At 72.1% G+C, this 56761-nt stretch carries 52 protein-coding genes (1 of these 52 cut by a window edge); 26 read left to right on the top strand and 26 right to left on the bottom strand.

Features of this window, described 5'->3' with window-relative positions:
• The first annotated feature begins 431 nt into the window (after window positions 1-431).
• Window positions 432-7643 carry a polymorphic toxin-type HINT domain-containing protein gene (locus ABT095_RS27410; RefSeq protein WP_350532194.1) on the top strand — a complete coding sequence of 2404 codons (7212 nt, stop codon included), beginning with the start codon at window positions 432-434 and terminating at the stop codon, window positions 7641-7643.
• 84 nt (window positions 7644-7727) lie between these two features.
• Window positions 7728-8132 carry a hypothetical protein gene (locus ABT095_RS27415; RefSeq protein WP_350532195.1) on the top strand — a complete coding sequence of 135 codons (405 nt, stop codon included), beginning with the start codon at window positions 7728-7730 and terminating at the stop codon, window positions 8130-8132.
• Between the two features lie 130 nt (window positions 8133-8262).
• Here the strand turns inward: ABT095_RS27415 and ABT095_RS27420 are convergent, their stop codons facing one another.
• A complete protein-coding gene (locus ABT095_RS27420; RefSeq protein ID WP_350532196.1) occupies window positions 8263-8550 on the bottom strand; it encodes a hypothetical protein in 288 nt (95 codons plus the stop codon).
• Between the two features lie 245 nt (window positions 8551-8795).
• Between ABT095_RS27420 and ABT095_RS27425 the strand changes: the two genes are divergently transcribed.
• The gene (locus ABT095_RS27425) at window positions 8796-9149 is read left to right on the top strand and encodes a UBP-type zinc finger domain-containing protein (RefSeq protein WP_350532197.1); all 354 of its coding nucleotides are present in this window, start codon (window positions 8796-8798) and stop codon (window positions 9147-9149) included.
• Between the two features lie 10 nt (window positions 9150-9159).
• On the opposite strand, the gene ABT095_RS27430 is transcribed toward ABT095_RS27425, so the two are convergent.
• Entirely contained in the window at window positions 9160-10122 is a 963-nt protein-coding gene (locus tag ABT095_RS27430; protein WP_350532198.1) for a polysaccharide deacetylase family protein, read from the bottom strand.
• A 157-nt stretch (window positions 10123-10279) separates the two neighbouring features.
• On the bottom strand, window positions 10280-11188 hold the full coding sequence (locus ABT095_RS27435) for a phosphotransferase enzyme family protein (RefSeq protein ID WP_350532199.1): 909 nt from the start codon (window positions 11186-11188) through the stop codon (window positions 10280-10282).
• A gap of 496 nt (window positions 11189-11684) precedes the next feature.
• On the opposite strand from ABT095_RS27435, the gene ABT095_RS27440 reads away from it, so the two are divergent.
• The 6 genes from ABT095_RS27440 to ABT095_RS27465 all read left to right on the top strand — a co-directional run bounded on the left by ABT095_RS27440 (window position 11685) and on the right by ABT095_RS27465 (window position 18276).
• Window positions 11685-13859: an MMPL family transporter gene (locus tag ABT095_RS27440; RefSeq protein ID WP_350532200.1), complete on the top strand. Its 2175-nt coding sequence runs from the start codon at window positions 11685-11687 to the stop codon at window positions 13857-13859.
• Window positions 13860-14151: 292 nt separating this feature from the next.
• Window positions 14152-14355 carry a cold-shock protein gene (locus ABT095_RS27445; protein ID WP_104815518.1) on the top strand — a complete coding sequence of 68 codons (204 nt, stop codon included), beginning with the start codon at window positions 14152-14154 and terminating at the stop codon, window positions 14353-14355.
• A 198-nt stretch (window positions 14356-14553) separates the two neighbouring features.
• Window positions 14554-16296, top strand: coding sequence for a DEAD/DEAH box helicase (locus tag ABT095_RS27450; RefSeq protein WP_350532201.1), 1743 nt, complete (start codon window positions 14554-14556; stop codon window positions 16294-16296).
• 172 nt (window positions 16297-16468) lie between these two features.
• Window positions 16469-16795, top strand: a complete 327-nt coding sequence (locus tag ABT095_RS27455; RefSeq protein WP_350532202.1) for a DUF2563 family protein — start codon at window positions 16469-16471, stop codon at window positions 16793-16795.
• Complete coding sequence (locus ABT095_RS27460; protein WP_350532203.1) at window positions 16792-17640, top strand: WXG100 family type VII secretion target; 849 nt, start codon at window positions 16792-16794, stop codon at window positions 17638-17640. The genes ABT095_RS27455 and ABT095_RS27460 overlap by 4 nt, the downstream gene beginning before the upstream one ends.
• A gap of 27 nt (window positions 17641-17667) precedes the next feature.
• On the top strand, window positions 17668-18276 hold the full coding sequence (locus ABT095_RS27465; protein ID WP_350532204.1) for a hypothetical protein: 609 nt from the start codon (window positions 17668-17670) through the stop codon (window positions 18274-18276).
• 23 nt (window positions 18277-18299) lie between these two features.
• Here the strand turns inward: ABT095_RS27465 and ABT095_RS27470 are convergent, their stop codons facing one another.
• Genes ABT095_RS27470 through ABT095_RS27480 form a run of 3 tightly spaced genes read right to left on the bottom strand, consistent with a single transcriptional unit; the run spans window position 18300 to window position 21301 of the window.
• Window positions 18300-19256, bottom strand: coding sequence for an ABC transporter permease (locus tag ABT095_RS27470; RefSeq protein WP_350532205.1), 957 nt, complete (start codon window positions 19254-19256; stop codon window positions 18300-18302).
• A 9-nt stretch (window positions 19257-19265) separates the two neighbouring features.
• Entirely contained in the window at window positions 19266-20630 is a 1365-nt protein-coding gene (locus ABT095_RS27475; protein ID WP_350532206.1) for an FtsX-like permease family protein, read from the bottom strand.
• The gene (locus ABT095_RS27480) at window positions 20627-21301 is read right to left on the bottom strand and encodes an ABC transporter ATP-binding protein (protein ID WP_350532207.1); all 675 of its coding nucleotides are present in this window, start codon (window positions 21299-21301) and stop codon (window positions 20627-20629) included. The genes ABT095_RS27475 and ABT095_RS27480 overlap by 4 nt, the downstream gene beginning before the upstream one ends.
• 139 nt (window positions 21302-21440) lie before the next feature.
• Between ABT095_RS27480 and ABT095_RS27485 the strand changes: the two genes are divergently transcribed.
• The 3 genes from ABT095_RS27485 to ABT095_RS27495 are packed head-to-tail and all read left to right on the top strand — an operon-like array spanning window position 21441 to window position 23327.
• Entirely contained in the window at window positions 21441-22283 is an 843-nt protein-coding gene (locus ABT095_RS27485) for a sensor histidine kinase (protein WP_350532208.1), read from the top strand.
• Window positions 22280-22951 (top strand): response regulator, encoded by a 672-nt coding sequence (locus ABT095_RS27490; RefSeq protein ID WP_350532209.1) that lies wholly within the window; start codon window positions 22280-22282, stop codon window positions 22949-22951. The genes ABT095_RS27485 and ABT095_RS27490 overlap by 4 nt, the downstream gene beginning before the upstream one ends.
• A gap of 10 nt (window positions 22952-22961) precedes the next feature.
• A complete protein-coding gene (locus ABT095_RS27495; RefSeq protein WP_350532210.1) occupies window positions 22962-23327 on the top strand; it encodes a hypothetical protein in 366 nt (121 codons plus the stop codon).
• 85 nt (window positions 23328-23412) lie between these two features.
• Here ABT095_RS27495 and ABT095_RS27500 read toward each other — a convergent pair whose 3' ends face one another.
• The 11 genes from ABT095_RS27500 to ABT095_RS27550 all read right to left on the bottom strand — a co-directional run bounded on the left by ABT095_RS27500 (window position 23413) and on the right by ABT095_RS27550 (window position 33157).
• Window positions 23413-24171 (bottom strand): sirohydrochlorin chelatase, encoded by a 759-nt coding sequence (locus ABT095_RS27500; protein WP_350532211.1) that lies wholly within the window; start codon window positions 24169-24171, stop codon window positions 23413-23415.
• A 10-nt stretch (window positions 24172-24181) separates the two neighbouring features.
• Window positions 24182-25078 (bottom strand): ABC transporter permease, encoded by an 897-nt coding sequence (locus ABT095_RS27505; RefSeq protein WP_350532212.1) that lies wholly within the window; start codon window positions 25076-25078, stop codon window positions 24182-24184.
• Window positions 25065-25862: an ABC transporter ATP-binding protein gene (locus tag ABT095_RS27510; RefSeq protein WP_350532213.1), complete on the bottom strand. Its 798-nt coding sequence runs from the start codon at window positions 25860-25862 to the stop codon at window positions 25065-25067. Before ABT095_RS27510 ends, ABT095_RS27505 begins: the two co-directional genes overlap by 14 nt.
• A gap of 138 nt (window positions 25863-26000) precedes the next feature.
• Window positions 26001-27146: an aliphatic sulfonate ABC transporter substrate-binding protein gene (locus tag ABT095_RS27515; RefSeq protein WP_350532214.1), complete on the bottom strand. Its 1146-nt coding sequence runs from the start codon at window positions 27144-27146 to the stop codon at window positions 26001-26003.
• A 251-nt stretch (window positions 27147-27397) separates the two neighbouring features.
• A complete protein-coding gene (locus ABT095_RS27520) occupies window positions 27398-28744 on the bottom strand; it encodes a sulfate adenylyltransferase subunit 1 (protein WP_350532215.1) in 1347 nt (448 codons plus the stop codon).
• Window positions 28745-28746: 2 nt separating this feature from the next.
• Window positions 28747-29679 (bottom strand): sulfate adenylyltransferase subunit CysD, encoded by a 933-nt coding sequence (gene cysD, locus ABT095_RS27525; RefSeq protein WP_350532216.1) that lies wholly within the window; start codon window positions 29677-29679, stop codon window positions 28747-28749.
• On the bottom strand, window positions 29676-30230 hold the full coding sequence (gene cysC / locus ABT095_RS27530; RefSeq protein ID WP_350532217.1) for an adenylyl-sulfate kinase: 555 nt from the start codon (window positions 30228-30230) through the stop codon (window positions 29676-29678). The genes cysD and cysC overlap by 4 nt, the downstream gene beginning before the upstream one ends.
• Before the next feature lie 55 nt (window positions 30231-30285).
• Window positions 30286-30984, bottom strand: a complete 699-nt coding sequence (locus ABT095_RS27535; protein ID WP_350532218.1) for a phosphoadenylyl-sulfate reductase — start codon at window positions 30982-30984, stop codon at window positions 30286-30288.
• Complete coding sequence (locus tag ABT095_RS27540; RefSeq protein ID WP_350532219.1) at window positions 30968-31153, bottom strand: hypothetical protein; 186 nt, start codon at window positions 31151-31153, stop codon at window positions 30968-30970. The genes ABT095_RS27535 and ABT095_RS27540 overlap by 17 nt, the downstream gene beginning before the upstream one ends.
• Window positions 31150-32874, bottom strand: coding sequence for a nitrite/sulfite reductase (locus ABT095_RS27545; RefSeq protein ID WP_350532220.1), 1725 nt, complete (start codon window positions 32872-32874; stop codon window positions 31150-31152). The genes ABT095_RS27540 and ABT095_RS27545 overlap by 4 nt, the downstream gene beginning before the upstream one ends.
• Before the next feature lie 199 nt (window positions 32875-33073).
• Window positions 33074-33157 carry a putative leader peptide gene (locus ABT095_RS27550; RefSeq protein WP_348532859.1) on the bottom strand — a complete coding sequence of 28 codons (84 nt, stop codon included), beginning with the start codon at window positions 33155-33157 and terminating at the stop codon, window positions 33074-33076.
• A 409-nt stretch (window positions 33158-33566) separates the two neighbouring features.
• Between ABT095_RS27550 and ABT095_RS27555 the strand changes: the two genes are divergently transcribed.
• The 5 genes from ABT095_RS27555 to ABT095_RS27575 all read left to right on the top strand — a co-directional run bounded on the left by ABT095_RS27555 (window position 33567) and on the right by ABT095_RS27575 (window position 40117).
• On the top strand, window positions 33567-34799 hold the full coding sequence (locus ABT095_RS27555) for a YihY/virulence factor BrkB family protein (protein WP_350532221.1): 1233 nt from the start codon (window positions 33567-33569) through the stop codon (window positions 34797-34799).
• Window positions 34792-36219, top strand: coding sequence for a glycosyltransferase family 39 protein (locus ABT095_RS27560; protein WP_350532222.1), 1428 nt, complete (start codon window positions 34792-34794; stop codon window positions 36217-36219). Before ABT095_RS27555 ends, ABT095_RS27560 begins: the two co-directional genes overlap by 8 nt.
• A 279-nt stretch (window positions 36220-36498) precedes the next feature.
• Entirely contained in the window at window positions 36499-37602 is a 1104-nt protein-coding gene (rsgA, locus tag ABT095_RS27565; protein WP_350532223.1) for a ribosome small subunit-dependent GTPase A, read from the top strand.
• A gap of 268 nt (window positions 37603-37870) precedes the next feature.
• Window positions 37871-39565, top strand: a complete 1695-nt coding sequence (ctaD, locus tag ABT095_RS27570) for an aa3-type cytochrome oxidase subunit I (RefSeq protein WP_502885028.1) — start codon at window positions 37871-37873, stop codon at window positions 39563-39565.
• A 36-nt stretch (window positions 39566-39601) separates the two neighbouring features.
• A complete protein-coding gene (locus ABT095_RS27575; protein WP_350532224.1) occupies window positions 39602-40117 on the top strand; it encodes a GNAT family N-acetyltransferase in 516 nt (171 codons plus the stop codon).
• 57 nt (window positions 40118-40174) lie between these two features.
• On the opposite strand, the gene ABT095_RS27580 is transcribed toward ABT095_RS27575, so the two are convergent.
• Window positions 40175-40738: a hypothetical protein gene (locus ABT095_RS27580; protein ID WP_350532225.1), complete on the bottom strand. Its 564-nt coding sequence runs from the start codon at window positions 40736-40738 to the stop codon at window positions 40175-40177.
• Between the two features lie 128 nt (window positions 40739-40866).
• Here ABT095_RS27580 and ABT095_RS27585 point away from each other — a divergent pair, with 128 nt between their 5' ends.
• Together ABT095_RS27585 and ABT095_RS27590 are read left to right on the top strand one after the other, a co-directional pair.
• The gene (locus ABT095_RS27585) at window positions 40867-42444 is read left to right on the top strand and encodes an AlkA N-terminal domain-containing protein (protein WP_350532226.1); all 1578 of its coding nucleotides are present in this window, start codon (window positions 40867-40869) and stop codon (window positions 42442-42444) included.
• Window positions 42441-42959: a methylated-DNA--[protein]-cysteine S-methyltransferase gene (locus tag ABT095_RS27590; RefSeq protein ID WP_350532227.1), complete on the top strand. Its 519-nt coding sequence runs from the start codon at window positions 42441-42443 to the stop codon at window positions 42957-42959. The genes ABT095_RS27585 and ABT095_RS27590 overlap by 4 nt, the downstream gene beginning before the upstream one ends.
• A gap of 3 nt (window positions 42960-42962) precedes the next feature.
• Here ABT095_RS27590 and ABT095_RS27595 read toward each other — a convergent pair whose 3' ends face one another.
• On the bottom strand, window positions 42963-43484 hold the full coding sequence (locus tag ABT095_RS27595; protein ID WP_350532228.1) for a MarR family winged helix-turn-helix transcriptional regulator: 522 nt from the start codon (window positions 43482-43484) through the stop codon (window positions 42963-42965).
• Between the two features lie 136 nt (window positions 43485-43620).
• Between ABT095_RS27595 and ABT095_RS27600 the strand changes: the two genes are divergently transcribed.
• Window positions 43621-45105, top strand: a complete 1485-nt coding sequence (locus tag ABT095_RS27600) for an MFS transporter (RefSeq protein ID WP_350532229.1) — start codon at window positions 43621-43623, stop codon at window positions 45103-45105.
• A 21-nt stretch (window positions 45106-45126) separates the two neighbouring features.
• Here ABT095_RS27600 and ABT095_RS27605 read toward each other — a convergent pair whose 3' ends face one another.
• The 3 genes from ABT095_RS27605 to ABT095_RS27615 all read right to left on the bottom strand — a co-directional run bounded on the left by ABT095_RS27605 (window position 45127) and on the right by ABT095_RS27615 (window position 47152).
• Complete coding sequence (locus tag ABT095_RS27605; protein ID WP_350532230.1) at window positions 45127-45804, bottom strand: DUF305 domain-containing protein; 678 nt, start codon at window positions 45802-45804, stop codon at window positions 45127-45129.
• Entirely contained in the window at window positions 45801-46478 is a 678-nt protein-coding gene (locus tag ABT095_RS27610; protein ID WP_350532231.1) for a thioredoxin-like domain-containing protein, read from the bottom strand. The genes ABT095_RS27605 and ABT095_RS27610 overlap by 4 nt, the downstream gene beginning before the upstream one ends.
• 113 nt (window positions 46479-46591) lie before the next feature.
• Window positions 46592-47152, bottom strand: a complete 561-nt coding sequence (locus tag ABT095_RS27615) for a hypothetical protein (protein WP_350532232.1) — start codon at window positions 47150-47152, stop codon at window positions 46592-46594.
• 287 nt (window positions 47153-47439) lie between these two features.
• Between ABT095_RS27615 and ABT095_RS27620 the strand changes: the two genes are divergently transcribed.
• Window positions 47440-49167: a hypothetical protein gene (locus ABT095_RS27620; RefSeq protein WP_350532233.1), complete on the top strand. Its 1728-nt coding sequence runs from the start codon at window positions 47440-47442 to the stop codon at window positions 49165-49167.
• A gap of 153 nt (window positions 49168-49320) precedes the next feature.
• Here the strand turns inward: ABT095_RS27620 and ABT095_RS27625 are convergent, their stop codons facing one another.
• Complete coding sequence (locus ABT095_RS27625; RefSeq protein WP_350532234.1) at window positions 49321-49923, bottom strand: TetR family transcriptional regulator C-terminal domain-containing protein; 603 nt, start codon at window positions 49921-49923, stop codon at window positions 49321-49323.
• Between the two features lie 316 nt (window positions 49924-50239).
• Window positions 50240-51169 (bottom strand): RNA-guided endonuclease InsQ/TnpB family protein, encoded by a 930-nt coding sequence (locus ABT095_RS27630; protein WP_350532235.1) that lies wholly within the window; start codon window positions 51167-51169, stop codon window positions 50240-50242.
• Window positions 51170-51316: 147 nt separating this feature from the next.
• On the opposite strand from ABT095_RS27630, the gene ABT095_RS27635 reads away from it, so the two are divergent.
• From ABT095_RS27635 to ABT095_RS27655, 5 genes are all read left to right on the top strand, one after another.
• The gene (locus ABT095_RS27635; RefSeq protein WP_350532236.1) at window positions 51317-52228 is read left to right on the top strand and encodes a carbohydrate ABC transporter permease; all 912 of its coding nucleotides are present in this window, start codon (window positions 51317-51319) and stop codon (window positions 52226-52228) included.
• Window positions 52225-53043 (top strand): carbohydrate ABC transporter permease, encoded by an 819-nt coding sequence (locus ABT095_RS27640; RefSeq protein WP_350532237.1) that lies wholly within the window; start codon window positions 52225-52227, stop codon window positions 53041-53043. Before ABT095_RS27635 ends, ABT095_RS27640 begins: the two co-directional genes overlap by 4 nt.
• Window positions 53044-53081: 38 nt before the next feature.
• Window positions 53082-54476: an ABC transporter substrate-binding protein gene (locus ABT095_RS27645; RefSeq protein ID WP_350532238.1), complete on the top strand. Its 1395-nt coding sequence runs from the start codon at window positions 53082-53084 to the stop codon at window positions 54474-54476.
• Between the two features lie 108 nt (window positions 54477-54584).
• Window positions 54585-54848, top strand: coding sequence for a hypothetical protein (locus ABT095_RS27650; RefSeq protein WP_350532239.1), 264 nt, complete (start codon window positions 54585-54587; stop codon window positions 54846-54848).
• Between the two features lie 224 nt (window positions 54849-55072).
• A complete protein-coding gene (locus tag ABT095_RS27655; RefSeq protein WP_350532240.1) occupies window positions 55073-55621 on the top strand; it encodes a hypothetical protein in 549 nt (182 codons plus the stop codon).
• Between the two features lie 31 nt (window positions 55622-55652).
• Here ABT095_RS27655 and ABT095_RS27660 read toward each other — a convergent pair whose 3' ends face one another.
• A complete protein-coding gene (locus tag ABT095_RS27660) occupies window positions 55653-56699 on the bottom strand; it encodes an agmatine deiminase family protein (RefSeq protein WP_350532241.1) in 1047 nt (348 codons plus the stop codon).
• 29 nt (window positions 56700-56728) lie between these two features.
• Window positions 56729-56761, bottom strand: the final stretch of a protein-coding gene (locus tag ABT095_RS27665; RefSeq protein ID WP_350532242.1) for an urease subunit alpha. Its footprint extends 1686 nt past the window's final position; the window shows 33 of its 1719 coding nt (coding positions 1687-1719); its start codon lies off the right edge, out of view — the gene reads right to left on this strand; its stop codon occupies window positions 56729-56731.

Genomic DNA, 56761 nt, shown 5'->3' on the forward strand with positions numbered 1-56761 from the left:
CACTGGTCACCGCGACGGCGACGAACCGCGCTGCGCGCCGGCTCCTCGCTCCCGGTCTCCTCATCTCGGACAAGGTTCTGAAACTGGACATGACGGTCTTTTCGTCCTCCGCGCGCAAGTCCGCGCTCGTGCGGACGTTCGACGGGAACGATGAAGCCTCGTGTAGGGCTAGTCAAATCCGCTGTGACTTATACCGACATGGGCGATATCTCAGCTCATCAGGCGTGAGCGATCTGTGTGGATCGGCCCGGATGGGCCCGTTGTAGGGAGCGCATCAGGTCCGCGCTAGGGTCCTCCCTCGGCAGTCGCCGAGACAGCTGACTGTCTGTCGACAAATCCATTTGGAGAACCTCATGAGGGCTTGGCGTACCCAGACGCCGCTCGCGAGATGGCTGAGAGGAAGACACCCTTGGGTGTCCCTCATAGCCTTCTTGTCCGTTCTGACCACGTTGCTCGTGGCGCCGTCGGTGGAGGCGTGGGCCGCGGCCCGGCCGCACGGCAAGGTGTGGTCGCCGAAGACGCCGTTGACCAGTCAGAAGTCGGTCAAGGGCAAGGATGTGAAGCCGGGTAAGCTCCCGGCGCCGAAGTACCAGGTGCCGGGCGAGTGGAAGCCTTCCGCTCCGGCTGCGCCGGTCGCGGCGGGTGCCGCGACGGTGGCGCTGCCGGACGCCGCTCCGGTGCAGGCCGGTCTGCTGCCGGTGAAGGTGGCGCAGGGCGACCGTGATTCGGTGCGTTCGGTGCGGGTCGAGGTGTCGGGTGCGGAGAAGGGCAAGGCCGCCGGTGTCACCGGTCCGGTCGTGGCGCTGACCGATGCTGACACGTCGTCCGCGAAGCGCAGCGTGAAGGTGGCGCTGGACCTGAAGACGCTTCAGGGTGCCGGCTGGGCGGACCGTGCCAAGCTGGTGGAGCTGCCGGCCTGTGCGCTGACCACGCCGGACCAGGCGGAGTGTCAGAAGCAGACGCCGGTGGCGTCGAGCGTGGACCCGAAGACGGGTGTGCTGACCGCGCAGGTGTCCCTGGCCGGCGCTTCGGCTCCGGCTTCGGCTCCGGTCAAGAGCTCGCTCCAGGACGCGAGCGGCGGCCACGTGGTGCAGGCGTCGTTCGTCCAGGCGGCGACCGCCTCGACCGCGACCGTGCTGGCGGCGACGAGCACCTCGAGTGGCCCGATGGGTGGCTACTCGGCCTCGCCGCTGTCGCCCTCGATGGCCTGGGGCGCCGGCGCGAACGTGGGTAACTTCACCTACTCGTACCCGGTCCAGACCCCGCCGGCCCTGGGCGGGCCCGGTGCGTCGGTCGGGCTGGCGTACGACTCCTCGACCGTGGACGGGAAGACGTCCGCGCAGAACTCGCAGGCCTCCTGGGTCGGTGAGGGCTGGGACTACCAGCCGGGCTTCATCGAGCGCTCCTACCGCTCCTGCGACAAGGACGGCATCACCGGCTCCGGTGACCAGTGCTGGTCCGGCCAGAACGCCTCGCTCAGCCTGGCCGGCCACTCCGGCCGACTGGTCCGTGACGACACGAGCGGTACCTGGCGCCTGCAGGGTGACGACGGTTCGAAGGTCGAGCAGCTGACCGGTGCGGCCAACGAGGCCCGGGGCGGTGAGTACTGGCGCGTGACGACGTCCGACGGTGTTCAGTACTACTTCGGCCAGAACCACCTGCCGGGCGGCAACCACAGCGACCCGGCGACCAACTCGGTGGAGTACGCCCCGGTGTACTCGCCGAAGAGCGGCGACGACTGCTACAACTCCGGTACGGGTAACGGATCCTGGTGCCAGGAGGGCTGGCGGTGGAACCTCGACTACGTCGTGGACCCGCACCAGAACCTGGTCACCTACTCCTACCAGCAGGACCTGAACTACTACTCGCGCGGCGGCGGGCAGAACGGCGGCAGCGGCACGCTGACGCCGTACGTGCGTTCCGCCGAGGTGACGCAGATCGCCTACGGTCAGCGTCTGCCGGAGCAGGTCGCGGCGAACGGCACCGTGAAGCCGGCCGCCAAGGTCCTCTTCTCCACGGTCGAGCGCTGCACCGCCTCGGGTTCGGTGACCTGCACCACCGCGCAGCGTGTGGTGGCGAACCAGTCGAACTGGCCGGACACCCCGCTGGACCAGGCCTGTGCCTCGACGGGTACCTGCACCAACTACTCGCCGTCGTTCTGGTCGCCGCTGATGCTGTCGCAGATCAGCACCCAGGTGCTGGTCGGCTCGGCCTACACCACGGTCGACTCGTGGGCGCTGAACCACAGTTTCCCGGATCCGGGTGACGGGACGAAGCCCTCGCTGTGGCTGTCCTCGATCGTGCGCACGGCCACCAACGGTCAGCCGGCGATCGCGCTTCCGGCGGTCTCCTTCACGGCGCGTGAGCTGGCGAACCGCGTGGACGGGATGGTGCCGGCCGAGCCGGCGTTCAACCGCCCGCGCATCCAGCAGATCACCACCGAGACCGGTGGCAAGATCAATGTGAACTACGCGGACCCGGAGTGTTCGCGGGTCAACAACCACATGCCGTCCTCGGAGGACGGCAACTCGATGGCCTGCATGCCGGTGCACTGGTACCTGCCGGGCTCGTCGTCGCCGGACCCGGTGAACGACTGGTTCAACAAGTACCTGGTCACCTCGGTCACCGAGCAGGACGCCGTCACGGGTTCCACGCTGGTCAAGGCGACCAACTACACGTACGGCGGCGGGGCCGCGTGGCACCGCAACGACGGTGAGTTCACCGACCCCAAGGTGCGTACCTGGGACGACTTCCGGGGCTACCAGACGGTCACCACGACCACCGGTAGCGCCTTCACCGGCGAGGCCCCCAAGACCCAGCAGGTCAACACCTTCCTGCGCGGCATGAACGGCGACGTCCTCGCCAACGGCAGCACGCGCAGCGTCTCCGTCTCCTTCACCCCGTACCCGGGCGCGAGCGCGGTCACCGTCACCGACGACCCGTGGCGCTCGGGCACCTCGCTCGGCGGCCAGACCTACGACCAGGCGGGCGGAAGCGTGCAGAGCGCGTCCTCCACGGTCGGGTCGAGCGACGTGGTGACGGCCACGCACCACCAGCAGAACAGCATGCCGGACCTGGTGGCCCGCTACGGGAGCACCAGTACCACGACGACGGCCTGGTCGAAGCTGTCGAACGGGACGTGGCGGACCGTCACCTCCGTGGCGACCTCCGACTCGGCCCACGCGAACCGTCCGATCCAGGTGGACGACAAGGGCGACGGCACCGCCGCCACCCCGGAGACCTGCGACACGACCAGCTACGCGACCAGCACCAACCCGCTGATGCTCACGCTGGTCTCGGAGGACCGGTCGGTCGTCGGTGCCTGCGGCACCACGCCGAACGCGACCAACACCGTCAAGGACAACCTGACGTTCTACGACGGCAAGGCGTTCGGTCAGGCCGGTGCGACGGCCGATGTGACGAGCACTCAGGCGATCGACTCGTACGACGGCAGCGGCAACGCGCACTTCACGCTGCTGACCACCGAGTCGTTCGACGTCTACGGCCGTCCGACCACGATCGCGGGCCCGGACGGTGCGGCCACCACCACGGTGTTCACCCCGGTAACCGGTGCCCTGCCCACCAAGTCCACGATCACCGGCCCGATGGGCGCGACCTGGACCACCACGCAGACCTTCGACCCCGGTCGTAACCTGCCGCTGGTCTCGACCGACCCGAACGGGCGCTTCACGACCAAGCAGTACGACGCCCTCGGGCGGCTGACCGCGGTGTGGCAGCCGGACCGCGCGACCAACCTGAGCGCGAACTACAAGTTCTCGTACGCGGTCAACGGCGTGACCGGCCCCTCGACGGTGACTTCCCAGGCCATCAACGAGGACGGCTCGTACCAGACCAAGAACGAGCTCTACGACGGTCTGGGCCGTCTGCGCCAGACGCAGACCACCCCCGCGACCGGCGGCGCCGGGCGTCTGGTCACCGACCAGGTGTACGACTCGCACGGCTGGGTGATCAAGACCGCCGCGCCGTACTACGACGCCGCGAACCAGCCGAACGGGACGATCTACGGTCCGCAGGACTCGCAGGTCCCCGCGCAGGACTGGATCACCTACGACGGCATGGGCCGCAAGGTGACGGACGCGTTCATGTCCTACGCCCAGCAGCAGTGGGTCTCCACCACCGCCTACCCGGGCGCGGACCGGGTCGACGCCACCCCGCCGCAGGGCGGCGCGCCGACCACCACCTTCACCGACGCCCGTGGCCGCACCACCCAGCGGTGGCAGTACCACGGCAGCACCCCGACCGGTGTCGCCGCTGACGCGGACATCACCACGTACGGATACACGGCCACCGGGAAGCCGGCGACCCGCAAGGACTCCTCGGGCAACACGTGGTCGTACACCTACGACCTGCGGGACCGTCAGACCTCGGTGACCGACCCGGACTCGGGCATCAGCAGCACCACGTACGACGTGGACTCGCGGGTCGCGACGACCACGGACGCCAAGAACAACACGCTGGCGTACTCGTACGACGTGCTGGGCCGCAAGACGGGTCTGTACACCGGGAGCGTCTCCACGGCGAACCAGCTCGCGGGCTGGACGTACGACTCGGTGGCGAGCGGCAAGGGTCAGCTGGCCTCCTCGACCCGCTACGTGGGCGGTGCGAGTGGCAAGGCGTACACCCAGTCGGTGACCGGGTACGACGCGATGTACCGGGTGCTGGGCACCAGCGTGGTCATCCCCGGTGGTACCGGCGGTGAGGGCGCTCTCGCCAACACCTACACCACGAGCAACGTCTACACGCCGGTGCTCGGTTCGCTGGACCACACCAACCTGCCGGCCGTGGGCGGTCTGCCCGCGGAGGAGGTCGACTACCTCTACTCCACCACCGGCCTGCTGATGGCCTCGGGTGGCAACAGCACCCTGGTCACGGACGTCCAGTACGACGCCGTGGGCCGCCCGACCCGCACGACCGTGGGTGACTACGGCACGCAGGTCGTCTCGACCCAGCAGTACGACTGGGCCACCGGGCGGGTCACCAACTCGTTCCTGGACCGCCAGACCGGCACCACCTCGCTCGACCAGACCAGCTACACCTACAACCCGGCCGGTCAGATCACCTCGGTGAAGGACCTGCAGAACGCCTCGGCGACCGACCTGCAGTGCTTCACCTACGACTACCTCGGCCGGGTCACGACCGCCTGGACCGACACCGCGGGCACCTCCACCCGGTCGGCCCCGTCCGTCCCGGGCATCGGCGGCTGCAACAACGCGAACGGTCCGACGACTGCCGTCCCGCCGAGCGTCGGCGGCCCGGCACCGTACTGGCAGTCCTACGGCTACGACGCCACCGGCAACCGGACCTCGCTGGTGCAGCACGACGTCACCGGCAACACCGCCAACGACAGCACCACCACCCAGACCTTCAACCCGGCGGGCACGGTCAACACCACGACCAACCTGCCGAACACGGGTGGCGGCACCGGCGGCCCGCACGCACTGATGTCGACCTCCACCAAGTCGGCCTCCGGCACCGCGGTCACCAGCTACCAGTACGACCAGCTGGGCAACACCACCAAGGTCACCGACACCACCGGTACCGTCACTCTCGCCTGGAACGGCGAGGACAGGCTCGACTCCGTCACCAAGAGCGGCCAGACCCCGGGCACGTCGTACCTGTACGACGCGGACGGCAACCAGCTGCTGCGCAAGGACCCGGGCAAGACCACGCTCAACCTCGGCGCGGACGAGCTCACCCTCGACACCTCGGTGCCGAACGGCTCGATGACCGATGTCCGCTACTACGGTTCGCCGGGCGGCATCTCCATCACCCGGGTCACCACCGCCACCGGCGGCGGCAGCCTGGTCTACCAGTGCGCCGACCCGCACGGCACCAACGGTGTGCAGATCGGCACCGACGCCGCGCAGACGGTGACCCGCCGGGCCACCGACCCGTTCGGCAACCCGCGCGGCACCCAGCCCGCGGCCGGGAGCTGGTCGGGTGACAAGGGCTTCGTCGGCGGCACCAAGGACGACGCCACCGGGCTGACCAACCTCGGTGCCCGCGAGTACGACCCCGCCCACGGCCGCTTCCTCAACCCCGATCCACTGCTCGTCGAGGGCGACCCGCAGCAGTGGAACGGCTACGCCTACAGCGACAACAACCCGATCAACAGCAGCGACCCGGCCGGCACCTACCCGGTCGCCGACAGCAGCGGCGGCGACTCGGCGGCAGCCAACCGCGATGCGGCCTGCAGCCCGTTCGCCCGCTCCTGCAACAGCGGTGGCGGCGGCGGTGGTGGCGGCGGTGGCGACTCCACCGGGTGCGCGGGCATCAACTACGCGCCCCCGTGCCTCCCGCCGGCGACCACCACCACCAACGGTGCCGGCTCCGGCGGAAACACCGGCAAGGCCAACACCGGCAACTCCCGTGGCACCAAGAAGTGCGGGGACTGGACCTCATGGGACGGTCTCAGCTGCCACACCAGCAACGGACTCAAGCGGACGCAGAACTTCACCACCGACCACCCGGTCGTGCGTGAGGTCATCGTCTCGGCCGCCGCGTTCGGTACCGGTCTGATGTGTTACGGGGGCGGGGCGGCCGGTGCGATCGAGACCGGCGGCGCCAGTGCCGTAGCGGCGGTGGCCGGTTGTGGTGCCGCGGTCGGTGCGGTCAGCTCCGGTCTGAACAACATGCTCGACGGGAACGCCGACCACTCCGCAAAGGGGCAGTTGGCCGCCGAGGTCAACGGAGCTGTCCAGGGCGCCAGCCAGGCGGTCATGGACATGGTCGCCCCTGAGGCGGCGCTGGTTGCCGGTGGTGGATGCAACAGCTTCCCGGCCGGCACGCTCGTCCTGCTCGCAGATGGCACGACCAAGGCCATCGACCAGCTGACCACCAACGACGAGGTCACGGCCACCGACCCGCAGACCGGTGCAACTGCCGCGAAGCAGATCGTTGCGACCGTCGTCGGCCACCATGACGAGGAGTTCACCAACCTCACGCTCGCCGACGTCTCGGCGGGGTCATCGCCGGGATCTGACGAGCATGCGACGCCCGGCTATCTGACGGTCACCCAGCACCACCCGTTCTGGGAGGTCAAGTCCCACCGTTGGGTGGATGCCGCAGACCTGAAGGCCGGTGACCAGCTCCGTCTGCCCGACGGCAGCACGGTCACTGTCGGGTCGGTCCACAACTACACGACCGCCCCGCAGAGTGCGTACAACCTCACCGTTGACCAGCTCCACACGTACTACGTGCTGGCGGGGGCCACACCGGTACTCGTCCACAACGGCTGCCCGACTCAGATCCCGTACAACAGCACGGAGCTGGGCAACATGGCGTACAAGGCACGCACGGCGGCGGGCATCAGCACTGGGCGAAACGTCGCTGTTGCTCGCGTCCCCGGATGGAACAGTCCGAGGACGGGCGACCTGGTGGTCGGCTTCAGCAAGGGTGACGGATATCATTCCGAGAATCATATCTTTGATCAACTTGCGGCCAAGGGATTCAATCCCTCTCACATCACGGAGCTCTACAGTGAGCGGTCTCCGTGTGACGTGTGCCAGCCCATGCTGAATGAGCACCTGACCCCTGGTACGCCTGTGACATACTCGGTGCCGCATGGCCCCGGGTCCGGTGACCTGCTCTGGGCTCTTATCCAGAGAGTTCGCGGCTACTAGAACAATGAACTGACACGGGGCCGCGGGCGGGCGGCCGTGCGCGGCCCCGTGTTGTCGTCCGGTCTAGATGTTTGGGGATGCCGAGTGTTTGACTTTCTTCGGGCTTCTGATGAGGTAATTGATCAGCGTCGCCAGCTGGCAGCGCAGGTGTGCGAGGCGCTTGGCCTGGCCGGCGTGCCGTCCCGTGTCGCATCGGACGGCGCGGGCAGGCCGGCCGGTGCCGAGGTCGAGGTCGACGGGGCTGCTGACGAGGCGGGTGGCGTCTATGTGAACTGGAGGCCGGATCCCAAGCTCTCCGAAGCCGTTATGGAGTCTGCCCTGGCAGGTCGGACCACGGATCCCGCAGTTCGACTTTCCGAAGCTTTTTCCGGATTCATGCGCGATGCGATGGTCGGCATCCTTCGGGAGTCCGGCTTCGCGGTGGAACCCTTCAACGATCCCGATATGCGACCGCCGGCGGTTCGAGTCCTGGGCCGAGAAGTTCCGTAGGTCTTGCATTGTGGAGAAGTGAACCGCGGGGCCCCGTCGGCATAGTGCCTGACGGGGCCCCGCGGTCTTTGTCGGATCGGAATCCGCTTCTCGAGCCGGCTGCAGCCCAGGGGCTGTTGGCTGTCTGGGCTCAGCCCTTGAGGAGGGTGGCCACGACTGCGGCGACGGCGAGGTAGACGACGGCGGTGGTCAGGACGACGCCCGCCATGAGGGTGGCCTTGAGGGGGGTGGCGAAGGGGGCCTTGGCGACCTTGACGTTGGCGAGCAGGCCGAGGGCGCCGAAGACGCCGCCGATCGCTCCGCCGATGAAGAGGAGGGCCAGCGGGAGCAGGGCGAGGAGCATCTGCCAGGGGGCGAGCCCGTCGAGGATGTTCTTGCGGGGCTGCTTGAGCGGCGTGACCGGCGAGGGCTTGGGCATGATCGTCCTTCGGCGGCGTGGCGGTGAGCTTGCGGGAAGCCGCGCTGCCGACACGCTGTGGTGGTTCGGGGGGACTCCGGGGAGTGTGCTCGTACGAGCGTGCGGGAGTCTAGCCCGGCGGGAACTGGCTTGAAACAGTCGGTGATGGCCGAAACCGAACCGTGTCCGGCATGGCGCGGCACCCGGGCGCCGGCGAGAGGCCGTGGCAGCATGCAAGCCGGTGCCGACGGTCAGGGAGGAAGCCGATGTCACAGGCCATCGAGGGGATCGATCCGGCCGTGCCGCCCAGCGGGCCGGGCTGTGCGGAGTGCGAGGCGGTGCAGGGCTGGTGGGTGCATCTGCGCCGTTGCGCCCAGTGCGGGCACGTCGGCTGCTGTGACACCTCGCCGGCGCAGCACGCCTCCCGGCACTTCGCCGAGACGGGGCACCCGTTCATCCGTAGCTACGAGCCGGGCGAGGACTGGTACTGGGACTACCGCACCGAGGAGATGTACGGCGAGGGGCCGGAGCTGGCGGAGCCTCAGCACCACCCGGAGGAGCAGCCGACGCCCGGCCCGCGCGGGCGGGTCCCGCTCGACTGGCGGGACCACATCCACTGACGGGACTGGATCAGGCAGCGGGGAAGTCGAAGGTGTAGCCCTGGGCGACGAGCCAGGGGAGGAGCTGCTTCAGGGCGGCCACGGTCTGCGAGCGGTCGCCGCCGCCGTCGTGCATCAGGACCACGCCGCCGGGGTGGAGTTGGTGCTGGACGGCCGTGACGATGGCGGGCACGCCGGGGCGGGACCAGTCGCGCGGGTCGACGGTCCAGCCGAGCGGCCGCATGCCGTCCTGAGCGGAGATCAGGTCGCTCTCGGTGCTGAAGTCCCCGCCGGGGGCGCGGAACCAGGTGACCTTGGTGCCCGGCCCGCCCGCCTGGACGATCATGTCCTTGGCAGCGTCGATCTCGTACGTCTGCTTGTCGTGCGGCAGGGTGTGCAGCGGCTGCGGGTGGTGCACGGTGTGGTCGCAGAGGCGGTGGCCGCCGGCCAGGATGCGCTGCACCAGGGCGGGGTTGGCGCTCGCCTGGGTGCCGATCTCGCAGAAGGTGGCGTGCACGCCGTACTGGGCGAGCAGGTCGAGGACCTGTCCGGTGGCCGGGCCGGGGCCGTCGTCGAAGGTGAGCGCCACGGTGCGGCCGCCGGAGGCGGTGGAGTGCACCACCGAGGTGGGTACACCGGGCGGCGGGCCCTGGGGCGGGGTCTGGGACGGGGTCTGCGACGCCCCGGCGGGGGAGCTCGGGGCGGAGGGCGTGGTGGGGCGCGCGGCCGAGTGGTCGGCGGAGGGCGACGGCCGGTGCGAGGGGGTGCCGCTCGGGGAGGCGGCGTCCTGGTCCGGGACGGCGGCGGAGGAGGAGGCGGCGGCGGAGCTCGGGGAGCTCGAACTGCTGGAGGCGCTCGGCGAGCTGGGGGAGGAGGAGGCGAGCACCGATCCCTGGGCCGCCCCGCAGCCCACCACCAGTGCGGGCGCGAGCACCGCGGCCAACCCGCCCAGCACGGCTCGGCCCAGCGGGGATCGGTGGGGGCGTATCGGCATCGCTGCTGCTCCTGACGGTATGGGGCCGACCGGTCTTCTGCTGGGTGAGACGCGGCCGTCGGGGCGCCGGTTCCGTACAGCAGTACGGGCCCCGGCCACTGCCAAGGGTTGCGGAGAACGCCCCACCCGGGCAAGGAGATCCACACCACTCGCCGGGTCAGAACGGGTACCAGCGGACTTCGGTGGCGCCCTCGCGCAGCGAGCCGACCCGGCGGGCGAACTCCGCTCCGGCCGCCGGGTTGCCCGGCGCCTGCTGGGCGACCCAGCAGGCGCTGGCCGTCTCCCGGGCCCCGCGCAGCACGGCGAAGCCGGGCCACTCGCGCACGTCCCACCCGTACGCCGCCGTGAAGGCCGCGTACTCCTCGGCGGGTACGCCGTAGCGGTCCTGGCTGAGGGCGAGGACGACCAGGTCGTGCTCGCGCAGGTCGTCGGCGACGGTCTCGAGGTCCAGCAGGACGGGCCCGTCGGGGCCGAGGTGCACGTTGCGCGGCAGAGCGTCGCCGTGGATCACGCCGGGCGGCAGGGCCGGGGTGAGCTCGGCCAGCGCGGCGGCGTACTCGGTGCGGCGGGCGCGCAGGAAGGCGGTGTCGGCCGGGTCGAGGTGGCCCTCGGCGCTCGCCAGCCAGCGGTCGACCGGGGCGAGCAGGTCGCGGCGGCCGAGCGCGAACGGCGGCGCCGGCAGCCGGTGCAGGGCCCGCAGGAGGGGCGCCAGGTCGGCGGACTTCGCGGGGCGGACGGCCACGGGCAGCCGGTGCCAGAAGGTGACGGGGTGCCCCTCGACGGTGCGGGGCTCCGGTCGGTACGGTCGAGGGGCCGGTACGCCCTGCCCGGCCAGCCAGTGCGCCACCGCGAGCTCCCGCCCGGCCCGCCCGGCGACCTCCGGCCCCCGGCCGATCTTGACCACCACGGCCGGATCGCCCAGGTCGAGCACGGCGTTCTCCCCGAGCGCGAGCAGCCGGGCCCCGGCGGGCTCGGGCAGCTCCGCAGCCCTGCAGGCCGCGGCCAGCAGGGCCCGGGCGCGGGTCTCGTCGAAGATCCGGGGCGGGGTGGGGTGCGCGTTGCTCATGATCAGCATCATGGCAGCGGTCCGGGCGCAGGGGCGGCGGCGTAGCGGGCGCGGCGCGGTGGCGCGGTGCGGTGGCTCGGTGCGCGCGGCGTGGCGGCTCGGGCACGGGTCGTACGGGTTCATAGGGGTCGTAGGGGCTTTCCCCGATGCCGTCCCACCTCGTCTCCTTCTCGTAGGAGAGGTCGGATCCACCCTGAGGGGGAGGCGTCTCCACCCGGAGTACGAGGCGCCGAGCGCGGTGCCCGGGTCAGGATGGTCCCGGGCCCGTCAAGGGTCTTCGGGGGCGTCCCCGCCGGGCCGGAAGGCCCGGCGGGCTCGAGTGTCCGAGGTGCGGGGGTAGCTTGCCGGGCGGCAAGCAAGTTCCGGATAGGATGCTCACACTTACTTACCTGCCGACCGGCTAAGGGGCTGCACAGCCCTGCCCCGGTCCAGCCGTAGCCCGGCTTTCCCGTCCCCCCAGGGCCGCGGTGAACCATGCCCAGGAGGCACAACGAGCATGTTCCACCGAATCGGACACTTCGTCGTCAAGCGCGCCTGGTGGGTGATCATCGCCTGGGTGGTCGCCGCCATAGCCATCATCGGCAGTGCGCCCACGCTGACCGCGCAGACGGACGAGAGCAGCTTCCTGCCCCGGCACTACGAGTCGATCCAGGCCTCGATGGTGCAGGAGAAGGCCTTCCCGGCCAGCTTCACGCCCGCCGCGATCCTCGAGTTCGAGCGCACCGACGGCGGCAAGCTGACCGCCGCCGACCAGGCCGACATGAACAAGGTCGTCCAGGGCCTGACCGACAAGCACATCGCGAAGGTCGAGAAGATCCTTCCGGTCGGCCCGCAGTCGATCTCCAAGGACGGCAAGTACGCGCTCTCCATGATCGGCATGGAGAAGGGCTCCGTGCAGAAGCCCGAGGCGGCCGACACCGCCAAGGCGCTGCGCGAGGGTGCCAAGGAGCTGGCCCAGGGCACTGCGCTCAAGGCCCAGCTCGGCGGCCAGGTCGCGCAGAACCTCGACCAGCAGGACTCCTCCAAGCTGGCCAACGCGCTCATCGGCATCGGCACCATCGTCATCATCCTGCTGACGCTCGGGATCATCTTCCGCAGCCCGATCATCGCGCTGCTGCCGATCCTCTCGATCTTCGTCTACTCGATGGTGGCCAACGGCCTGATCGCGGACGCCTCCAAGGCCTTCGGCCTCAAGGCCGACAACTCGGTCTCGGCGATCCTGATCATCGTGCTGTTCGGTGTCGGCACCGACTACTTCCTCTTCCTGATGTTCCGCTACCGCGAGCGGCTGCGCGCCGGTGACGACCGTAAGACCGCGGTGGTCAACGCCGTCGGCCGGGTCGGCGAGGCGATCACCTCCGCCGCCGGTGCCGTCATCGTGGCCTTCAGCGTGCTGATCCTCTCCAGCCTCGGCATGTTCAAGGCGCTCGGCCCCTCGCTGGCCATCGCCGTCGGCGTCACCGCGATCGCCTCGGTCACGCTGGTGCCCGCGATCCTCTCCCTGATCCCCGAGAAGGTGCTGTTCTGGCCGTCCAAGGCCTGGCAGCGCGAGCCGAAGAACGCCCGGTTCGCCGCGCTCGGCCGCGCCGTGGAGCGCAAGCCGGCGCTGGTCGCGCTCGTCTCCGGCGGGCTGCTGGTGGTCTTCTCGCTGGGTGCGCTCGGCTACCAGGGCACTTTCGACCTGGCCTCCGGCTCGATGCCGAAGACCAAGGAGTCGATGGTCGTCCAGAACACCCTGATGGACGCCTTCTCGGCGGGTGCGGCCGACCCGAGCCACGTCTACGTCGCCACCACGCAGGACGGTGCCAAGCTCGACCCGGCGGCCCTGAGCGGGTACATCGCCGAGCTGGGCAAGGTGGACGGCGTCGCCCAGGTCGCGCCCAAGCCGACCATGAGCGCCGACGGCACCACGGCCGACATCACCGTGATGCTCAAGGACGCCCCGGCCACCAACGCGGCCATCGACACCATCGACGGTCTGCGCAAGGTCGCGCACGGCTCGGCGCCCGAGGGCACCAAGGCGTACGTCGGCGGCATCACGTCCATCTACAAGGACATCAACACCGCGATGGCCCGGGACTACTCGGTGGTCTTCCCGATCGCGGCCCTGCTGATCATGGTCATCCTCGGCCTGCTGCTGCGCAGCGTCGTCGCCCCCTGGTACCTGATGGCGGCCGTCGGCCTCGGCTTCGGCGCCACCGTGGGTGCGACCAGCCTGCTGTTCCAGCACGTGCAGCACGAGGCCGGTCTGATGTTCATGCTGCCGATGTTCATCTACCTCTTCGTGGTGGCGATCGGCACCGACTACAACATCCTGATGATCGCCCGGCTCCGCGAGGAGGCGGCCGAGGGCCGCAGCCCGCGCGAGGCGGCCAGCCTGGCCGTCCGGCACGGCGGTCCGACCGTCGCGGCGGCGGGCTCCATCCTGGCCGCGACCTTCGGCACCATGCTCCTGGCCGGCAACTCGCTGTTCAGCGAGATCGGCTTCTCGGTGGCCTTCGGCATCGCCGTCTCGGCCTTCGTGATGTCGCTCTTCTTCACCCCGGCGCTCACCGCGCTGCTCGGCCGCGCCGCCTGGTGGCCCGGCCACGGTGACGTCGCCGGTCACGACGGGGTGCCCGCACCGAAGGCCGTCCAGGACGACCGGCTGGAGCCGGCCGGCCGCGGCTGACGCAGGCTGACCCGAACGGGGGCACACGGTGAATTCGCCGTGTGCCCCCTTCGGCGCTCCGGTAAACCGGCCCGGGCCAGATGTGGTGAGTGAAACTTTTCCGATCACTGGCGGCGCCGCCGTGCTACAGTCGAGTCAGTTGCAGTTTTGGTTCCCATGAACGTACGTGTGCGCCTGCTGGTACCAACCAACAGGCGCATTTGTTTTGTCCGGTGTTTTGTCTCCGGATGGGGATCGCGGCTACTTGGGGTCCACGAGGTGTGGGCACCATGCCCCTGAGAAGGAGACGGTTATGGCTACCGGCGTCGTGAAGTGGTTCAACAGCGAAAAGGGCTTCGGCTTCATCGAGCAGGAGGGTGGCGGCCCGGACGTCTTCGCCCACTACTCGAACATCAACGCTCAGGGCTTCCGTGAGCTCGTTGAGGGCCAGCACGTCGAGTTCGACGTCACCCAGGGCCAGAAGGGCCCGCAGGCCGAGAACATCCGCGTCATCTGAGTCCAGCTTCCCAGCTGACTCACGTCGCGTAGCGAGGGCCCGTACCGCACGGTGCGGGCCCTCGCCCATGCCGCCGCACGGCCGAGGCGGCACCTCCTCCTGTCGGCCGACCCCGCCCCCAGCCACCGCTCGGGGCTCCCTTGGTCCATCGCCACCGCAGTCCGGTGGCCGTCGGCCGATCAGGAAAGAGATTTCTGCATGTCAGATCAGGCACGCCCGCAGCGCGACCGTTCCGCAGGCCGTGGCCAGAGTGCCGGTGGCCGCACCGGCGGAGGCCAGGCAGGCAGCAGCCAGGGTGGCCGTGGCCGCGCCCGCTCCGGTGCCGCGAGCAGCAACGGCGGCTTCAGTGACGCCCAGCGCCGCAGTGGCACCAGCAAGGGCGGCCTGCGCAGCGCCGGTGGCGCCCGTGGCCGCTCCCCGCGTGAGCGCGCCGTCGAGGCGCCCGAGGACTTCACCGTCGTCGAGGGCACCCCGCCCCGGCCGCCGGCCGCGACCTTCGCCGAGCTGGAGATGCCCAAGGGCCTGCTCTCCGCGCTGACCCGCGAGGGCGTCACCGAGCCGTTCCCGATCCAGTCGGCCACCCTGCCGGACTCGATCGCCGGACGCGACGTGCTCGGCCGTGGCCGGACCGGCTCGGGCAAGACGCTGGCCTTCGGCCTCTCGGTGCTCACCCGCACGGCCGGCAAGCGCGCCGACGCGCGGCGCCCGCTGGCGCTCGTCCTGGTGCCGACCCGCGAGCTGGCCCAGCAGGTCACCGAGGCGCTGACCCCGTACGCGACCGCCGTGAACCTGCGGATCGCCACCGTGGTCGGCGGTATGTCGATCACCCGGCAGGCCAACGCCGTGCGCCGCGGCGCCGAGGTGCTGGTGGCCACCCCGGGCCGGCTGGACGACCTGATCGGCCGGGGCGACGTGCACCTGGACCAGGTGCAGATCACCGTCCTGGACGAGGCCGACCAGATGGCCGACATGGGCTTCCTGCCGCAGGTCACCAAGCTGCTCGAGCAGGTCGCCGAGGGCGGGCAGCGGATGCTGTTCTCCGCCACCCTGGACAAGAACGTGGACCGCCTGGTGCGGCGCTTCCTGACCGACCCGGTCACCCACTCGGTGGACCCGTCGGCCGGTGCGGTGACCACCATGGACCACCACGTGCTCCAGCTCGACCCGGCCGACAAGGCTTCGGCCACGGCGCACATCGCCTCCCGTGACGGGCGCCTGATCATGTTCGTGCACACCAAGCACGGCGCCGACCGCCTGGCCAAGCAGCTGCTGGCCGCGGGCGTACGCGCGGCGGCGCTGCACGGCGGCAAGTCGCAGCCGCAGCGCAACCGGGTGCTCGACCAGTTCCGCGACGGGCAGGTCACCGCGCTGATCGCCACGAACGTCGCGGCCCGCGGCATCCACATCGACGGCCTGGACATGGTCGTCAACGTGGACCCGCCGATCGACCACAAGGACTACCTGCACCGCGGCGGCCGCACGGCCCGCGCCGGGGAGTCGGGCACCGTGGTCACCCTGGTGCTGCCGGAGCAGCGCCGTGAGGTCAGCCGCCTGATGACGGTGGCGGGCATCCGCCCGACCACCACCAAGATCCGCCCGGGCGACGCCGAGCTGTCCCGGATCACCGGCGCCCGTACGCCCTCGGGCGTCGCCGTGACCATCGCCCTGCCGCCGGCCCCGCCGGCGCCGGCCGCCGCCGAGGGGGCGCCCAAGCGCCGCCGCCCGGCCAAGCGCTCGGGCCTGCCCACCGACGTGGACATGAACGGCAACCCGCGCCGCCCCCGCCCCAAGCAGCGGATCGGCGGCGGCAGCGGCGAGGGCGGTGGCCGCCGGACGGCCGCCGGCTTCATCGGCAAGTCCGCGGGTGGTGCCAAGCCGGGCTCGGGCTCGCGCAGCGGTTCCAACTACGGCACCGGGCGCCAGCGCCGCAAGGCCGACTGAGACGCTGTCAGCTCCTGGAATTCACCGGGGCGTCGGATCTTCGTGATCCGGCGCCCCGGTGGCGTTTTCGGAGCCGTTCGCCGAGGCGGCGATCCGGCGAACTGGCAATCGAATTGACTCTTTGCCAAGTCATGGGTTTCATATGACCTGACCATTGGCAAGGGGAGGATGCATGGCGGGGGAGTACCGGGTCGATCCGGAGGCGCTGCGGCGCTACGGCCGGACCTCGGCCGACCGGGCCGAGCGGCTGCGGCAGTCGCGGGCGGAGCTCGGCGGGCACCGGCTGCCCGCCGATGCCTTCGGCAAGCTGCCCGAGGCGCAGGAGATCGGCCAGGAGTACCAGCGGCGCACCGACGCCGCCCTGGACAACCTGACCTCGGCCGCCGACACCATGGAGCAGATCGGCGAGCACACCGGGCAGGTGGCCCGCTCCTACGAGCGGGCCGAGCAGGAGACGGTCGACGCGCTGACCGCCGTGGCTGCCGGGCTTGCCCCGTGAGCGGGCCGCTGACCGGCGCGGTGGACGCGTACACGAAGGTCAACGACTGGCTGAGCCCGCTGAGCGGTGCGGTGGACGAGCTGATGCGCCCGCTGGTCGAGCCGCTCGCCGAGCCGCTGGAGTTCGTCACCGGTGACCCGGAGGGCCTGGCCGAGGCGGCCGAGCTGTGGCGCCGGCACGCCGGGGTGCTGCGCGAGGTGGTGGCTGACCAGCGCCGCGACCGGGCGGGCCTCGGGCACGACTGGCAGGGCCCGGCGGCCGACGCGTTCCAGGCCGAACTCGCTCAGTACGAGGTGGCGTTGGAGGAGGAGGCGGACGACCTGGAGGCCACCGCCGCGCTCCTGGACGAAGCCGCCGCCCAGTGCCGGCTGGCCCAGGACCTGGTCGAGACGGTGATCCGCGAGCTGATCGAGTGGGCGATCATCACGCTCGCCGCCTCGCTGGCGTTCAGCCTGGTGACCGCCGGGGTCTCGATGGCCGCCGGAGCCGCGACGGCCGCCGCCGAGGCGGGTATCGCCTCGGCCCGGATCGCCTCGCTGGTACGGAAGTTGGCCAGTGCGTTGAAGAAGATCGAGAAGGCGCTGACGAAGCTCAAGGAGGTGGCCGACCGCCCCCACCTCAACCCGAAGAAGCCCTGGACCTGGAAGCAGCCGATCGACCCGGCGGCCTACTTCGCGAAGAAGGGCACCAAGATGATCGGCAAGGGCGCACTCGGCGCCGTCGGCCTCACCGGTGACCCGGTCGGCCAGACCGCCCAGGAGGCGCTGCAGGGAGGGCTCGGCCTGGCCGCCCAGCGGGCCGAGGAGGAGGCCCGGCGCCGCCGGATCGAGGCGGCGTTCGGATGATCTCCCGTACCGTGAAGGGGCGTTGACGTGCTGCAGCAGGAGCGGAAGGTCATCGAGCCGTTGCTCGATCCGGGCGAGCGGCTGGCCGAGGCGGCCTCGGTCAGCCTGGCCCCCGGCATCACGCGTCCGCCGGAGGAACTGCTGACCCCGCGCCGGCCCAGCCGGCTGGAGGAGCGGATCGGCTCCTCCTTCGGGGTGCTGCGCAAGGCCTACGCCGTGCTCAACCCGCTGCAGTCGGCCGTCGGGGCGCTGGAGGACCGGGTGCAGGACGTCACCTCCGGCTCCGTGGTGCACGGCAAGGGCATGGACGGCGGCTGGAGCAGCGCCGCCGGGCGGTTCGTGGTGCGGATGTACGACCAGGGGGCTTACGCGCACGGGCTGTTCGCCGTGACGGACCGGCGGGTGCTGATGGTGGTCGACCGCGCCAAGATCTGGCAGCTGGGCACCGAGGACCACACCCTGCACTGGTCCCAGCCGTACGCCGCCCTCGCCGGGCTGCGGCGTCACCCGAAGGGGGTCATCCAGCGGGGGCGGCTCGACCTGGTGTTCGCGGACGGCTCCTGGGCCGGAGTCGTCACCGGCCTGCCGCGCAACGCCGAGCCGCTCGCTGCGGCCTTCGCCCGCCGGGGGCGGTGACCCCGGCGGGCCGGCCGGGGGCCTCACTCGTTGTGCAGCACCTCCGCGATGGTCAGCCGGGCCGCCCGCGAGGCCGGCAGCAGGGCGCCGAGCACCGCGATCGCCAGGCCCGCCGCACCGAGGCCGAGCAGCAGCGGGGCGGAGAACACCCGCAGCATCGAGGCCGGGATGATCGCGTGCGCGGCGGTCGCGGTCAGGTCGGCCAGCAGGTGGTGGCAGAGCACACCGAGCGGGACGCCGACCAGGCTGCCGGCCAGACCGAGGGTGGCCATCGAGGACACCGTCATGACGACCACCTGGCGGGGCGTCATCCCGATCGACTTGAGCATGCCCAAGTCCCGCCGCCGCTCACGGGTGTTGAGCACGACCGTGTTGAAGATGCCCATCCCCGCGACCGTGCCGAGCAGCAGCGAGAGCAGCGTGGCGGTGCCGCTCATCACCACGACCGAGGACTGGGTGACGTCGGTGTCGGTGAAGGCGAGGAAGCCCGGATCGGCGGCCCGGACCCGCTCCACCAGCGACTGGGCGTCCGTGCCGGGGGCGAGCTTGACCTCGTAGGTGTCGGCCCGCTTGGCCGGGTCGAGCTGCTGGAGGGTCTCCCAGTTGGAGTAGATCCGGTCGATGCCGGTGGCCAGCAGCTCGCCCGCGATCACCACCGGCACCTGGCGGTCGCCCTTGGCCAACGTGATGGTGTCACCCACCCGCAGGCCGCGCTTGTAGAGGAAGTCGCCGTTCACCTCGACCTGGCCGGGCCCGTCCAGCCACGTGCCCTTGAGCACCGGCCAGGGTGAGTCCTTGCTGTCCGAGCGCCGGAAGTCGACCATCAGACTCTGGCCCTGCCCGGTGATCTGCACCTCCTCGGCCGCCATGGCGCTCAGGCCGGTCACCCCCGGCAGGCCGCGGATCAGCCGCTCGGTGGCGGCGGGCGACATGCTGACGGCGACGGAACCGGGCGGGCCGTACCCGTCGCGGGCGATCACCGAGAGCTGTTAGGAGCCCCGGCGGGTGGCGGCCCGCGAGTAGTTGTCGAGGGTCAGGGTGAAGCCGACCGAGGCGGTGATGCTCAGCACGCCGAGCAGGACGGCGCCGAGCGTCATCGCGCTGCGGGCCGGGCGGGCGAAGGCCATCCCGATGCCCAGGCTCACCGAGCGCGGCATCCGGGTGCCGCTCAGGCGGCGCTGGATGCGCAGGCCGCGCCCGGCGCGCGGGGCGCTGCCCGCGCTGATCGCCTCGGTGGCGGACAGCCGCCGGGCCCGCAGGGCCGGCAGCAGCGCGGCCAGCACCGCGATCGCGGGCATACCGAGCAGCGCCATGACGTCCACCCAGGCGCTGACGGTGGTGTCGGCCGAGCCGAAGCCGGCGAAGGCCTCGGAGAGGATCGGCCGGGCCAGCAGGTTGCCGAGCACGGTGCCGAGCAGGCTCCCGGCCACCGCCGGTACGGAGATCATCGTCAGGTAGACCGCGACCACCTGCCCCGGGGTGAAGCCCAGCGCCTTCAGCACCCCGATGTGCCGGAAGCCCGAGACCACCGCGCCGCTGACCACGTTGCCCACGATCAGCACCGCCACCAGCAGGCCGAGAATCCCGAACATCACCAGGAACGGCACGAAGGTGGTCGACCCGGCGGCGGCGTTCTTCAGCACCAGGTACGGCTGCGAGCCGGTCAGCGCCCCGGCCGGCAGCGCGGCCGTCAGGTCGGCGGTGTCCGAGCGCAGCTGGGTGTCGGTGGTGTGCGCGGCGAAGCGGTAGAGCATCTGGCGGCCCGCCGGGTGCAACGCGGGCAGCTGCGCCGGCGCCACCCAGGCGTCGGCCGACCAGCTCACCGAGGAGGCGAAGCCGACCACGGTGAGGGCAGGCTCCCGGCTCGGGTGGAGCGTGCTGCCGAGCGCGAACGGCGGCTGTCCGGGTACGGCGCGCAGCACGATCTGGCCCGGCCCGGTGGGCCAGTGGCCGGCCCAGACGTCGACCCGGTCCACGTCACCGCCCGGGTCGGCCCGGCCGACCGTGGCCAGCGTGCGCGGCGGGAAGTTGCCGAAGCCGGGCAGTTCGGTCTCCAGCATGGCCAGCCCGAACGGCCCGGCGGCGGCCTCGACGCCCGGCAGGTGCGCGGTGGCCGCGAGCTGGGTGTCGGTGGCCTTGGCGGCGTCGAAGGCGGCCACGAGGTGGGCGCCGCGCTGCTTCGCGAAGGCCTGGTCGAAGGGCCCGGAGGCAGCGGCCAGCAGGCCGAGCGCCACCACCAGGGTCGCGGTGGAGACCAGCACCACGAAGCCGGTCACCACGGTCTGCAGGCGGCGGCGCCGGACGGCCGCGCGGGCGGCGCGCCAGACGGCGCCCCCGGTGAAGGCGGCGCTCACGGCTGCCGCTCCAGGGTGCGCTCGCGGGCGATCCGGCCGTCGGCGAACTCGACCACGCGGCTCGCGCAGCGCTGCGCCAGGCGCTCGTCGTGGGTGACGATCAGCAGGTCCATCACCTGCTCGCCCGCGCGGCTGTCCAGCGCGCCGGTCGGCTCGTCCGCCAGCAGCAGGGCCGGACGGTTCATCAGGGCCCGGGCCACCGCCACCCGCTGGCGCTCGCCACCGGAGAGCACGGCCGGATAGGCGTTGCGGCGGTCGGCCACGCCGAGCTCGTCGAGCAGCTCGAGGGCCCGCCGGCGGGCCTGGTCGGCCGGGGTGCCGGTCAGCTGGGCGGCCAGCGCCACGTTGTCCAGCGCCGGGAGGTCGTCGATCAGGTTGAAGAACTGGAAGATCATGCCGATCTTCCGCCGTCGGAAGACGGCCAGGCCCTTCTCCTTCATCCGGCCCAAGTCATCACCCTGGACGAGCACTTGGCCCGAGGTCGGGCGGTCCAGGCCCGCCACCATGTTGAGCAGCGTCGACTTGCCGCTGCCCGAGGGCCCCATCACCGCCACGGCCTCACCGGCCCGGATCTCCAGCGAGACCCCGTCGAGCGCCGTCGCCTCGCCGTACTCCTTGCGGACGGCCGTGAGTGCCACGACCACCTGCCCTGCCCCGTCTTCACTCGTCATGCCCCAGACGTTAGAGCCGTCCAGGAGGGGGCGGCATCGGCCCGTGGGTCTAAGGTGGCACGCGGGTCATCCTGGGGATGTACCGGGCTGCGACCGGGGGTGGACGCAGCCGAGAGCCTCGGGGTGGGAGGGTGTGGCCATGGGGGAAGCCGGTTGGGCGGTGGCCGCTGTGGCGGTGGCCGCCGTGGCGGTGGTCGCGGTGTTCGGCCTGGTGCTCGCGCTGGGCCGGGCGCGGCGCAGGCACCGGGCGGCGCTGGAGGAGCGCGGCTGGCTGCTCGAACGCGAGCGGGAGAGCGCGGCGCGCCAGGCCGTCGCGGCCGAACACGCCAGGATCGCCCGGGAGTTGCACGACATCGTCAGCCACAACGTGAGCGTGATGGTGATCCAGGCCGGAGCGGCCCGGCAGGTGCTCGCCACCCAGCCCGAGGAGGCCGCCGCCGCGTTGCTCGCCGTCGAGGGCGCCGGGCGGGACACCATGACCGAGCTGCGCACCCTGCTCGGCGTGCTCGCGCCCTCGCAGAGCGGCGAGGACGAGCCGTACGAGGAGGCCGACGCGCTCGCCCCGCAGCCGAGCCTGACCCGGCTCAGCCCGCTGATCGACCGGATCGCCTTCGCGGGCCTGCCGGTCGAGGTCAAGGTCTCCGGCGAGCCGAGGCCGCTGCCCGCCGGGGTGGACGTGACGGCGTACCGGATCATCCAGGAGGCGCTGACCAATGCGCTCAAGCACGGACAGGACGGGGTGAAGGCCGAGGTGACGGTGCGTTACGCGGAGCGCTACCTGCGGGTGGAGGTGCTCAACGGCGGGCCGAGCGTGCTCTCCGGCACGCCTGCGCCCGCGCGGGAGGCGGACGGTGCTGGGCGCGGGCTGATCGGGCTGCGCGAACGGGTCGGGGTGTACGGCGGGGAGCTGGACGCCCGGCGGCGGCTCGGCGGGGGTTACCGCGTCCGGGCCCGGCTGCCGCTCGATCGGCCCGCCCGGTGAGCGGCGGGCCCCGCGTCCTGATCGCGGACGACCAGGTGCTGGTGCGGACGGGCTTCAAGCTGATCCTCGGCGCGGCCGGCATCGAGGTGGTGGGCGAGGCGGGCGACGGCCGCCAAGCCGTGGCGCTGGCCGCGGAGTTGGCGCCTGAGGTGGTGCTGATGGACATCCGGATGCCGGGCCTGGACGGGCTGGACGCCACCCGGCGGATCCTGGCCGCCGATCCGGCCTGCCGGGTGCTCATCCTCACCACCTTCGACCTCGACCGCTACGTGTACGCGGCGCTCGGCGCCGGGGCGAGCGGCTTCCTGCTCAAGGACGTCACCCCCGAGCACCTGGTCGCCGCCGTCCGCCTGGTCAACACCGGGGACGCCCTGCTCGCCCCCTCCATCACCCGCCGCCTGGTCGAGCGCTACGCCACCGAGCCGGTGCCCGCGGAGCCGGCCACCCGGGTCCACCGCGACCTGGCGCCGCTCACCCCGAGGGAGTTGGAGGTGCTCGGCCTGCTGGCCCGAGGCCTGTCCAACGCCGAACTGGCCGAGCGGCTGGTCCTCAGCGAGGCGACGGTCAAGACCCACGTGGCCCGGATCTTCTCCAAGCTGGACCTGCGGGACCGGGCCCAGGCCGTGGTGCTCGCCTACGAGACGGGCCTGGTCGCGCCGGGCGGTTAGGCTGGGCGGCATGGATCTCGACGCCCAGGAAGCCGCCCTCGACGCCCTGCTGGCGGCGGCCGGGGTGGCCTTCGAGGAGGAGCCCGACCCCCGGGTGGAGCGGCTGGCTGCCGCCCAGCCGCTCTACCCGCAGTACCACCGGATCGGGCACAAGCGGCAGGCGGCCGTTCAGGCGCTGGCCGGAGACCGCGAGCTGGCCTCGCGCTGCTACCCGCTGGCGCTACGGGCCCTGTTGGCGGACGAGGACGTCAACTCCCCCCGACACCTGGTCGAAGCCCTGGCCCGGACGGTCGGCACCCGCCGCCTGGCCGCCGACCTGGCCGCCGTGCCGGAAGCCGAACGGGCTGCGGCGGCACGGGCGTTGCACTGGCTGTGAGACGGACGGCGGGCAGGAGACCTGCGGGCCGCCGAGGTTTTCCCAGGCGGTCTTCGCCCTCGCCGGGCCGCCGAGGGGCCGGTACTCAGGCGGCGCGCAGGTGGCGGGTGGTGCGGGTGGCGTCGTAGCGCTGGAGGACCAGGCCGGCCACCTCGGGAGCGGCGCCGAGGACGGCGGCCGTGAGGTCGGCGCCGGCGGCCTCGGCGGCGGTGGTGATGCGGTCGGGGAGCAGCCCGGGGGCCAGCAGGTACGGGGCGACGGCGACCTGGCGGGCGCCGGTGCGGCGCAGGGTGGCGACGGCGTCGGGCAGGGTCGGGCCGGTGCCGGAGGCGTGGGCCACCTCGACGGCGGCCCAGCCCCGGGTGCGCTGCCAGTCGGCGGCGACGGCGAGGGTGGCGGCGTTGGCCGCCCGGTCGGAGGAGCCCGCCGCCGCGAGGACCACACCGGTACGGGCCCGGACCGTCGGGTCGGTGATGTCGAGACCGGCCTCGGCCAGGCGGCGGTCGAGCGTGTCGAGCAGCAGCGGAGAGGGACCGAGCACGTCCGCGAGCGGGAGATCCGCCCCGGCGTCGCGCAGGGCGGCCGGGATGTCGCTGCGGGCGTGGAAGGCCCGCCCCAGCAGCAGGGGCACGGCCACCGCCGGTGCCCCGGCGAGCCGGCCCACCACCTGCGAGACCCGGGGGGCGCAGTGGTCGAGGTACGCCGTGACCGTCTCCACGCCCGGCCGCCGCTCCCGCAGGAGCACGGCCAGGGCCTCGACGGTCGCGGCGTGCCGGGGGTCCCGGCTCCCGTGTGCGATCAGCACCAGCGCGGGGGCCTGGGGTCTGCGCAGGACGGTGGTCATGGCCGGTGCCTCAGCGGTTGTGGGCCAGGAGGCCGCGGTTGCGCAGGACGCGGCGCTCGACGGGGGAGAAGACCAGGAGGTCGATGGCGATGCCGACGAAGAGGATCAGCACGATGCCGAGCATGACGCCGGGCATGTCGATCGACTCGCGCTGGTTCTCCAGGTAGCGGCCGAGGCCGATGCCGAGGTCCGGCGAGGAGGCGATCAGTTCGGCGGCCATCAGGGAGCGCCACGAGAAGGCCCAGCCCTGCTTGAGGCCGGCCAGGTAGCCGGGGAGGGCGGCGGGCAGCAGGACGTGGCGGGCCCCGGCGAGGCCGGTGGCGCCCATGGTGCGGCCGGCCCGCAGGAAGATCGGCGGCACCTGGTCGATACCGGAGATCAGGCCGTTGGCGATCGAGGGCACGGCGCCGAGCAGGATCACCGCGTACATGGCCTGGTCGTTGACGCCGAGCCAGATCACGGCGGCCGGCACCCAGGCGACCGAGGGCAGCGACTGCAGGCCGGAGAGGATCGGGCCGACGGCCGCGCGGACGGGCTTGACCTGGGCGACCAGCAGGCCGATCGGGGTGCCGATGATCACCGAGGCGATGAAGCCGGAGCCGCCGCGCCAGAGGCTGGTCCAGATGATCGAGAAGAGCGTGCCCTGGTACCAGAGGTCCTTGAGCGAGTCGAGGACCATCCCGGGGCTCGGCAGCTTGTAGCTGTCGGCCAGCTTGAGCGAGAAGGCGACCTGCCAGAGCACCAGGACCAGCACGACGGCCAGCGCCGGCGGCAGCACCTTCTGGCGCAGCGTCTGGGTGAAGGGCGTGCGCTGGACGACCACGGTGTCCAGGGCGTCGAGCCCGGCCTCGAGGTCGTCGGTGGCCCGGCTCTTGGTCAGCAGGGGAGCGGTGTCAGTGCTGGACATGGCGACGGATCTCCCCACGCAGTTCTTCGGTGATCTCGATGGACAGGTCCGCGACGCCGGAGGACTCGATCCGGCGCGGCTGCGGCAGGTCGATCCGCCACTCCTTGCGGACCCGGCCGGGCCGGGAGGAGAGCAGCACGACCCGCTGGGCGAGCCGGACGGCCTCGCGGACGTTGTGCGTGACGAACAGGATGGTCAGCCGGCGCTCCTGCCAGATCCGGGTGATCTCGTCGTGCAGCACGTCCCGGGTGATGGCGTCGAGCGCGGCGAACGGCTCGTCCATCAGCAGCACGTTGGAGCCCTGGGCGAGCGAGCGGGCCAGCGCCACGCGCTGGCGCATGCCGCCGGAGAGCTCGTGCACCCGCTTGCCGCAGGCGCCGCCGAGGCGGACCAGCTCGAGCAGGCGCTTGGCCTCGGCGGCCCGCTCGGCGCGCGGCACACCGGCCAGGCGCAGCGCGAGCTCGACGTTCTTGCCCGCGGTGAGCCAGGGGAAGAGCGCGTGCTCCTGGAACATCAGGGCGGGGCGGGCGCCCGGCACCTCGATGGTGCCCTGGGTGGGCTTGTCGAGACCGGCGACCATGTTGAGCAGGGTGGACTTGCCGCAGCCGGAGGCCCCGAGCAGGGTGACGAACTCGCCGGGGGCGACGTCCAGGCAGATGTCGTCGATGACGTGGTTGACCGCGCCCGGGCGGCCGAAGGACTTGTGCACGTGCGAGATGCGGACGGCGGACGGGTGGTCGGTCGTCTGGACGGCGTCGTCCGCGAGGGTCAGCGTCTGGGACATCTGGGCACCTCCTGCGTGAGGGGGTCGGCTGGGAGCCGAGGTCCGGCCCCCGCCGCGCCCGGTGACTGGGCATCGACGGGGCGGTGGCGGGGGCCAGGACCGCGGAGTATCTGGTGACCTGCGGTGGTACTGAGCTGGTTACTTGGTGCCGAGGCCGGCGTCCGCCACGGCGGGCTGGCCCTGGGCCCCCAGCACCTTGTCGAGCAGGGACAGGTCGTAGATCCCAGCCAGGTCCGGCTTCTTGAGCAGGCCGGCGGTGACGGCGTGGTCGGCCTCGGCCTGCAGGGTGCCCGCGAGCGGGTCGTCGATGAAGTCGATGTCCTGCCAGGCCGGGTCGAGGACGGCGGCGTCCAGCGAGGCGGTGCCGGCATCCTTGAGCGCGGCGTTGGCGTCGGCCTTGGCCTTCTCGGGGTTGGCCTTGATGAAGGCGTTGGTCTTCACCGAGCCGCGCAGCACGGCCTCGACCACGTCCGGGTGCTCCTTGAGGAACTTCTGCGAGACGATCAGGTTGGTGATCACGAACTTCTTGTCCGGCCACAGCTCCTTCTCGTTCACGAGCACCTTGGCGCCGAGCGAGACCAGCTTGGAGGCGGTCGGCTCGGGCACCCAGGCGCCGTCGATGGAGCCGGACTTGTACGCGTCGGGGGTGACCTTGTTGTCGGTGCGCAGCACCGAGACGTCGCCCTTGCCGGACTGCGGGTCGACCTTGAAGCCCTTGCCGGCCAGGTAGTTGAGCAGCGCCACGTCCTGGGTGTTGCCCAGCTGCGGGGTGGCGATCTTCTTGCCCTTGAGGTCCGCCTCGCTGGTCACCTTCGCGGGGTTGACCACCAGCTTGACGCCGCCGGAGGCGGAGCCCGCGATGATCCGCAGGTCCTTGCCCTGGGACTTCACGTAGCCGTTGATGGCGGGCGAGGGGCCGATCCAACCGATGTCGATGGAGCCCGAGTTGAGCGCCTCGATCTCGGTCGGGCCGGCGTTGAAGACCTGCGGCTTGATCTGGGTGGCGCCCAGCTCCTTCTGGAGCAGGCCTTCCTTGAGGCCGACCAGGGCGGTGCCGTGGGTCAGGTTGGCGAAGTAGCCGATCTTCACGCTGTCGGCGGAGAGCTTGGCGCCGCCGGCAGCGGTGGCGGCGACGGGCTCGGCCTTGTCGGCGGACTTGGAGCCGTATCCGCAGGCGCTCAGCAGGCTGACCGCGGTGAGGCCCGCGACCAGCGCGGCGGCGGAGCGTCGCAGCCGGGCCGAGCGCAATCGGACGGCGGAGTGCAGAGCAGGCTTGGGTGCCATTACGAGGCGTCCTCATTCATGGTGGGCCCGCAACGAGCGGGCCGAGCAGGGAAGTTCAGATGTGGTGCGGTGACACGTGTGGCGTGCCTTCCGGGCCCGGGGCGCCCGCCGCCTGGCAGGCGGCCCCGGTGACAGGGGTCAGCGCCCCTGTCCGCCCGCACATCGCATCAGTCCGCCCTGGCCGCTGCCGAGGGCGCCGCTGCCGATGCGGCCGCCTTCCTTGTCCATGTCCGAGAACGCCTCGCGCGCCATCAGACCCAGTCCTCCTCGTCGGCCTCGGCCGCCACGGCGGGAGCGGTGGAGAACGACTCGCCCGCCATCCCGGCGGTGAGGGTGGTGCCGTCGGCCGGGTCGATCAAGAGGAACGAGCCGGTGCGGCGGTTGGTGCGGTAGTCGTCGAGCGCCAGCGGCTCGGAGGTGCGCAGCACCACGCGGCCGATGTCGTTGACGTTCAACCCCTCGGCGGCGGGCCGCTGTTCGAGGGTGTCGATGTCGATCCGGTAGGAGATCTCCTTGACCAGGGCGCGCACCGTGCGGGTGGTGTGCTTGAGCAGCAGCTTGTCGCCGACCTTGAGCGGGCGCTCGTGCAGGTGGCTGACGGTGGCGACGACGTCCTTGGTGGGCTCGGCGAAGGCGCCGGCCGCGATCAGGTCGCCGCGCGAGACGTCGATGTCCTCGGCCAGGCGGACGGTGACGGACTGCGGTGCCCAGGCGATGTCGGTCTCGGTGCCGAGCACGTCGATCCCGGCCACGGTGGTGGTGTGCCCGCTGGGGAGCACCGTCACGGTGTCGCCGGTGCGCAGCACGCCGGAGGCCAGCTGTCCGGCGTAGCCGCGGTAGTCGTGGTGCTCCTCGCTCTGCGGGCGGATCACGTACTGGACCGGGAAGCGCGCGGGCTCCTCGCTCGGGTCGCTGCCGACCGGGACGGTCTCCAGGTACTCGAGCAGGGTCGGGCCGCCGTACCAGTCCATGTGCGCGGAGGGCTCGACCACGTTGTCGCCGGCCAGCGCCGAGATCGGCACCGCGACGATGTCCGTGACGCCGAGCGAGGCCGCGTAGGAGGTGAACTCCTCGGCGATGGCCGCGAAGACGGACTCCTCGTAGCCGACCAGGTCCATCTTGTTGACCGCGAGCACCACGTGCGGCACCCGCAGAAGGGCGGTGACGGCGGCGTGGCGGCGGGTCTGCTCGACCACGCCGTTGCGGGCGTCGACCAGGACCACGGCCAGCTCGGCGGTCGAGGCGCCGGTCACCATGTTCCGGGTGTACTGCACGTGCCCGGGGGTGTCGGCGAGGATGAACCGCCGCCGGGGGGTGGCGAAGTAGCGGTAGGCGACGTCGATGGTGATGCCCTGCTCGCGCTCGGCCCGCAGGCCGTCGGTGAGCAGTGCGAGGTCCGGCGCCTCCTGGCCCCGGTTCTGGCTGGCACGCTCGACGGCCTCCAACTGGTCGGCCAGCACGGACTTGGAGTCGTGCAGCAGGCGGCCGACCAGGGTGGACTTGCCGTCGTCGACGGAGCCCGCGGTCGCGAAGCGCAGCAGCGCGGTGGCGGCGGCCTCGCCGAACACGGCGTCGGTGGAGTGGAGTTCGGTCGTCATGGTTAGAAGTACCCCTCGCGCTTGCGGTCCTCCATGGCGGCCTCGGACATCTTGTCGTCGGCGCGGGTGGCGCCGCGCTCGGTGAGGCGGCTGGCGGCGATCTCGGCGATCACGTCGGTGATGGCGACGGCGTCGGAGTCGACGGCCCCGGTGCAGGACATGTCGCCGACCGTGCGGTAGCGCACCAGCCGGGTCTCGACCGGCTCGCTCTCCTTCGGGCCGCCCCACTCACCGGCGGTGAGCCACATGCCGTTGCGGGAGAACACCTCGCGCTCGTGGGCGAAGTAGATCTCGGGGAGCTCGATCTTCTCCCGCTCGATGTACTGCCAGACGTCCAGCTCGGTCCAGTTGGAGAGCGGGAAGACCCGGACGTGCTCGCCGACGGCGTGGCGGCCGTTGTAGAGCGACCACAGCTCGGGGCGCTGGCGGCGCGGGTCCCAGGCGCCGAACTCGTCGCGCAGGGAGAAGACGCGCTCCTTGGCGCGGGCCTTCTCCTCGTCGCGGCGGCCGCCGCCGAAGACGGCGTCGAAGCGGCCCGTCTCGATGCCGTCGAGCAGCGGGACGGTCTGCAGCGGGTTGCGCAGCCCGTCGGGGCGCTCGCGCAGCCGGCCGTCGTCGATGTAGTCCTGCACCAGCGCGACGTGCAGGCGCAAGGAGTGCTGGGCCACGGCGCGGTCGCGGTAGGCCAGTACCTCGGGGAAGTTGTGGCCGGTGTCCACGTGCAGCAGCGAGAAGGGGATCGGCGCCGGGTGGAAGGCCTTGAGCGCCAGGTGCAGCATGACGATCGAGTCCTTGCCGCCGGAGAACAGGATCACCGGCCGCTCGAACTCGCCCGCCACCTCGCGGAAGATGTGCACCGACTCGGCCTCGAGCGCGTCCAGGTGGGACAGCGCGTACTCGTTGGCCGCGGCCGGGGTGTGGGTCACGGTCGTCATGCCAGGCCCCTCGTGGTCAGGAAGGTGTGCAGCTCGGCGGCGGATTCGGCCACCGACTGCTGCTGGGTCTCGATGCGCAGGTCCGGGGTCTCGGGCGCCTCGTACGGGTCGTCCACCCCGGTGAGGTGGGCGATCTCGCCGGCCGCCTGCTTGGCGTACAGGCCCTTGACGTCCCGGACGGAGCAGACGTCCACCGGGGTGGCCACGTGGATCTCCAGGAACTCGGTGCCGCTCTTGTCGTGCTGCGCGCGGACGGCGGCTCGGGAGGCGGCGTACGGGGCGATCACCGGGGCGAGGACCTTCACACCGTGCGAGGCGAGCTTCTCGGCCACGAAGCCGATCCGGGTCACGTTGGTGTGCCGGTCCTCCTGGCTGAATCCGAGGCCCTTGGAGAGGAACTCCCGGATCTCGTCGCCGTCGAGCACCTCGACCTTGTGGCCCTCGGCGCGCAGCCGCTCGGCCAGGGCGAAGGCCAGGGTGGTCTTCCCGGCGCTCGGCAGCCCGGTCAGCCACACGGTGGCGCCGCGCTCGGTCACTGTGGCTGTGGTCACGGTGAAGTCTCCTGCTCCGAAGGGTTGTTGGGGATGTGTGGAGGGACGGCGGCGATCAGAGATGGATGCCGCACTCGGTCTTGCCCGACCCGGCCCAGCGGCCGGCCCGGCCCGCCTCGCCCTCGCCGGGCTTGGCGGTGCAGGAGAGCGGGGAGCAGCCGATCGAGGTGTAGCCCTCCCAGAGCAGGGGGTTGAGCAGCACGCCGTTGGCGGCGACGTAGGCGTCCACGTCCTCCTGCGTCCAGCGCGCGATCGGGGCGATCTTGACCTTGCCGCGCTTGGCGTCCCAGGCCACCACCGGGGTGTTGGCGCGGGACGGCGACTCGTCGCGGCGCAGGCCGGTCGCCCAGGCGTCGTAGGCGCCGAGGCCCCGGTTCAGCGGCTCGACCTTGCGGAGCGAGCAGCACAGGTCCGGGTCGCGGTCGTGCAGGTTCGGCCCGTACTGGGCGTCCTGCTCGGCCACGGTCTGCAGCGGCTTGAGGGTGATGACGTTGACCGGCATCACGGCGGCCACGGCGTCCCGGGTGCCGATGGTCTCGGCGAAGTGGTAGCCGGTGTCCAGGAAGACCACGTCCACGCCGGGGAAGACCGAGGAGGCCAGGTGCGCGACCACGGCGTCCTCCATCGAGGAGGTGACGCAGAAGCGCTTGCCGAAGGTGTCGGCGGCCCACCGCAGGATCTCCTGCGGGGTCGCCTCCTCCAGCTCGGCGGCCGCCTCGGCGGCCACCGCCGCCAGGTCAGTGCTGGTGCTCATGTGCCGTACCCCCGTTGGTCGACGTTCCGGTCAGCAGGCCGAGGAACCTCAGCTGGAAGGCGCGCCGGCAGGAGGCGCACTCCCAGGCCCCGTGGCCGCCCTCGGCGGAGGGCCGCAGGTCCTCGTCCCCGCAGTACGGGCAGTGGAACGGTGCCGCTCGCTCGCTCATGACAGGTCCGCCTCGCTGGCCCGGGCCGTCCACTGGGCGAACCGCTCGCCCTCGGTGCGCTGCTCCTGGAAGCGGGTCAGCACGCGCTCGACGTAGTCCGGCAGGCCGGCCTTGGTGACCTTCAGGCCGCGGACCTTGCGGCCGAAGCCGGCCTCCAGGCCCAGCGCGCCGCCCAGGTGCACCTGGTAGCCCTCGACCTGCTCGCCGCTGTCGTCCGTCACCAGCTGGCCCTTGAGGCCGATGTCGGCGACCTGGATGCGGGCGCAGGCGTTGGGGCAGCCGTTGATGTTGATGGTGATCGGCTCGGCGAACTCCGGGAGGCGGGCCTCCAGGTCGTCGATCAGCGAGCGGCCGACCTCCTTGGTCTCCACGATGGCGAGCTTGCAGTACTCGATGCCGGTGCAGGCCATCGTGCCGCGGCGGAAGGGGGAGGGGTTGACCCGCAGGTCCAGCTCCTCCAGGCCCGCCACCAGCGAGGCGACCTGGTCCTCGGCGATGTCGAGGATGATCATCTTCTGCTCGGCGGTGGTGCGCAGCCGGTCCGAGCCGTGCGCGGCGGCGAGGTCGGCGACCTGGCCGAGCAGCTTGCCGTCCATCCGGCCGACCCGCGGCGCGAAGCCGACGTAGAAGTTGCCGTCCTGCTGCCGGTGCACGCCGACGTGGTCGCGCCAGACGCCCGAGGGCTCCTTGGGCGCCGGGCCGTCGATCAGCTCGTACTTGAGGTACTCGTCCTGCAGCACCTGGCGGAACTTCTCCGGGCCCCAGTCGGCGACCAGGAACTTGAGCCGCGCGCGGTTGCGCAGGCGGCGGTAGCCGTAGTCGCGGAAGATGCCGATCACACCGCCGTAGACGTCCGCGACCTCCTCCAGCGGCACCCAGGCGCCGAGCCGCACGCCCAGCTTGGGGTTGGTGGAGAGGCCGCCGCCGACCCAGAGGTCGAAGCCGGGGCCGTGCTCGGGGTGGACCACGCCGACGAAGGCGATGTCGTTGATCTCGTGCGCGATGTCGAGCAGCGGGGAGCCGGAGATGGCGGACTTGAACTTGCGCGGCAGGTTCGAGTACTCCGGGTTGCCGATGAAGCGGCGCTGGATCTCGGCGATGGCGGGGGTGCCGTCGATGATCTCGTCCTCGGCGACGCCGGCCACCGGGGAGCCGAGGATGACACGCGGGGTGTCGCCGCAGGCCTCGGTGGTGGACAGGCCGACGCCCTCCAGCTTCTGCCAGATCGCGGGCATGTCCTCGACCCGGATCCAGTGGTACTGGACGTTCTGCCGGTCGGTCAGGTCGGCGGTGCCGCGGCCGTACTCCTCGGAGACCTCGGCGATCGCCTTGAGCTGCGCCACCGTGAGCTGGCCGCCGTCGATGCGCACGCGCAGCATGAAGAACTCGGCGTCGAGCTCGTGCGGCTCCAGGATGCCGGTCTTGCCGCCGTCGATGCCCTCCTTGCGCTGGGTGTACAGACCCCACCAGCGCATCCGGCCGCGGAGGTCGGACGGGTCGATCGAGGAGAAGCCGTTCTTCGCGTAGATCGTCTCAATGCGTGTCCGCACATTGAGACCGTCGTCGTCCCGCTTGAACTGCTCGTTGGCGTTCAGCGGGGAGAAGTGGCCCATGCCCCACTGACCCTCGCCACGGTGGCGGGTCACCTTGCGGGCGGCGGCGGGACGGCGCACGGCGGCGCTGTCGGCCTGGGGCTCGACCGGTTCGGGCGTGGGTGCCATGAGTCGTCCTTCATCAGCGGTCTGGGGTGGCGGCGGTCGCGGCGGCGCTGGGCAGGGAACGGCCTTGACCTGGGGTTTCACGGTGGTGCCGGGCAGAGCTGGGATGCAGTGACCAGCCCGAGGGGCGCGCGTACGTCCGCGTCGGCGGGTGGGGATGGCGGTGCGAGGGCCGAGTGCGGTGGTGGTAGCGGGGTGGGGCTCAGGTCACCGGACAGATGGCGCTGGCCACGCGCAGGAGGTCGACGTGAAGTCGACCTACGAGGGTGGTTCCGGCGCTTGGCATGGCAAGAGATTCGCACGGCGGGCGACTGGCGGTCCACTAACGTCCGAACTGTGGACATAACTGTTTCGCCCTCTGAGACGCGACGGTTCCGTCGCAGTACAGGAGCGTGGACCGAGCTGGTGGCGGTGCGAGTGGCGCTTCGTGCGGGCAGCCTGGCCGAGCCGGACTGTCGTGCTCCGCGGCCGTGAAAGGCCTTCGATACGGAGGTGGGGCCGGGATCCGGACCCCAGGGATATGACACATCGTCGACCGGTACGACGGCAAGTACCCCCGGAGGTGATAAAGCGTCGCGGCTTCCGGCGGGCGTCGAGGCCGGCGTTCCGGAATGTGGACACCCGGCCCGCAGGGTGGCCCGACCGCTCCCGCCGCCCCGGCCGGTCGCGGGTGGCCGGGCCGCTAACGTAGGGGGGTGCAACCAGCAGGGGAAACGACCAGGAAGGCCGCCACCGAGCGGCCCTCGCGCCGCCGGGGCAGAGGCACCCGCCGGGCGGCCAAGCGCGCCACCTGGCGCACGACCATCTGGGCGCTCCTCAAGGACACCACCAACACCTGCGTCGAGTACCGCGTCACCGGCCTCGCGGCCGAGGCGGCCTTCTTCACCCTGCTCTCCATCCCGCCCCTGCTGCTCTGCCTGGCGGGCACCCTCGGCTACCTCGACGACATCCTCGGCGCCGGCACCATCAACCGCCTCAAGGACGACATCGTCACGGCCTCCGGGACGGTGCTCTCCCCGAGCTCGGTGGACCAGATCGTCCAGCCGCTGCTGAGCTCCGTCTTCGACCACACCCGGCCCGACCTGATCTCGATCGGCTTCCTGCTCTCGCTCTGGTCCGGCTCGCGCGCGCTCTACATCTTCATCGACACCATCACCGTGATGTACGGCCTGGACGGCAAGCGCGGCATCGTCAAGACCCGCCTGGCCTCGCTGGGCCTCTACCTCGGCGCGCTGGTGATCGGCTCCCTGGTGCTGCCGCTGCTGGTGGCCGGGCCCGGCCTGGTGGCCAACGCGCTCGGGCCCTCCTCGCAGGACGTGCTCCAGGCGCTCTACTGGCCGGTGGCGATCCTGCTCCTGGTGGTCTTCCTCACCACCCTCTACCACGTGGCCGTCCCGGTAAGCACGCCCTGGCGGGAGGACATCCCCGGCGCGCTGGTCGCCCTCGGGGTGCTGGTGGTGTGCAGCGCGCTGCTCCGTCTCTACCTGGTGAGCTCGGTCGAGGGCCACTCGGTGTACGGGCAGCTGGCCGCGCCGGTGGCCGTGCTGCTGTGGATCGGCGTGGTCGCGCTGGCCGTGCTGATCGGCGCCGCGATGAACGCCGCGATAGACCGCCGCTGGCCCACCGTCGAGACGGCCGACGCCCGCGCCGAGAACGAGCGCGCCAGCGAGGAGGCCGCGGCGGCCGTGGTCCGCGAGGTCTCCGCCCGCCGGGCCGTGGAGCGGGCCCGGCTGGCCCGCGAGCTCGGCCTGGCCGAGGGCGTCGAGGAGGACGAGTACCTCGACGAGGACGACGCCGACCCGCCCTCCGAGTACCCCGAGCGCTGGGCCGACCTGCTGCCCCCGGCCAACCTGCGCGGCCGCCTCCGCCCCCGCGGCGTCCACCGGCGCCAGCCCCCGCCGCCGGACTCCGACCGTCCCGGTGGTTAGGGCGCGGGTCGCCGGCCCGCCCTTCCTGCTCTCGCTGGTGCTCGGGCTGTGGGGGATCACCCGGCAGGGGAGCATCTGGCGGGACGAGGTGGTCACGGTGCAGGTGGCACACCGCTCGCTGCCCGAGCTGTGGCGGCTGCTCGGCGGGATCGACGCCGTGCACGGCCTCTACTACCTGCTGCTGCACGGGGTGTTCGCGCTCTGGGACGGCGGCCTGGTGGCGCTGCGGCTGCCCTCGGTGCTCGCCACCGCCCTGGCCGCCGCGCTGCTCGCCGACCTCGGCCGCCGCCTGGCGGGCGCCGCCGCGGGGCTGGCCGCCGGGCTGGTCTTCGCCCTGCTGCCCGCGATCCAGCAGTACGCCCAGGAGGGGCGCTCGTACGCGCTGGTCACGGCGGCCGTGGTGCTGGCCGGCTGGCAGCTGGTCCGCGCCCGGCAGCGGCCGGGCGGGTGGGCCTGGGCGGGGTACGGGCTCGCGGTGCTGCTCGGCGGCTTGCTGCACGAGTTCGCGGTGCTCGCGGTGGCCGCGCACGGGGTGTCCATGCTGTGGGCCCGCGCGGGCCGGCGGGTGCTGCTCGGCTGGGCCCTCGCGGTGGCCGGGGCGGCGGCGGGGCTCGCGCCGCTGGCCGTGCTGAGCGGCCGCCAGGCGGACCAGGTCGGGTGGATCACCACCCCGGGGTTGGCCGACGTGTGGGCACCGGCGCTGACCTCCGCGGTGGGCGCGCTGTGCTGGTGGCTGCTGGGGCGGGGCCCGGCGGCCGCTCTCGCGGTGGTCGGGCTACCGTGGCTGGTGGTGCCGCCGGCGGTGCTGATCCTGGTCTCCTACCTCGATCCGCTGTACGTGGACCGGTACGTGGTGTTCAGCTACGCCGGGCTGGCGCTGCTGGTGGGCGGGGTGCTCGCGCGGGGGCTCCAGGCGTTGCCCGGGCGGGCGCGGCGGGTGGTGGCGGTGCTCGCCGTGCCGGCCGCGGTGGCCGCGCTGCTGCCGGTGGAGCTCGGCCTGCGGGCGCCCGGGGCCCGGCCCAACGACGTGGCCGCCGCCGCCCGGGCCGTCCAGGAGCTGGCGCGGCCGGGGGACGCCGTCCTGTTCCTCCCCGGGGCCCGGCGCGAGGCCGCGCTGTACGACCCGGCGGCCTTCGCGGGCCTGCACGACCTCGCGCTGGCCGAGGCCGGCGCCGACTCCGGCACCATCAACGGGGTCGAGGCCGAACCGGCCGCGATCACGGCGGCGCTGCGCGGGGCCACGGGCGTGGTGCTGGTCACCGACCCGCGCCCCCGCCCCGCCCCCAACGCCCGGGACCGGGCCAAGGCCGCCGCGCTCGCCAAGAGCTTCGCGCCGTGCCGGGCGGTGCTGGTGCGCGGGCTGAAGGTGGTCCGCTACGCCCGGCCGGGGGAGTGCCCGGCGGGGGCCGCGGGAGGGTGAAACCGCAGGTCAAAAATGTCTTGCGGGATTTTCGGCGAAGATCCTAGACTCGTCGCAGACAACGGATCGTCAGGTCCTGGCCGCCTGCACGGCGGAGCCCGGGCCGAGTTTGGAAAGCGGAGGTGAGCCTCGTGGCTGTCACTGTCGTCACGGCTGCCCAGAGCAGCACTCGCACCCACCTCTCCCTCCCGGCCGCCGGCTGCTGACACACGACGAGACCCTTTCTCGCGCAGCCGTAGACCCGCCGGGATCGCATTCCTCCCGAAGGGCCCCACTGCGTTGTCTTACGCAACTCTGAGCACCACCTTCTCTTCTTCCGCTACTTCTGAGTACACCTTCACCGGTCTCGGCTGGACGGCCGAGCTGGACGCCGACTTCGCGCCGCTCGCCGAAGCCGGTCTCACCCCTGCCCGCATCATCCGGGTCGACCGCGGCCAGTGCGACGTCGTGCTGGCCGACCCGGAGACCGGCGAGCTGCGCACCGTCCGGGCCGACTCGCGCCCGGTCGGCGATCCCGACCCGATCAACTGCCCCTGCACGGGCGACTGGGTCGCGGTCGACCTCGCGGCCTCGCCGATGCCGAGCATCGCGGCGCTGCTGCCGCGCGGCACGGCGATCATCCGCAAGAGCGCGGGCTCCCGCTCCGACGGACAGGTCCTCGCGGCGAACGTGGACACCGTGCTGATCGCGGTCTCGCTCGCCGCCGACCCGGACCTCGGCCGGATCGAGCGCTTCCTGGCCCTGGCCTGGGAGAGCGGCGCCGAGCCCATCGTCGTCCTCACCAAGGCCGACCTGGTCTCCGACGCCGACTTCGTCCGCCAGGACGTCGAGGGCATCGCCCCCGGCGTCACCGTCCTGGTGGTCAGCGCCGAGACGGGCGAGGGCATCGACGTGCTGCGGGCCTGCGCCCCCGGCTCCAGCGCCCTGATCGGCCAGTCCGGCGCGGGCAAGTCGACGTTGACCAACGCCCTGGTCGGCACCGATGTCATGACGGTCCAGCAGACGCGCGCCGTCGACGAGAAGGGCCGCCACACCACGACCACCCGTGAGCTCATCGCACTGCCCGGCGGCGGCGTGGTGATCGACACCCCCGGTCTGCGTGGCGTCGGCCTCTACGGCGGCGAGGGCCTCGCCCACGCCTTCTCCGACATCGAGGCACTCGCCGAGGACTGCCGCTTCCACGACTGCAGCCACCGCTCCGAGCCGGGCTGCGCCGTGGCCGCCGCCCTCCTGGACGGCACCCTCCCGCAGCGCCGGATGGACAGCTACCTCAAGCTCCAGCGGGAGAACGAGTGGATCGCCTCCCGCAGCGACGCCCGGCTGGCCGCCGAGCGCCTCAAGAAGTGGAAGGCCATCACCCGCTCGGTCAAGGCCCGCCCGTAGCGCAGGTCACCGGCTGCTCGCCGCCTCCTCGGCGGTGAGCAGCCGAAAGCGCCACAGCACCACCGCCTGCCATTCGGCCGACCGTTTTCGGGGCGCGACCGAATTCCGCGCGAAGGCGGCCGGGTCCGCGCGCCCGGGCTCCCGGGGCTGGACTCCCCGCCTGGGCTACCGTCCGGCGCGCCGCGCGCTCTCACCACGGCCTGCTGATAGTGATGGACCGGCTACCCGTGGTGATCGGGTGGCCGCTCCGGACCGAGAGGCGGCCGTCGTGACGATTCTCAACGAGAACCTGGGCAGGCCCCGGCCGCCCGCGCCGCCGAAGCGCCCGCCGAAACCGCCCCGGGCCCGGGTGTTGGTGCTCTGGCTGACCACCACCGATCACAAGAAGATCGGCACGCTCTACATGGTGACGTCCTTCGTCTTCTTCCTCCTCGCGGGCCTGATGGCGATGCTGATGCGCGCGGAGCTGGCCCGGCCTGGGCTGCAACTGCTCTCCAACGAGCAGTTCAACCAGCTGTTCACCATGCACGGCACGGCGATGCTGCTGATGTTCGCGACACCGCTGTTCGCCGGCTTCGCCAACTGGATCATGCCGCTGCAGATCGGCTCCCCCGATGTGGCCTTCCCCCGGCTGAACATGGTCGCGTACTGGTTCTACCTGTTCGGTTCGCTGATCGCGATGGGCTCGTTCCTGACGCCCGACGGCGCACCGGACTTCGGCTGGTTCGCCTACACGCCCCTGAGCGGGGCCGGGCACAGCCCGGGCATCGGCGGCGACATGTGGATCATGGGCCTGGCGCTCTCCGGCCTGGGCACCATCCTCGGCTCGGTCAACTTCGTCACGACCATCGTCTGCATGCGCGCCCCCGGCATGACCCTGTTCCGGATGCCGATCTTCGTCTGGAACATCCTGCTCACCAGCATCCTGGTGCTCTTCGCCTTTCCCGTGCTGGCGGCCGCGCTCTTCGCCCTGGAGGCCGACCGCAAGTTCGGCGCGCACGTCTTCGACCCGGCCAACGGCGGTGTGATGCTCTGGCAGCACCTGTTCTGGTTCTTCGGCCACCCCGAGGTGTACATCATCGCGCTGCCGTTCTTCGGCATCGTCACCGAGGTGATCCCGGTCTTCGCCCGTAAGCCGATCTTCGGTTACACCAGCCTGGTCGCCGCCACCATCGCCATCACGGGGCTGAGCATCACCGTCTGGGCGCACCACATGTTCGTCACGGGCCAGGTGCTGCTGCCGTTCTTCTCCGTCATGACGCTGCTCATCGCGGTGCCGACGGGCGTGAAGTTCTTCAACTGGATCGGCACGATGTGGCAGGGCAGTCTGAGCTTCGAGGCGCCGATGCTCTGGACGATCGGCTTCCTGGCGACCTTCCTCTTCGGCGGCCTGACCGGCGTGCTGCTCGCCTCACCGCCGATCGACTTCCACGTCTCCGACTCGTACTTCGTCGTCGCGCACTTCCACTACGTGGTCTTCGGCACCGTCGTCTTCGCGATGTTCGCCGGCTTCCACTTCTGGTGGCCGAAGATGACGGGCAAGATGCTCGACGAGCGGCTGGGGCGGCTGCACTTCTGGACGCTGTTCGTCGGCTTCCACACCACCTTCCTCGTCCAGCACTGGCTGGGCGCGGAGGGCATGCCCCGCCGGTACGCCGACTACCTGGCCTCGGACGGCTTCACCGCGCTGAACACCGTCTCGACCATCGGCTCCTTCCTGCTCGGCGCCTCCACCCTGCCCTTCCTCTACAACGTCTGGCACACGGCCCGGCACGGCGAGCAGGTCGGCGTGGACGACCCCTGGGGCTACGGCCGCTCCCTGGAGTGGGCCACCTCCTGCCCGCCGCCCCGGCACAACTTCACCACCCTGCCCCGAGTCCGCTCCGAGTGCCCGGCCTTCGACCTGCACCACCCGGACATCGCCAAACTGGACCGGCAGCAGAACCAGCCGGCCCACGACTAGAGCACACCCTGCTCCGACGGCTGAAGCCGGAATTCCGTGGCGGGCCGGAGCCGGTCCGAGGACCATGTCGGGATGACGGTCATTCGAACTGCCTCGACACCGGAGGACCTCGCGCAGGTGGCGCGGCTCAGTCTGCTGGTGCACGGCGAGCACGCCCGGCACCGGCCGGACCTCTTCGTGACGGATCCGGGCCCCGACTCCGTAGCGGCCATGCTGGCCGGGCGGCTGGCGGCGCCGGAGGTGAGCTGCCTGTTGGCGCAGGCGCCGGACGGCACGGTGGTCGGGTACGCGCTCACGCGGGTCGTCTCCGGCGAGGCGAACACGCTCCTCCGGGCGAACCGGACGCTGGTCCTCGACCAGATCGGCGTCGACCCGGCGGCGGCGCGCAGCGGCGTGGGCTCGGCCCTGCTCGACGCCGTCCGGGAGCTCGGCCGGGCGGCCGGGTGCCGGCGGCTGGGGACTCAGGTCTGGGAGTTCAACGAGGGCGCGCGGGAGTTCTACCTGGCCGCCGGCCTGCGGCCGATGACCAGGATGCTCGACCAGGAGCTCTGATCCGCCGGGTTCCGTCCGGCGGATCACGTGGCTGTCAGGACGGCTTGGCTGACGTCGTCACAGGTCGAGCGCGTCGACCCACACCACGGGGTGTGCCGGATCGGTGTTGTCCACCGCCACGGAGCGTGGGTTCTTCTCCATGCCGCTGCCGGGGCCGTCCTGGCTGTAGACCATGGTGGGTCTGACCGGCGGGGTCAGGCCGCACGGGCCCTCCGCGGCCCGGACCCGAGCCCCGGGGTAGTAGCTGGACCACCCGCCGTCGGTCACCACTGTGGTCGCGCTCGGTGGATCGAGATGGCTGGCGCTGAGGAAGGTGGCGAGGTCGGCCGGGGTGGTGACGAAGCGCATCGACAGGTCCGTCTCGCCTCTCAGACCGCCTCCGTCAGCTGTGAAGACGAGGTCGGTGGCGGCGGACGGGACGGCCAGGCCGAAGTGACCGGTCGCTTCGGCGAAGGAGACGTTGTTGCCGGTGGTCTCCCGGCAGACCCGGGAGTCGGTCGCCGCGACGTGGTTGTCCGGCAGCGGGAACATCGAGGTGAGCGCCGCCTTGGCACCCCAGCCCAGCACGCCCAGCAGTACGGCGGCACTCAGCGAGAGCGCCAGACATCCAGGTCTCTTCAAGGTTCTCTCCACGGGTGACTGGCAGCCAGGCGAACATTCCCGTTCGACCTCGACCATGATCACGCCGTACCGCCCCTGGTCAGTTCGCCGACCCGGGCAACGGAACTGTCACAGGCGCGCCCACGGCCATGTCCGATTTCCGCCAGTCGTGGGGGTGCGGGTGGCGCAGACTGGAGGGCGTGATCGATGACGAGACCAGATATCGGGCGGTGGACAGCCGGGATTCGCGGTTCGACGGGGTGTTCTTCACCGCGGTGCGGACGACCGGGATCTACTGTCGGCCGAGTTGTCCGGCGGTGACGCCGAAGCGGGTGAACTGCACGTTCTACCCGACGGCGGCGGCTGCGCAGGGGGCCGGGTACCGGGCGTGCCGGCGGTGCCGGCCGGATTCGGTGCCGGGGTCGCCCGAGTGGAACCACCGGGCGGATCTGGTCGGGCGGGCGATGCGCCTGATCGGGGACGGGGTGGTGGACCGGGAGGGGGTGGCCGGGCTGGCGGTGCGGCTCGGGTACAGCGCGCGCCAGCTGCAGCGGCAGCTGACGGCCGAGCTGGGCGCCGGGCCGATCGCGCTGGCCCGCGCGCAGCGGGCCCAGACCGCCCGGCTGCTGCTGCAGACCACCGAGCTGCCCGTCACCGAGGTGGCGTTCGCGGCCGGGTTCGCCTCCGTGCGGCAGTTCAACGAGACCGTCCGCGAGGTGTACGACCGCACCCCGAGCGGCCTGCGCGCCGAGGTCGCGGCCGGCCGCCGGATCGCGACCCCCGCCGGGCCGCTCGCGCTGCGGCTCGCCTACCGGGGCCCGCTGGACAGCGCGCACCTGATCGACTTCCTGGCGCTGCGCGCCGTGCCCGGCGTGGAGGAGGTGGTGGAGACCGCCCCCGGCGTGCGCACCTACCGCCGTACGCTCGCGCTGCCGCACGGCCCCGGCATCGCCGAGGTGGACGGGCTCGGCCCGCGCGCCGCCGCCGACCGGGGCTGGCTGGACTGCCGGCTGCAGCTGGCCGACCTGCGGGACCTGACCACCGCCGTGCACCGGCTGCGCGCCCTGTTCGACCTGGACGCCGACCCGGTGGCCGTGGACGGCCGGCTCGGGGCCTGCGGGCTGCTGGCCGCATCGGTGGCGGCCCGCCCGGGCGTCCGTTCGCCCGGGCACGTGGACCCGCACGAGCTGGCGGTACGCGCCGTGCTCGGCCAGCAGATCTCGGTCGCGGCGGCCCGTACCCTGGCCGGGCGGCTCACCGAGCGGTACGGTACCCCGCTGGCCGAGCCGAGCGGCGGGCTGACCAGGCTCTTCCCGAGCGCCGCCGCCCTCGCCGAGGCGGCCGACGCCGACCTGGCGATGCCCGGTGCGCGGCGCCGGGCGCTGCGCGGGCTCTGCACGGCGCTGGCGGCGGGCACCGTACGGCTGGACGGCGGTGTCGACCGTGACCAGGCCGCCGCCGAGCTGCTGGCACTGCCCGGCATCGGCCCCTGGACGGTCGGCTACCTGCGGATGCGGGCGCTGGCCGACCCCGACGTCTTCCTGCCGACCGACGTGGGCGTGCGCCACGGCCTGCGCGCCCTCGGCCACCCGGACACCGACCCGGCGGGCGCCGCGGCCGCCGCCCTGGGGTGGGCACCCTGGCGCTCGTACGCCGTCCACCGGCTCTGGGCCGGACCTCAGACCCCTGATGTACCAAGCGACGCACCAAGCATGGAGCAGCGATGACCACGACCGTCTTCACCACCATGGACAGCCCGCTCGGCACCCTGCTGCTCAGTGGCGTGCGCGAGGGCGACGGCCCGGCGGCGCTGGCCGCCGTGACGGCGCCCGGCCAGAAGGGTGCCCGGGCCGAGCCGGCCGAGGACTGGGTGCCTGACGCCGAGGCGCTGGCTCCCGCCGTCGAGCAGCTGACCGAGTACTTCGCCGGGCGGCGGACGAGCTTCGATCTGCCGCTCGCACCGGTGGGCACCGAGTTCCGGCAGCGGATCTGGGCCGCGCTGGACGAGATCCCGTACGGGGAGACGCTCAGCTACGGCGAGCTGGCGGCCGTGGCCGGGCAGCCGCCGCAGTCGGTGCGGGCCGTCGGCGGGGCGGTGGGGGCCAACCCGCTGCTGGTGGTCCGCCCGTGCCACCGGGTGCTGGGGGCGAACGGTGCGCTCACCGGCTTCGCGGCCGGGGTGGACGCGAAGCGGTGGCTGCTCGAGCTGGAGGGCGTGCTGCCGGAGCAGCAGCTGTTCTGAGCCTCAGGACTCGTCGGCGGGCGGCGGGGTGGTGGCGGCGAGGGCCCGGGCGAGCTGTTCGAGGCCGGGCAGGGCGTTCATCACGGCCTCGCGGTGCGCGGGGGTGAGGCTCTCCAGGGCGTCGGCCAGGCGGCGCTCGTGCGCGCCCTGCCAGTCGCGCAGCTGCTGGTGGCCGGCCGGGGTGAGGGCGATCCGGGCCGTCCGGCGGTCGCCCGGGTCGGGCTGGCGGTCGACGAACCCGGCGTCCAGGAGCTTGCCGACCAGGCCGCTCACGGTGTTCGGCGCGAGCCGCTGGCGGGCGGCCAGCTCGCCGACCCGCAGCGGCGCCGCCGCGAGGGTCTGCAGCAGCTCGACCTGCGCCATCGGGAGCGACTCCCACGGGTAGTCGGTGCGGATGCTGCTGCGCAGCGCCCGGCGCAGCCGGGTGATCACGTCCGTCAGCCGCTGGGCGCGCTCGACCGTGGTCGAACCGGCCTCGGCGGGCGCGGGGACGTGGGGTGTTCCGGGGTTGGGCTGCGACGGCATGGCGGACAGCGTAGCGCCTGGTCACCACAAGGGTCGGCCACTGACCAGTTCGCCGGCCGAGCACATCCCGCAACGATTCGATCGCAGTGCGACATGCTCTTTGGGGGAATAGCTCGGCAGCAGATATATTTCTGCTATGCGATCCACCCTGCTGACCGAGCTGCTCACCGAGCGCTCCCGCCCCCGCGTCGTGGCGCGCTGGCCGCACGCCCACTGGCTCGCGGTCGGCACCGTCTGCCTGGGCGCCTTCCTCGGACAGCTGGACGCGAGCATCGCCTCGCTGGTCTTCCCCACGCTGGAGCGCGAGTTCCAGGCCGGTTTCGCCGCCGTCGAGTGGGTCTCGCTCGCCTACCTGCTGGTGCTGGTCGCGCTGCTCGCCCCCGTCGGGCGCCTCTCCGACCTGGTCGGCCGGAAAACGGTGTACCTGGGCGGGTTCGGGGTCTTCGCCCTCGCCTCGCTCGGCGCCGGGTGCGCCGGCAGCCTGGGCCTGCTGATCGCCTGCCGGGCCGTCCAGGCCGTGGGCGCGGCGATGATGCAGGCCAACAGCGTAGCCCTGGTGGCGCGGGGCGTCCCCACCCGGGCCATGCGCACCGCGCTCGGCATCCAGGCCGCCGCCCAGGCGCTCGGCCTCGCGCTCGGCCCCACCCTCGGCGGCCTGCTGGTGACGCACGCCTCCTGGCGCTGGGTGTTCTGGGTCAACGTCCCGGTCGGGCTGCTCGGCATCGTGGCCGGGCGGTACCTGCTGCCGCGCACCAAGGGCTGCCCCGGGCCGGAGCCCGCCGCGCCGGGCGAGCGGCGCTTCGACCTGCTCGGTCTCGTGCTGCTCGCCGGGGCCTCGACCAGTCTGCTGCTCGGCCTCTCCGCCGCCTCCGGCCTGCCGCTGCCCGGCTGGGCCGTGGCCGCGCTGCTGCTGCTCGCCGCCGGGCTGACCCTCGCCCTGGCCCGGCAGGAGCAGCGCGCCGATCGCCCGATCATCGCCCCCGGCCTGGTCAACACCCCCGGCATCCGGGCCGGGCTCGGCCTCGCGCTGATCGGGTACCTGCTGCTGTTCTGCCCGCTGGTGCTCGGGCCGGTGCTGCTCACCGGGGCCGGACTGCCGGTGGCCGGGGCCGGGATGGTGATCACGGCCCTGCCGGCCGCCTTCGCGGTGGCCGCCACGGCGGGCGGGCTGCTGCTGCCCCGGGCCTGGCCGGACACCGCGCGCTGCCGCCTCGGCGCGGCGGTCGCGGCGCTCGGGCTCGGGCTGCTCGCGGCGCTGCCGGTGGCGCCCTGGTCGTGGGTGCCGGCGCTGGCCGTCACCGGGTACGGGCTCGGGCTGCTGCTGCCGGCGAACAACGCGCTGGTGATGCGGGCGATACCGGCCGGGAGCTCGGCGGTCGGCGGGGGCATGGTGAGCATGGTGCGGAGCCTGGGGACGGCGCTGGGGATCGCGCTGCCGGTGCTCGGGGTGCACCTGGGAGGGCACGGCGGCGGCGGGCGTGGGGTGCTGGTGCTGCTGGTGGGGGTGGCGGCGGGGGCCGCCTGGCTCGCGGATGTGAAGAAGGGGGCGCGAGGGGCTGCGCGCCGTGCGGACGGTGACGGTGGTCGCCTTCCGGACTCGCGCAGTTCCTCGCGCCCCTGACAGTGCAACTGGACGGTCTGCCTAGGCCAGCGGCTTGGCTCCGCGTTCGGCGAGCATCTGGGTGATCAGGTCGATCTCGGCGCGCTGGCCGTTGACCATCGACTCGGCCAGGCGCTTCTCGACCGCGTTGGAGCTGAGGTCGACGTACCCCTGGGCCATCTCGACGCCGCCGGTGTGGTGACGGATCATCAGCTGGAGGTAGAAGATCTCCGCGTCCTTGCCGCTGAGGGTGCGCAGCTTGGCGAGGTCGGTGTTGGTCGCCATGCCCGGCATCAGCGAGCCGTCGTGGGCCTCGTAGGTGTGGTCCATCTTCATCCAGGCCATCGGGGTGGTGCCGTTGCTCTGCGGCAGCCCCCACTGGTCGAGCCAGCCCATCATCATGCCCCGCTGGTTGGCCTGGGTGTTGATGATGTCGAACGCGAGGTTGCGGACCTCTTCGTTCTGGGTCCGGTCCCGGACGATGAACGACATGTCGACCGCCTGCTGGTGGTGGGCCGACATGTCCCGGGCGAACCCGGCCTCGGGCGAGTCGTTGACCGGCACCACGACCGAGCTGCCGGAGGCCGAGGAGCCGCCCGCCACCAGGGCGGGCACGCCCAGGCCGAGCGCCACGGCCGCCGCCAGCGCGGCGGGCCACCAGACCCGGCGGCGCGAACGTACCGGCGCCGCCTCGGCGGTCGCCTCGAGGTCGGCGGTCACATCGTCCCCGTGCTGCAGGAGGCGCCCGGCTCCTGGGTCTGCGGGCCCTGCACGTACTTGGTGAAGAACTCGGCCACCCGCGGGTCGTCGGCCTTGTCCACGACCAGCTGGGTGCCCCAGGCGGAGAGGGTGATGGTGCCCTGCTCGTCCGGGTAGGGGCTCATCAGCGAGTAGGTGGTCTTCTTGACGCGGTCGGAGAGGGTCTTGATGTCCTCCGGGGTCGCCTTCTTGTTGTAGGTGACCCAGACGGCGCCGTGCTCCAGCGAGTGGACGGCGTTCTCGTTCTCGACCGGCTTGTCGTAGACGGTGCCCATGCAGTTCAGCCACTGCGGGTTGTGGTCGCCGCCGACCGGCGGGGTCTGCGGGTAGGTGACCTTGGTCTGCACGTGGTTGCGGGAGAGCTTGTCCCAGGTCTTGACGCCCGGGATCGGCGCGTTGGCGGCGGCGATCTTGGCATCGTGCTTGTCCTTGGCGTCCAGCGCCAGGTAGATGCCGGTTCCGGCCATGCCCGCGACCAGCACGCCGGCGATGCCGAAGGCGAGGAACTTGTTGCGGCGCTCGCGGCGCTGCTCCTCGGCGCGCAGGGCTTCGATTCTGGCCCGACGGTCGTTCTGCGCGGCCTGCTTGCTGCCCGGCTTGGGGGCCTTGTTCGACTGCTTGGCGGCGGAACCCATGAGTAGTGTCCTTGTCCCCGCCGCGGCTTCTGGCGCGGCGGTGTGGCGGGAGGTGCGAGGGGGTGCGGAGCCGTCGGACCGGCCTTCTCGGCACGGTTCGGCGGTGGGTTCCGCTAGATCCGGTGGACCTGCAGCACGTGCAGATCGGGCGCGGGGGCGGCGCCGCGCTGGTGCGAGCCCAGCACCGGGCAGGGCAGGGCCTGGTCCGGCACGAGCAGCGCGGGCGCGGTGGTGGCCGGCTGCGGCGGCGCGTTCGGGAGCTGGGACTCGGAGCCGCAGAAGGGGTGGTCCGAACAGCCGTCGCCGGGGTGGGACGGCAGCTCACCGGCCGCGCAGAGGGTCAGCGGGAGACCGGCGTCGGCCAGGACGTTCGCGAGGTGGCCGCCCTGGAGACTGTGGTGCTTGCCGTCGCTGAGGGCGGAGACGGTCTCGGCTGCGGTCGCGGCTGTGGCTGCGGTCGCGGTCGTGCTGCTAGCGGGGGTGCTCAGGCCGCTGGGGTCGAAGCCGGCTGCGCGGGGCATGGCGGCCGTGTGCCCGGGCTGGGCGGCGGCGCGGCCCGCGCAGGGCAGCAGGGCGAGCAGCCCGACCAGGACCAGGGCCCACAGCCGTCCGGCCGGGCGGCCCGAGTGCAGGGCCCTCCCCGGCTGCGGCGTGGTCGCTCCTGGCACGGTCATGCGCACATATTAATCAGCCGAACGAGTGAAGCGATGCCCCACATGGGCCTTGATTTTCTGGGGTTCTTGCCACGCGGTGGCTGGGAATAGGCGCTGTTCGGCGCGGTTCCCGGGCCTTTCCGGTGCACTTGGGACAGGTCGGACGGGGCAGGCGGCCGGAATGCTGCCCTGGGCGGGTGAGCGGTTGTCCCCGAATCGCGGACAGCGTCGTTCTGCACGGGGAGAATGGCGTCGAGTCCGGCACGGAGCCCGCTCGGCAGACGGCAGACAGAACGAGGAGCCGCCAGATGAGCAACCAGGGTGCACCCCCGCAGCAGCGTCCGGAGGACGGGTGGTGGCAGGCGGTCTACGCGGGCCCGTCCGGCACGCTGCCGGACGCCGGGAGCACCCCGGACGCGGCGGCCGAGGCCGTCACGGTGGACGACTGGTTCGACTCGGCGGCCGGGATGATCGGCGCCCAGCGGGGGCCGGACGAGGCCGGGCCTGAGGCCGAGCTCACGGTGGACGAGTGGTTCGACTCGGCCGTGGGGATGATCGGGGCCCAGCGGGGTCCGGAGATCGCGCTCATCGAGCCGGTCAAGGGCATCAGGGCACAACCGTCGGCGGCTGTGCCCGAAGGGGCGGACCCCGGGCGGCCGGAGCCCGCGGCGGCCGAGCCGGGCGAGGCACCGGGGCCTGACCTCGCGGTCGGCGCCGAGGCCGGGGCGGGCGGCAGCCGGGCGGAGGCTGCGGCGGCTGGGGCTCCTGCTGCGCCCGAGGGGGTGGCCACTGAGCCGCCGCGGCCGGTCGCCGGGGAGCAGCGGGGTGAGGCTGCGGAGGCGGCGGCGTCGGTTGGCGAGGTGCCGGGCGCCGGCGCTTCGGCTTCGGTCGCTGCGGAGCCGCGGAGTGTGGCGGCGGAGGCGGCCGGGGCTGGTGCTGAGGCGGTAGCCGAGGGCGGTGAGGTGACGGGGCCCGGCGCCGGGGCTGCGGCTGCGGTTGCTGCTGCGGTCACTGAGGAGCAGGGGGGTGGCGCGGCTGGGGCAGGTGTCGAGGCGGCGGTTGCGGCCGCTGAGGCAGCTGGTCCGTCCGAGCCCTCCGGGCCGGAGCAGCCCTCCGCGCCGGCCGTGAGGGTGCCGGGCGGGCGGGGCGGCGAGGCGGAGGCGAGTCGGTGGGCGGTGGCTCCGCGGCCGGGGTGGGCGGTGCGGGACGGGGCCGAGGCGGCCGGGGTGCCGGAGGTGGGGCCGGACGGGCTGGCGGCTGTGGTGCCGGACACCGTGATGGACGGGGCCAGGTACGGGCGGAGTACGTTGCGGGCGGTGTCTGCGCGCGGGGAGGCGGCCCGGGAGCTGGGGGAGGGGCGGCGGGACGGGCTGCTGGTGACCCGGTTCGGGGAGGCGGCCGACGGCGGGCTGCTGCTGGCGGTGGTCGCCTCGCCGGGGGCGGCCCAGGCGGCGGCCGGTGAGGCCTGCCGGCAGCTGGCGGCGGCCATCGGCCGGAGCCGGGCCGAGCTGTCGGCCGATCTGCGGGAGGGAGCGCGGGACAGGCTGCGGTACGGGCTCCAGCGCCTCGCCCTCCAGGCGGCGGCCCCCCTGCGGACGGGGCCCGACGGGGAGCCGGGCGGCTCGCTGCACTGCCTGCTGGTGCCGCTCGACCCGGCGGCCACCCACCGGGCGGCCTTCGGGATCGGCCCCGGCGGGCTCTATCTGCTGCGCTCCGGCCACTGGATCGACGCGTACGCCGCCCGGCTGCTCCACCACCCCGACGGCGAGCCGCCGGTCAGCACGCCGCACGGCGTCGGGCCGCTGCCGCGCAGCTTCCGCTTCCGGCTCGTCCCGGCCACCACCGGTGACATCCTGCTGCTCTGCACCCCCGGCCTGGCCGAGCCGATCGCCGAGGAGGCGGCCGTCGCGCACTTCCTGGCCAACCACTGGGCCCACCCGCACCCGCCGAGCACGGTGGACTTCCTGCGCCAACTGCAGGTGCGGGCCCAGGGTTACGCCGAGGACCGCACGGCGGCGGCACTCTGGACCGAGTAGCCAGTTCGGTGTACCGAATCTCAGCGAGCCAGTTGCACTGTCCAGGGGCGCGAGGAACTGCGCGAGTGCGGAAGGCGCAGGCCTGCGGCCTCCCGCTGCGCGCAGTTCCTCGCGCCCCCGAGCGGATAGTGCAACTGTCCCCTCGGTGAGAGGTCACACGCTGAGGAGAGCCCGGGCGACCGAGGTGGCGTGCTGGGTGGCCTGGGCACGGGTGGCGCCGGGAAGGCCGATGGCGACGGGGACGGCGAGGCCGTCGAGGAGGGCGCGGAGCTGGACGGCGCGGTCGGCCGGGGGGCCGGCGGGGTCGGTGGTGAACTCCCCGGCGGCGGCGCCGGATTCGAGGAGGGCGACCAGGTCGGCCTGCCAGGGGGCCTCGATCTCCAGCTGGCCCTGCCGGATCTCGGCGCTGGCGGGCGAGCGGCCCCACACCTCCAGCCACAGGATCCAGCGCGGATCGCCCGGCCCCTCGGGCAGGTACAGCTCGGTGTAGGCCGCGAGCTGCGCCCAGCCGCCGGGCACCTGGAGGGCCGCCCGCCGGCGCTCGCCGAGCTGCTCCTCGCTCCAGCGCAGCGTCTCGAGCAGCAACTGGTCCTTGCTGCCGAAGTAGTAGAGCAGGTGACCGGCACTCATCTGGAGCTGCTTGCCGAGCCCGGCCATGGTCAGCTTGGCCAGCCCGTGGTCGGCGATCGCCGCACGGGCCGCGGCGTACACCTCCTCGCGCGGGCGCGCGGCGCGCCGCGTGCGTGGCTCGGCCATCCCGCTCCCTCTCTCCTGGTACGGCCCACCACGATACGTGCCGGGCCACCGCAGCCTGGGCACTGCGCTGCCGCCCCGCGCGTTCGGCGCCGCCCGGGGTGGGTAGTAATCCCGCCCGAGACCGGTGACGCGAACGCGTCACCAGGCGGACACCCTCCGGTCACCACCGGATCGCCGCCACGCCGCCCGGGCGCGCGACGGTTCTGACCGGCACCACGTCAGATGAGGTCAACGACCTGGCCCTGAAAGGCTCGGCTTGAGGTCAACCATTCGCCCGATGAGTCGCCCCACCGGTGGTCACCTCGTCTCAGCAGCGCTAGGTGCTGCTGGGGCGGTCGACTGCGCCCCGCTTCCACGCATCAGCCGCGCGGTGGCGGATGTTGCGGGAGCCGTTGACGTCCGCGTGCATGGTTGTGCCGCAGGCGCGGCACGCGAACGTTGCTTGATCCACTCGGTTCTGTCTGTGGGTGTGCCAACAGGCGGAGCATTGGCGGGAGGTGTTGGCCGGGTTGACGTGCACGACGGGGACTCCGGCGCGCTGGGCCTTGTACTCCACGAACGCTCCGAGCTGGGCGAAGGCCCAGGAGTGGAAGCGGTACCGCTCCAAGCGACGGCCCGACAGGACGGTGCCGTCGCTGGTGGTGGCGATGTTGACGATTCCGAGGTCCACCCCAAGCCAGTCCGCCGGCTCGGCCACGAGCGGTACCGGGAGCTCGCAGGTGGCGAACAGGTACCAGGCCCCGTCGCGCAGTACCAGGTCCGATTCGCCCTGCCGCTGGTCGGCGATCATCTTCGCTGCACGCTCGGAGCAGACGAACCGGATGCCCTTCAGCCGGCCCGCGGTAGTCCAGATCGACACGGTCCGCTGGTCGGCCTGCCAGCTCAGACAGCGATCATCGAACGCCTGCGCCGCACCCTCGCGGAACACGACTGGCTTCGACTCCGCCTTGTTTCGGCGACTGCCCCCTTTCGGGCCAAGGTTCCCGGCACGGATGTTCGCTCTCAAGGTGGCGTAGGCGTCACAGACCTTCTTCACTACCCGCACCGCAGGCTGAGCCGACAGGTTGAACTCGTCCTTGACATGTCGATACACCATCGGCTGCAACCCGTTGCGGCGCTTCTCGCCCGATTCGAAGGCGACCTCAGAGACGTAGTTCGCCGCTCGGTTGCACGCACGCAGCGTCGCTGCGAGCGCGTCGGCCTGGTAGGCCGACGGCTCGAGCTTCACCCGCACTGTGATCTTCACCACAGTGAAAATAGTCCAAGCAAACCCACGCATCAAAGCCGGAGGTCAGAACACATGCGCTGAGCACTCCGCCGCTTCGAGTCATGGACCCATTTCCGCCGGGGCTGAAGCCCCGGGCCCTCGGGAGAAATCAGGTGAAGGAGCGCCATGCCGACCGCACCACCCGCCACCAGGGCCGCCCGCCGCTGGGGTGAACGGACCCTCGCCTGGGCCTTCCTGACGCCCTCGCTGGCCGTCTTCGCGCTGTTCATCGGCTACCCGCTGGGCCGCACGTTCTACCTCTCCGCCCACGCCAACGACCTGTTCGGCGCGCCGTCCCGCTACGTCGGGCTCCGGCACTACACCGACCTGCTCGGCTCCGCCGAGTTCCACCGCACGCTGCTGACCACCGCGCTCTTCGTCCTGCTCACGGTGGTGCCCGGGGTGCTCGGCGCGCTCGCGGTGGTGCTGCTCCTGGAGAGCCGGATCCGGGGGGTGCGGGCGCTGCGCTCGGCCTTCGCGCTGCCGTTCGCCTTCTCGGTGGCCAGCGCCTCGGTGGTCTTCTCGGTCTTCTACAACCCGGCCGGGGGCGTCCTCAACGGGGTGCTCGCCCAGCTCGGCCTCGGGCCGGTCGGCTGGCTCACCGACTCCCGGTACGCGCTGGTCTCGGTGGCCCTCACCTCGGTCTGGATGAACCTCGGCTACAACGTCCTGGTGCTCTCCGCCGGGGTCGGCTCGATCGCGCCCGAGCTCACCGAGGCGGCCCGCCTCGACGGCGCGGCCGGCTGGCGGCTGGCCCGCTCGATCACCGTGCCGCTGCTCGGTCCGCACCTGTTCTTCCTGGTGGTGGTCTCCACCATCAACGCGCTGCAGAGTTTCGGCCAGATCCACATCCTCACCCGCGGCGGCCCGGACGGTGCCACCCGCACGCTCGTCTACTCGGTCTACGAGCGGGCCTTCGCCTACGGCTCGAGCGACTTCGGCACCGCCAGCGCCCAGGCCGTCGTGCTGCTCGTGGTCGTCCTCGCCTGCGCGGCCGTGCAGTTCGGCGTGCTCGACCGGAAGGTGCACTACGCATGAGGCCCACCCCCGGCCGAATACTCACCTACGCCGTGCTGGCGGTGGCCGTGCTGACGGTCGTCCTCCCGGTCTACTACGTGATCGCGGGCGCCTTCATGACGCCCGCCGAACTCACCGGCTACCCGCCCTCGTTGCTGCCGCACCAGCTCACCGGGCACAACTTCACGGCCGCCTTCCAGGCTGTGCCGCTGGGCCGGCAGTACCTCAACTCCGCTGTCACAGCAGGGGTGATCATGCTCGCCCAGCTGATCACCTCGGTGCTCGCCGCGTACGCCTTCGTCTTCCTCCCGCTGCGGTGGCGCGGCCTGGTGTTCGGGGTCTTCCTGGCCACCCTGATGGTGCCGTGGGAGGCCGTCATCATCCCCAACTACCTGACGCTGTCGGGCTGGGGGCTCGGCAACACCTACGCCGGGCTGGTGCTGCCCTTCCTCGCCTCGGGCTTCGGCACCTTCATGCTGCGGCAGTCCTTCAAGCAGTTCCCGGCCGAACTGCGGGACGCCGCGAGGATCGACGGCGCCGGGCACTGGCGGTTCCTGTGGCGGGTGCTGGTGCCGCTCAACAAGCCCTCGCTGGCGGCGATCGCGATCTACGTCTTCCTGTCGGCCTGGAACCAGTACTTCTGGCCGCTGATCATCACCCGCACCGCGCAGATGCAGACCCTGCAGATCGGGCTGGCCTCGCTGCGGGACGCCGAGGTCGCCGACCCGGGGCTGACCCTGGCCGGGGTGGTGCTCTCGGTGCTGCCGACGCTGCTGCTCGTGGTCTTCGGCCAGCGTTTCATCGTGCGGGGCCTGACGGCCGGTGCCGTCCGCTGACCTGATTCTCGTCAACCCATCGGAGAAGGAGAACAGTTGTGACCAGCAGAGGATGGGCCCTGCGGCTGGCGGCCACGGTGGCCACGGCCGGCCTCGCCCTCACGGCGTGCAGCTCCAGCGGCTCCTCGGACGGCGGTGACACCTCGGCCGCCCCGGCCGCGAGTGCGCTGGACCAGGCCAAGGGGGTGACCACGGTGACCTTCTGGCACTCGATGACCGGCCAGAACGCGACCGTACTGAACTCCCTGGTGTCCTCGTTCAACACCGCGCACCAGGGCAAGATCGAGGTCAAGGCGCTCTTCCAGGGCACCTACGACGACGTGGTGACCAAGTACAAGGCCTCGGTGCAGCAGAAGGCGACGCCCTCGCTGGTGCAGGTCTACGACGTGGGCACCCGGTTCATGATCGACTCCAAGCAGACGGTGCCCGCACAGGCCTTCGTGGACCGGGACAAGTACTCCCTGGACGACCTCGAGCCGAACATCCGCAACTACTACACCGTCGGCGGCAAGCTGGCCTCGATGCCGTTCAACTCCTCGATGCCGCTGCTGTACCTGAACGCCGACGCCTTCAAGGCGGCCGGGCTGGACCCGGCCCAGCCGCCGAAGACGCTCGGCGAGATCGCCGACCTGGCCAAGAAGCTGACCGTCAAGGACGCGAGCGGGCAGACCACCCGGTACGGCTTCGGCGCCGCGATCTACGGCTGGTTCGTCGAGCAGCTGATCGCCGAGGCCGGCCAGCCCTACTGCGACCAGGGCAACGGGCGTGACGGCAAGGCGGCCAAGGTGCTGTTCGACTCGGCGCAGGGCGCGCAGGTGCTGCAGACCTGGGCCGACCTGGTCAAGGGCGGCTACGCCGTCAACACCGGCCGGACCACGGCGGATGCGCAGGCGGCCTTCAAGGCCGGGCGGGTGGCGATGCACCTGGAGTCGACCGGCGTGCTGCGCGGGTACACCGAGGCGGCCAAGTTCACCGTGGCCACCGCGCCGTTCCCGCAGCTCGCCGCCGGTGACACCGGCGGCCCGGTGATCGGCGGCGCCTCGCTGTGGATCGACGGGCCGGGGCATTCGGACGCCGAGAAGCGGGCCTCCTGGGAGTTCGCCAAGTACCTGGACGCGCCGGAGCAGCAGGCCGTCTGGCACACCGGCACCGGGTACTTCCCGGTGAACCGCAAGGCGCTGGACGACCCCAAGGACCAGGCCTGGGTCTCGAAGTACCCGCAGTTCAGGACGGCGATCGACGAGCTGCACTCCACCAAGCCGACGGCTGCCACCGCCGGGTGCCTGCTCGGCGTGATGCCGCAGGCCCGCAAGGGGGTGGAGACCGCGCTGGAGCAGGTGATCAGCGGGGCGAAGCCCGCGCAGCAGGCGCTCACCGACGCCGCGAAGGCGCTGCAGCCGGCCATCGACGGCTACAACTCCTCGGTGGGCTGAGGCCCGCGTGGTGCGCGACTCACCGAACCGACGGTGGGTCGCGCACCCGGGCCGCCCGCCCCGGCACACTGGTGATCAGCACCTGACCAGCGCCGAGGAGCCCCCACCATGAGCACCGAAGACGAGACCCGCGACGCCGTCCACCGCATCCTCGGCGACGTCCACCTCGAACTCACCGAGTTCCCCGGCGGCAACATCTCCCTCACCGTCTCCGACGACCACCACTCCGCCACCGTCGACGGCCACCCCGTCAGCGGCTACGGCTGGACGGTCGACCCCGGCGAGGACGACGGCTTCACCGGCCACGACGAGATCGCCCCGACGCTCGAGGACGCCCTGGAGGCGGTGCGGGCCGCCTTCGGCGCCGGCTGAGGCTCAGGATCCGCTCAGACCCTGGGCGCCGGCTCCCCCGGTCTGCCACCCTGGGCACGGCGGTTCGGCCGAACTCTACGGGGGATTCCATGAGGGGGATCGAGGACGACAGACCACCGGTACTGCAGCCGTGTCCGAGCTGCGGCCTGACGGACCAGGTGGTGGGCGTGCCTGCGGTGTACCACGCGGGGCGGGGCAGGGTTCGGATCACGACACCGGTCGGTTTGGGCGAGGCGGCGACCGTCACCCGCTCCGTCACCACCTCGCTGGCCGAGGCGCTGGACCCGGTGCCGAAGGCGCTGCGCGAGTCGTCGGCGGGCGGTGCCTTCGCTGGGGTGGTCCTGGCGGCGGTGTCCGTCGTGGCTTTCATCTGGGGCGCCGCAGCCGGCCACTGGTTCAGCGACGACAGCCCGCAGGCGACGACCGGCTCTCAGTACGACTGGATCTCGGTCCAGGCCGCGCCGCGCCCCGACTACGCCTTCTTGGGCTGGATCTCCGCCCTCGCGCTGGCGACGGCGATCGCGCTGGGCTTCCGTACCCTTACGCGGCGGTCGGACCGCGAGCAGCGCCTGGCGGGGCGTCCGGCGGCCGAGCGGCTGTGGGCCCAGGGGTGGTACTGCCGGCGCTGCGGGACCGTCCACTTCCGCGTGGAGCCGGGCGTGGCAGCGTGTGCGCTCACCCTGCGGGAGTTCCAGGCGATGGTCTGGGATGCCGGTGGTTACGGCGGCGCGCCGTCGGGGGACGGTTCGCGCCCGTGGAGTCCGGGTCGGTGACGTGCCGTCACCGACCCGGAAGGGGAAGGACTCAGCCCGCCTTGGGCTGCTGCTGGGTGATGCAGTGGATCCCGCCGCCGTTGGCGAAGATCTCGCGGGCGTCGACCAGCTCGACGGTGCGGCCGGGGTAGGCCTTCTCCAGGATGGCCTTGGCCTCCTCATCGCGGGGGTCGGCGAAGGCGCAGAGGATGACGGCGCCGTTGGCGACGTAGTGGTTGATGTAGGAGTAGTCGACCGGCTCGCCCTCCTCGTCCAGCAGGACGGTGGGGGCGGGGAGTTCGATGACCTCCAGCGGGCGGCCGGCGGCGTCGGTGGCCGCGCGCAGGATGGCGACGATCTCCTGGCAGACCTGGTGGTCCGGGTGCGAGGGGTCCGGCTGGACGTGGGCGACGACCACGCCGGGGCGGACGAAGGAGGCGACGATGTCGATGTGGCCCCGGGTGCCGAACTCGTCGTAGTCACGGGTGAGTCCGCGCGGCACCCAGATCACCTTGCTGGTGCCGAGGAAGGCGTTGAGCTCGGCCTCGACCTCCTCGCGGGCCCAGTCGGAGTTGCGGCCCTCGCCGAGCTGCACGGTGTCGGTGACGAGCACGGTGCCCTCGCCGTCCACGTGGATGCCGCCGCCTTCGTTGATCAGGCGGGAGGCGAAGCGGCGCACACCGGTGAGCTCGGTGATCTGCTCGGCGATGTGCTGGTCGTTGTCCCAGCGGGCCCAGCTCTGGGCGCCCCAGCCGTTGAAGATCCAGTCGGCGGCGGCGAGTTCGCCGTCCGCGCCGAGCAGGAAGGACGGGCCGATGTCACGCATCCAGGCGTCGTCCAGCGGGCGCTCGACGATCTCCACCTCGGCCGAGACGTAGCGGCGGGCCGCCTCGCCCTCGCCGAGGTTGGTGATCAGCGTCACCGGCTCGTAGCGGACGATGGTGTTGGCCACCTCGGCCCAGGCGGTGCGGGCCGCGTCCAGGTGCTCGGGGGAGTCGAAGGTGGGGTTGTCGGTGGGGAAGGCCATCCAGGTGCGCTCGTGCGGGTGCCACTCGGCGGGCATCCGGTAGCCGAGCGAGGCGGGGGTCTCAGCGGTCATGGCGTGAAGTCCTAAGCGGGGGAGGGTGATTACAAGAAGTAGAGGCGGCTGAGCGAGACGCT

The organism is Kitasatospora sp. NPDC002227, assembly GCF_040296285.1.
In the GTDB taxonomy this organism is placed as follows: Bacteria; Actinomycetota; Actinomycetes; order Streptomycetales; family Streptomycetaceae; genus Kitasatospora.

Excerpts from the sequence above, each read along its gene's own strand:
- ABT095_RS27420 (WP_350532196.1), bottom strand. The coding sequence starts at position 8,550 with ATGCCCAAGCCCTCGCCGGTCACGCCGCTCAAGCAGCCCCGCAAGAAC.
- ABT095_RS27425 (WP_350532197.1), top strand. The coding sequence starts at position 8,796 with ATGTCACAGGCCATCGAGGGGATCGATCCGGCCGTGCCGCCCAGCGGG.
- ABT095_RS27430 (WP_350532198.1), bottom strand. The coding sequence starts at position 10,122 with ATGCCGATACGCCCCCACCGATCCCCGCTGGGCCGAGCCGTGCTGGGC.
- ABT095_RS27435 (WP_350532199.1), bottom strand. The coding sequence starts at position 11,188 with ATGAGCAACGCGCACCCCACCCCGCCCCGGATCTTCGACGAGACCCGC.
- ABT095_RS27440 (WP_350532200.1), top strand. The coding sequence starts at position 11,685 with ATGTTCCACCGAATCGGACACTTCGTCGTCAAGCGCGCCTGGTGGGTG.
- ABT095_RS27445 (WP_104815518.1), top strand. The coding sequence starts at position 14,152 with ATGGCTACCGGCGTCGTGAAGTGGTTCAACAGCGAAAAGGGCTTCGGC.
- ABT095_RS27450 (WP_350532201.1), top strand. The coding sequence starts at position 14,554 with ATGTCAGATCAGGCACGCCCGCAGCGCGACCGTTCCGCAGGCCGTGGC.
- ABT095_RS27455 (WP_350532202.1), top strand. The coding sequence starts at position 16,469 with ATGGCGGGGGAGTACCGGGTCGATCCGGAGGCGCTGCGGCGCTACGGC.
- ABT095_RS27480 (WP_350532207.1), bottom strand. The coding sequence starts at position 21,301 with ATGACGAGTGAAGACGGGGCAGGGCAGGTGGTCGTGGCACTCACGGCC.
- ABT095_RS27485 (WP_350532208.1), top strand. The coding sequence starts at position 21,441 with ATGGGGGAAGCCGGTTGGGCGGTGGCCGCTGTGGCGGTGGCCGCCGTG.
- ABT095_RS27495 (WP_350532210.1), top strand. The coding sequence starts at position 22,962 with ATGGATCTCGACGCCCAGGAAGCCGCCCTCGACGCCCTGCTGGCGGCG.
- ABT095_RS27500 (WP_350532211.1), bottom strand. The coding sequence starts at position 24,171 with ATGACCACCGTCCTGCGCAGACCCCAGGCCCCCGCGCTGGTGCTGATC.
- ABT095_RS27505 (WP_350532212.1), bottom strand. The coding sequence starts at position 25,078 with ATGTCCAGCACTGACACCGCTCCCCTGCTGACCAAGAGCCGGGCCACC.
- ABT095_RS27510 (WP_350532213.1), bottom strand. The coding sequence starts at position 25,862 with ATGTCCCAGACGCTGACCCTCGCGGACGACGCCGTCCAGACGACCGAC.
- ABT095_RS27515 (WP_350532214.1), bottom strand. The coding sequence starts at position 27,146 with ATGGCACCCAAGCCTGCTCTGCACTCCGCCGTCCGATTGCGCTCGGCC.
- ABT095_RS27520 (WP_350532215.1), bottom strand. The coding sequence starts at position 28,744 with ATGACGACCGAACTCCACTCCACCGACGCCGTGTTCGGCGAGGCCGCC.
- cysD (WP_350532216.1), bottom strand. The coding sequence starts at position 29,679 with ATGACGACCGTGACCCACACCCCGGCCGCGGCCAACGAGTACGCGCTG.
- ABT095_RS27535 (WP_350532218.1), bottom strand. The coding sequence starts at position 30,984 with ATGAGCACCAGCACTGACCTGGCGGCGGTGGCCGCCGAGGCGGCCGCC.
- ABT095_RS27540 (WP_350532219.1), bottom strand. The coding sequence starts at position 31,153 with ATGAGCGAGCGAGCGGCACCGTTCCACTGCCCGTACTGCGGGGACGAG.
- ABT095_RS27545 (WP_350532220.1), bottom strand. The coding sequence starts at position 32,874 with ATGGCACCCACGCCCGAACCGGTCGAGCCCCAGGCCGACAGCGCCGCC.
- ABT095_RS27550 (WP_348532859.1), bottom strand. The coding sequence starts at position 33,157 with ATGCCAAGCGCCGGAACCACCCTCGTAGGTCGACTTCACGTCGACCTC.
- ABT095_RS27585 (WP_350532226.1), top strand. The coding sequence starts at position 40,867 with ATGTCCGATTTCCGCCAGTCGTGGGGGTGCGGGTGGCGCAGACTGGAG.
- ABT095_RS27590 (WP_350532227.1), top strand. The coding sequence starts at position 42,441 with ATGACCACGACCGTCTTCACCACCATGGACAGCCCGCTCGGCACCCTG.
- ABT095_RS27595 (WP_350532228.1), bottom strand. The coding sequence starts at position 43,484 with ATGCCGTCGCAGCCCAACCCCGGAACACCCCACGTCCCCGCGCCCGCC.
- ABT095_RS27600 (WP_350532229.1), top strand. The coding sequence starts at position 43,621 with ATGCGATCCACCCTGCTGACCGAGCTGCTCACCGAGCGCTCCCGCCCC.
- ABT095_RS27610 (WP_350532231.1), bottom strand. The coding sequence starts at position 46,478 with ATGGGTTCCGCCGCCAAGCAGTCGAACAAGGCCCCCAAGCCGGGCAGC.
- ABT095_RS27615 (WP_350532232.1), bottom strand. The coding sequence starts at position 47,152 with ATGACCGTGCCAGGAGCGACCACGCCGCAGCCGGGGAGGGCCCTGCAC.
- ABT095_RS27620 (WP_350532233.1), top strand. The coding sequence starts at position 47,440 with ATGAGCAACCAGGGTGCACCCCCGCAGCAGCGTCCGGAGGACGGGTGG.
- ABT095_RS27625 (WP_350532234.1), bottom strand. The coding sequence starts at position 49,923 with ATGGCCGAGCCACGCACGCGGCGCGCCGCGCGCCCGCGCGAGGAGGTG.
- ABT095_RS27635 (WP_350532236.1), top strand. The coding sequence starts at position 51,317 with ATGCCGACCGCACCACCCGCCACCAGGGCCGCCCGCCGCTGGGGTGAA.
- ABT095_RS27640 (WP_350532237.1), top strand. The coding sequence starts at position 52,225 with ATGAGGCCCACCCCCGGCCGAATACTCACCTACGCCGTGCTGGCGGTG.
- ABT095_RS27650 (WP_350532239.1), top strand. The coding sequence starts at position 54,585 with ATGAGCACCGAAGACGAGACCCGCGACGCCGTCCACCGCATCCTCGGC.
- ABT095_RS27660 (WP_350532241.1), bottom strand. The coding sequence starts at position 56,699 with ATGACCGCTGAGACCCCCGCCTCGCTCGGCTACCGGATGCCCGCCGAG.